The 55,851-nt window shown below is 66.8% G+C and carries 54 protein-coding genes and 1 pseudogene (1 of these 55 only partly in view); 31 read left to right on the top strand and 24 right to left on the bottom strand.

What is annotated here, in order from left to right:
- The 3 genes from ACZYZE_RS10385 to ACZYZE_RS10375 form a co-directional block, all read right to left on the bottom strand.
- Positions 1-1,012 carry the 5' portion of a cytochrome b/b6 domain-containing protein gene (locus ACZYZE_RS10385; RefSeq protein ID WP_463907547.1) on the bottom strand. Its footprint begins 20 nt before the window's first position, so the window shows 1,012 of its 1,032 coding nt (coding positions 1-1,012); its start codon is at positions 1,010-1,012; its stop codon lies off the left edge, out of view.
- Positions 1,013-1,542: 530 nt separating this feature from the next.
- Positions 1,543-2,526: an electron transfer flavoprotein subunit alpha/FixB family protein gene (locus ACZYZE_RS10380; RefSeq protein ID WP_463907546.1), complete on the bottom strand. Its 984-nt coding sequence runs from the start codon at positions 2,524-2,526 to the stop codon at positions 1,543-1,545.
- Positions 2,527-2,537: 11 nt separating this feature from the next.
- Positions 2,538-3,314: an electron transfer flavoprotein subunit beta/FixA family protein gene (locus ACZYZE_RS10375; protein ID WP_459317319.1), complete on the bottom strand. Its 777-nt coding sequence runs from the start codon at positions 3,312-3,314 to the stop codon at positions 2,538-2,540.
- A 290-nt stretch (positions 3,315-3,604) separates the two neighbouring features.
- On the opposite strand from ACZYZE_RS10375, the gene ACZYZE_RS10370 reads away from it, so the two are divergent.
- Positions 3,605-4,534, top strand: a complete 930-nt coding sequence (locus tag ACZYZE_RS10370) for an NADP-dependent oxidoreductase (RefSeq protein WP_459317320.1) — start codon at positions 3,605-3,607, stop codon at positions 4,532-4,534.
- A gap of 106 nt (positions 4,535-4,640) precedes the next feature.
- Positions 4,641-5,012 carry a VOC family protein gene (locus tag ACZYZE_RS10365; protein WP_459317321.1) on the top strand — a complete coding sequence of 124 codons (372 nt, stop codon included), beginning with the start codon at positions 4,641-4,643 and terminating at the stop codon, positions 5,010-5,012.
- A 49-nt stretch (positions 5,013-5,061) separates the two neighbouring features.
- On the opposite strand, the gene ACZYZE_RS10360 is transcribed toward ACZYZE_RS10365, so the two are convergent.
- Positions 5,062-5,340 (bottom strand): hypothetical protein, encoded by a 279-nt coding sequence (locus ACZYZE_RS10360; protein ID WP_463907545.1) that lies wholly within the window; start codon positions 5,338-5,340, stop codon positions 5,062-5,064.
- 332 nt (positions 5,341-5,672) lie between these two features.
- On the bottom strand, positions 5,673-6,860 hold the full coding sequence (locus tag ACZYZE_RS10355; protein WP_459317323.1) for a TerC family protein: 1,188 nt from the start codon (positions 6,858-6,860) through the stop codon (positions 5,673-5,675).
- Positions 6,861-7,195: 335 nt separating this feature from the next.
- On the opposite strand from ACZYZE_RS10355, the gene ACZYZE_RS10350 reads away from it, so the two are divergent.
- Positions 7,196-7,987 (top strand): GOLPH3/VPS74 family protein, encoded by a 792-nt coding sequence (locus ACZYZE_RS10350; protein ID WP_459317324.1) that lies wholly within the window; start codon positions 7,196-7,198, stop codon positions 7,985-7,987.
- A 55-nt stretch (positions 7,988-8,042) separates the two neighbouring features.
- On the opposite strand, the gene ACZYZE_RS10345 is transcribed toward ACZYZE_RS10350, so the two are convergent.
- The 3 genes from ACZYZE_RS10345 to ACZYZE_RS10335 all read right to left on the bottom strand — a co-directional run bounded on the left by ACZYZE_RS10345 (position 8,043) and on the right by ACZYZE_RS10335 (position 10,860).
- The gene (locus tag ACZYZE_RS10345) at positions 8,043-9,227 is read right to left on the bottom strand and encodes a metallophosphoesterase family protein (protein WP_463907544.1); all 1,185 of its coding nucleotides are present in this window, start codon (positions 9,225-9,227) and stop codon (positions 8,043-8,045) included.
- Positions 9,228-9,377: 150 nt separating this feature from the next.
- On the bottom strand, positions 9,378-10,091 hold the full coding sequence (locus ACZYZE_RS10340) for a phosphonatase-like hydrolase (protein WP_463907543.1): 714 nt from the start codon (positions 10,089-10,091) through the stop codon (positions 9,378-9,380).
- The gene (locus ACZYZE_RS10335) at positions 10,084-10,860 is read right to left on the bottom strand and encodes a GntR family transcriptional regulator (protein ID WP_463907542.1); all 777 of its coding nucleotides are present in this window, start codon (positions 10,858-10,860) and stop codon (positions 10,084-10,086) included. Before ACZYZE_RS10335 ends, ACZYZE_RS10340 begins: the two co-directional genes overlap by 8 nt.
- 187 nt (positions 10,861-11,047) lie before the next feature.
- Between ACZYZE_RS10335 and ACZYZE_RS10330 the strand changes: the two genes are divergently transcribed.
- The 5 genes from ACZYZE_RS10330 (at position 11,048) to ACZYZE_RS10310 (ending at position 16,527) form a co-directional block, all read left to right on the top strand.
- Entirely contained in the window at positions 11,048-12,265 is a 1,218-nt protein-coding gene (locus tag ACZYZE_RS10330) for a TIGR03364 family FAD-dependent oxidoreductase (protein ID WP_463907737.1), read from the top strand.
- Between the two features lie 41 nt (positions 12,266-12,306).
- Positions 12,307-13,218 (top strand): phosphate/phosphite/phosphonate ABC transporter substrate-binding protein, encoded by a 912-nt coding sequence (locus tag ACZYZE_RS10325; RefSeq protein ID WP_459317329.1) that lies wholly within the window; start codon positions 12,307-12,309, stop codon positions 13,216-13,218.
- Positions 13,218-13,979, top strand: coding sequence for a phosphonate ABC transporter ATP-binding protein (locus tag ACZYZE_RS10320; protein ID WP_463907541.1), 762 nt, complete (start codon positions 13,218-13,220; stop codon positions 13,977-13,979). The genes ACZYZE_RS10325 and ACZYZE_RS10320 overlap by 1 nt, the downstream gene beginning before the upstream one ends.
- A complete protein-coding gene (gene phnE / locus ACZYZE_RS10315; protein ID WP_459317331.1) occupies positions 13,976-14,812 on the top strand; it encodes a phosphonate ABC transporter, permease protein PhnE in 837 nt (278 codons plus the stop codon). Before ACZYZE_RS10320 ends, phnE begins: the two co-directional genes overlap by 4 nt.
- Positions 14,813-14,937: 125 nt before the next feature.
- A complete protein-coding gene (locus ACZYZE_RS10310) occupies positions 14,938-16,527 on the top strand; it encodes an alkaline phosphatase D family protein (RefSeq protein WP_463907540.1) in 1,590 nt (529 codons plus the stop codon).
- Between the two features lie 115 nt (positions 16,528-16,642).
- Here ACZYZE_RS10310 and ACZYZE_RS10305 read toward each other — a convergent pair whose 3' ends face one another.
- The 3 genes from ACZYZE_RS10305 to ACZYZE_RS10295 form a co-directional block, all read right to left on the bottom strand.
- Positions 16,643-16,846 carry a hypothetical protein gene (locus tag ACZYZE_RS10305; protein WP_459317333.1) on the bottom strand — a complete coding sequence of 68 codons (204 nt, stop codon included), beginning with the start codon at positions 16,844-16,846 and terminating at the stop codon, positions 16,643-16,645.
- Positions 16,847-17,270: 424 nt separating this feature from the next.
- Positions 17,271-18,203: a GGDEF domain-containing response regulator gene (locus ACZYZE_RS10300; protein WP_463907539.1), complete on the bottom strand. Its 933-nt coding sequence runs from the start codon at positions 18,201-18,203 to the stop codon at positions 17,271-17,273.
- Positions 18,200-21,529, bottom strand: a complete 3,330-nt coding sequence (locus ACZYZE_RS10295; RefSeq protein ID WP_463907538.1) for a hybrid sensor histidine kinase/response regulator — start codon at positions 21,527-21,529, stop codon at positions 18,200-18,202. Before ACZYZE_RS10295 ends, ACZYZE_RS10300 begins: the two co-directional genes overlap by 4 nt.
- 354 nt (positions 21,530-21,883) lie before the next feature.
- Here ACZYZE_RS10295 and ACZYZE_RS10290 point away from each other — a divergent pair.
- Both ACZYZE_RS10290 and ACZYZE_RS10285 read left to right on the top strand, forming a co-directional pair.
- Positions 21,884-22,297 (top strand): annotated as a pseudogene (locus ACZYZE_RS10290) (MFS transporter); the annotation flags it as partial.
- Positions 22,294-23,091: a putative hydro-lyase gene (locus ACZYZE_RS10285; protein WP_463907537.1), complete on the top strand. Its 798-nt coding sequence runs from the start codon at positions 22,294-22,296 to the stop codon at positions 23,089-23,091. The pseudogene ACZYZE_RS10290 and the gene ACZYZE_RS10285, both read left to right, overlap by 4 nt.
- A gap of 369 nt (positions 23,092-23,460) precedes the next feature.
- Here the strand turns inward: ACZYZE_RS10285 and ACZYZE_RS10280 are convergent, their stop codons facing one another.
- Positions 23,461-24,033 carry an MOSC domain-containing protein gene (locus tag ACZYZE_RS10280; RefSeq protein WP_459317337.1) on the bottom strand — a complete coding sequence of 191 codons (573 nt, stop codon included), beginning with the start codon at positions 24,031-24,033 and terminating at the stop codon, positions 23,461-23,463.
- A gap of 300 nt (positions 24,034-24,333) precedes the next feature.
- Between ACZYZE_RS10280 and ACZYZE_RS10275 the strand changes: the two genes are divergently transcribed.
- Positions 24,334-24,513, top strand: a complete 180-nt coding sequence (locus ACZYZE_RS10275) for a hypothetical protein (protein WP_463907536.1) — start codon at positions 24,334-24,336, stop codon at positions 24,511-24,513.
- A 64-nt stretch (positions 24,514-24,577) separates the two neighbouring features.
- Positions 24,578-26,266, top strand: a complete 1,689-nt coding sequence (locus ACZYZE_RS10270; RefSeq protein ID WP_463907535.1) for a long-chain-fatty-acid--CoA ligase — start codon at positions 24,578-24,580, stop codon at positions 26,264-26,266.
- 115 nt (positions 26,267-26,381) lie between these two features.
- Here the strand turns inward: ACZYZE_RS10270 and ACZYZE_RS10265 are convergent, their stop codons facing one another.
- The 6 genes from ACZYZE_RS10265 to ACZYZE_RS10240 all read right to left on the bottom strand — a co-directional run bounded on the left by ACZYZE_RS10265 (position 26,382) and on the right by ACZYZE_RS10240 (position 32,569).
- On the bottom strand, positions 26,382-26,699 hold the full coding sequence (locus tag ACZYZE_RS10265; RefSeq protein ID WP_459317340.1) for a DUF6221 family protein: 318 nt from the start codon (positions 26,697-26,699) through the stop codon (positions 26,382-26,384).
- A gap of 50 nt (positions 26,700-26,749) precedes the next feature.
- Entirely contained in the window at positions 26,750-27,145 is a 396-nt protein-coding gene (locus ACZYZE_RS10260) for an HsmA family protein (protein WP_459317341.1), read from the bottom strand.
- Positions 27,146-27,205: 60 nt separating this feature from the next.
- On the bottom strand, positions 27,206-29,080 hold the full coding sequence (locus ACZYZE_RS10255; RefSeq protein ID WP_463907534.1) for a Na+/H+ antiporter: 1,875 nt from the start codon (positions 29,078-29,080) through the stop codon (positions 27,206-27,208).
- Between the two features lie 47 nt (positions 29,081-29,127).
- Entirely contained in the window at positions 29,128-30,459 is a 1,332-nt protein-coding gene (locus tag ACZYZE_RS10250; RefSeq protein ID WP_463907533.1) for an ammonium transporter, read from the bottom strand.
- A gap of 286 nt (positions 30,460-30,745) precedes the next feature.
- Positions 30,746-32,062 (bottom strand): S8 family peptidase, encoded by a 1,317-nt coding sequence (locus ACZYZE_RS10245; protein WP_463907532.1) that lies wholly within the window; start codon positions 32,060-32,062, stop codon positions 30,746-30,748.
- 282 nt (positions 32,063-32,344) lie between these two features.
- A complete protein-coding gene (locus tag ACZYZE_RS10240; RefSeq protein ID WP_459317345.1) occupies positions 32,345-32,569 on the bottom strand; it encodes a hypothetical protein in 225 nt (74 codons plus the stop codon).
- 228 nt (positions 32,570-32,797) lie between these two features.
- On the opposite strand from ACZYZE_RS10240, the gene ACZYZE_RS10235 reads away from it, so the two are divergent.
- Complete coding sequence (locus ACZYZE_RS10235) at positions 32,798-33,547, top strand: GAF and ANTAR domain-containing protein (RefSeq protein ID WP_459317346.1); 750 nt, start codon at positions 32,798-32,800, stop codon at positions 33,545-33,547.
- Between the two features lie 20 nt (positions 33,548-33,567).
- Here the strand turns inward: ACZYZE_RS10235 and ACZYZE_RS10230 are convergent, their stop codons facing one another.
- Positions 33,568-34,782 (bottom strand): DUF4232 domain-containing protein, encoded by a 1,215-nt coding sequence (locus ACZYZE_RS10230; RefSeq protein ID WP_463907531.1) that lies wholly within the window; start codon positions 34,780-34,782, stop codon positions 33,568-33,570.
- A 171-nt stretch (positions 34,783-34,953) separates the two neighbouring features.
- Here ACZYZE_RS10230 and ACZYZE_RS10225 point away from each other — a divergent pair, with 171 nt between their 5' ends.
- Both ACZYZE_RS10225 and ACZYZE_RS10220 read left to right on the top strand, forming a co-directional pair.
- Complete coding sequence (locus ACZYZE_RS10225) at positions 34,954-35,184, top strand: DUF2848 family protein (RefSeq protein WP_463907735.1); 231 nt, start codon at positions 34,954-34,956, stop codon at positions 35,182-35,184.
- Positions 35,185-35,717: 533 nt separating this feature from the next.
- Entirely contained in the window at positions 35,718-37,061 is a 1,344-nt protein-coding gene (locus ACZYZE_RS10220) for an alpha-amylase family glycosyl hydrolase (RefSeq protein ID WP_463907530.1), read from the top strand.
- On the opposite strand, the gene ACZYZE_RS10215 is transcribed toward ACZYZE_RS10220, so the two are convergent.
- Entirely contained in the window at positions 37,049-37,300 is a 252-nt protein-coding gene (locus tag ACZYZE_RS10215) for a DUF2630 family protein (RefSeq protein WP_463907529.1), read from the bottom strand. The genes ACZYZE_RS10220 and ACZYZE_RS10215 overlap by 13 nt on opposite strands.
- Positions 37,301-37,683: 383 nt before the next feature.
- Here ACZYZE_RS10215 and ACZYZE_RS10210 point away from each other — a divergent pair, with 383 nt between their 5' ends.
- Positions 37,684-38,109: a VOC family protein gene (locus ACZYZE_RS10210; protein ID WP_463907528.1), complete on the top strand. Its 426-nt coding sequence runs from the start codon at positions 37,684-37,686 to the stop codon at positions 38,107-38,109.
- A gap of 50 nt (positions 38,110-38,159) precedes the next feature.
- Here ACZYZE_RS10210 and ACZYZE_RS10205 read toward each other — a convergent pair whose 3' ends face one another.
- On the bottom strand, positions 38,160-38,417 hold the full coding sequence (locus tag ACZYZE_RS10205) for a hypothetical protein (RefSeq protein WP_463907527.1): 258 nt from the start codon (positions 38,415-38,417) through the stop codon (positions 38,160-38,162).
- 167 nt (positions 38,418-38,584) lie between these two features.
- On the opposite strand from ACZYZE_RS10205, the gene ACZYZE_RS10200 reads away from it, so the two are divergent.
- The 6 genes from ACZYZE_RS10200 to ACZYZE_RS10175 all read left to right on the top strand — a co-directional run bounded on the left by ACZYZE_RS10200 (position 38,585) and on the right by ACZYZE_RS10175 (position 44,587).
- Positions 38,585-38,932 carry a cytoplasmic protein gene (locus tag ACZYZE_RS10200; RefSeq protein ID WP_459317352.1) on the top strand — a complete coding sequence of 116 codons (348 nt, stop codon included), beginning with the start codon at positions 38,585-38,587 and terminating at the stop codon, positions 38,930-38,932.
- A 208-nt stretch (positions 38,933-39,140) separates the two neighbouring features.
- Complete coding sequence (locus ACZYZE_RS10195; RefSeq protein WP_459317353.1) at positions 39,141-39,350, top strand: hypothetical protein; 210 nt, start codon at positions 39,141-39,143, stop codon at positions 39,348-39,350.
- 69 nt (positions 39,351-39,419) lie between these two features.
- On the top strand, positions 39,420-40,238 hold the full coding sequence (locus ACZYZE_RS10190; protein WP_459317354.1) for an alpha/beta fold hydrolase: 819 nt from the start codon (positions 39,420-39,422) through the stop codon (positions 40,236-40,238).
- The gene (locus tag ACZYZE_RS10185; RefSeq protein WP_463907526.1) at positions 40,235-40,906 is read left to right on the top strand and encodes an esterase/lipase family protein; all 672 of its coding nucleotides are present in this window, start codon (positions 40,235-40,237) and stop codon (positions 40,904-40,906) included. The genes ACZYZE_RS10190 and ACZYZE_RS10185 overlap by 4 nt, the downstream gene beginning before the upstream one ends.
- A gap of 95 nt (positions 40,907-41,001) precedes the next feature.
- Positions 41,002-43,050: a putative bifunctional diguanylate cyclase/phosphodiesterase gene (locus tag ACZYZE_RS10180; protein WP_463907525.1), complete on the top strand. Its 2,049-nt coding sequence runs from the start codon at positions 41,002-41,004 to the stop codon at positions 43,048-43,050.
- A gap of 181 nt (positions 43,051-43,231) precedes the next feature.
- A complete protein-coding gene (locus ACZYZE_RS10175) occupies positions 43,232-44,587 on the top strand; it encodes a phosphoribosyltransferase family protein (RefSeq protein WP_459317357.1) in 1,356 nt (451 codons plus the stop codon).
- Between the two features lie 168 nt (positions 44,588-44,755).
- On the opposite strand, the gene ACZYZE_RS10170 is transcribed toward ACZYZE_RS10175, so the two are convergent.
- Both ACZYZE_RS10170 and ACZYZE_RS10165 read right to left on the bottom strand, forming a co-directional pair.
- Entirely contained in the window at positions 44,756-45,448 is a 693-nt protein-coding gene (locus ACZYZE_RS10170; protein ID WP_463907524.1) for an SRPBCC family protein, read from the bottom strand.
- A gap of 134 nt (positions 45,449-45,582) precedes the next feature.
- A complete protein-coding gene (locus tag ACZYZE_RS10165; RefSeq protein WP_459317359.1) occupies positions 45,583-46,047 on the bottom strand; it encodes a universal stress protein in 465 nt (154 codons plus the stop codon).
- 194 nt (positions 46,048-46,241) lie between these two features.
- Here ACZYZE_RS10165 and ACZYZE_RS10160 point away from each other — a divergent pair, with 194 nt between their 5' ends.
- Together ACZYZE_RS10160 and ACZYZE_RS10155 are read left to right on the top strand one after the other, a co-directional pair.
- Positions 46,242-47,114, top strand: coding sequence for an NAD-dependent epimerase/dehydratase family protein (locus ACZYZE_RS10160; protein ID WP_459317514.1), 873 nt, complete (start codon positions 46,242-46,244; stop codon positions 47,112-47,114).
- Positions 47,115-47,137: 23 nt separating this feature from the next.
- Positions 47,138-48,169: an aldo/keto reductase gene (locus ACZYZE_RS10155; protein ID WP_463907523.1), complete on the top strand. Its 1,032-nt coding sequence runs from the start codon at positions 47,138-47,140 to the stop codon at positions 48,167-48,169.
- 26 nt (positions 48,170-48,195) lie between these two features.
- Here ACZYZE_RS10155 and ACZYZE_RS10150 read toward each other — a convergent pair whose 3' ends face one another.
- On the bottom strand, positions 48,196-48,981 hold the full coding sequence (locus tag ACZYZE_RS10150; RefSeq protein ID WP_459317361.1) for a FadR/GntR family transcriptional regulator: 786 nt from the start codon (positions 48,979-48,981) through the stop codon (positions 48,196-48,198).
- A gap of 138 nt (positions 48,982-49,119) precedes the next feature.
- Between ACZYZE_RS10150 and ACZYZE_RS10145 the strand changes: the two genes are divergently transcribed.
- From ACZYZE_RS10145 to ACZYZE_RS10115, 7 genes are all read left to right on the top strand, one after another.
- On the top strand, positions 49,120-50,415 hold the full coding sequence (locus ACZYZE_RS10145) for an ABC transporter substrate-binding protein (protein ID WP_459317362.1): 1,296 nt from the start codon (positions 49,120-49,122) through the stop codon (positions 50,413-50,415).
- Positions 50,416-50,561: 146 nt separating this feature from the next.
- Positions 50,562-51,530 carry a carbohydrate ABC transporter permease gene (locus ACZYZE_RS10140; protein ID WP_459317363.1) on the top strand — a complete coding sequence of 323 codons (969 nt, stop codon included), beginning with the start codon at positions 50,562-50,564 and terminating at the stop codon, positions 51,528-51,530.
- On the top strand, positions 51,527-52,414 hold the full coding sequence (locus ACZYZE_RS10135) for a carbohydrate ABC transporter permease (protein WP_463907522.1): 888 nt from the start codon (positions 51,527-51,529) through the stop codon (positions 52,412-52,414). Before ACZYZE_RS10140 ends, ACZYZE_RS10135 begins: the two co-directional genes overlap by 4 nt.
- A 7-nt stretch (positions 52,415-52,421) precedes the next feature.
- Complete coding sequence (gene dgoD / locus ACZYZE_RS10130; protein WP_459317365.1) at positions 52,422-53,570, top strand: galactonate dehydratase; 1,149 nt, start codon at positions 52,422-52,424, stop codon at positions 53,568-53,570.
- A complete protein-coding gene (locus ACZYZE_RS10125) occupies positions 53,564-54,310 on the top strand; it encodes a bifunctional 4-hydroxy-2-oxoglutarate aldolase/2-dehydro-3-deoxy-phosphogluconate aldolase (protein ID WP_463907521.1) in 747 nt (248 codons plus the stop codon). The genes dgoD and ACZYZE_RS10125 overlap by 7 nt, the downstream gene beginning before the upstream one ends.
- Entirely contained in the window at positions 54,307-55,332 is a 1,026-nt protein-coding gene (locus ACZYZE_RS10120) for a sugar kinase (RefSeq protein WP_463907520.1), read from the top strand. Before ACZYZE_RS10125 ends, ACZYZE_RS10120 begins: the two co-directional genes overlap by 4 nt.
- A 65-nt stretch (positions 55,333-55,397) precedes the next feature.
- On the top strand, positions 55,398-55,851 hold a 454-nt coding region (locus ACZYZE_RS10115; protein WP_463907519.1), incomplete at its 3' end, for an enolase-like domain-containing protein.

The following is a 55,851-nucleotide window of genomic DNA, read 5'->3' as shown; positions in this document are numbered from 1 at the left end:
CGAACAGCCTCGCGATGGGAGCGAGCACGATCGGGCGGGCGGCGTACCACCCGGCCACCGTGATGGCGATGGCGGCCGCGAAGAGCCAGAACCCGACCCAGTTCACCACGTCGGTGCCGCCGAACATGTGGTTCAGGTTGCGCAGCGCACCGGTCGAGAACACCAGGAACACGTGGACGAGGATGAACAGCACGAAAAACAGCATGGTCGGGAAGTGAATCGCGCGCGCAACCTCCACGGGGTAGATCCTGTTCAGCGTCTTCGCGTCCTTCGGCCAGAACTCGCTCATGCGCACACCCGTGATTGCCGCGAGCGGGGCCGCGATGAACACCACAAAGAAGTACATGAGCTGCTGCAGGCTGTTGTAGTTCACCCAGCCGTTCTCAACGGGCCAGTCGAGTGTCATGTACTGCAGGAGCGCGGAGAGCGCGTTCGGGAACACCTCCCAGCTGGTCGGGACGATCCGCATCCAGTGGTTGGAGGCAAACAGCAGCGCCACGAAGATGAGTCCGTTGACCAGCCATAGAATGTCGAGCGACTGGTGCAGCCACAGGGTGATGCTGATTTTCTTGCCACCGCGCTTCGGCGTCCAGAACGCCGGCGGCTTCTGCTGGGTGCGCACCTGATAGCCGGAGCGGATGATGAGCACCATCAGGAAGATGTTCAGGAAGTGTGACCACTGCGCCCACCACGGGAAACCCGGCTCGGCGGTCTCGGGCAGGTGATATTCGCCGGGGTACCTCGCGAGGAACCCCGGCACGCCCGGCAGCGTCGTGACACCGCGCGCGGCGAGCACCGCGATCCCGGCGGCGGCGACGGCGACGACGGCGAGGAGCACCACGCGCTTGATCCACTGAACCAGGGTGCGCGAACCGTAGAGTTTGGCCTCGGCCTTTGGCCTCGCGGGCTTTGCCGCCGGTGCTGGCGCGGCAGGCTGTGCCTCCGGTGCCGGGGCGGTTACGACGGCGGGTGCACTCGCGGGCGCCGTCGGCTCCGCTTCGGTTTCGACCACGCCGGGGGCCGGGGCAGGGGCCTGGTCCTCGGCAATGTGTTCGGGACCGGCCTGCACCGCAGGGGCGGCAGCGGCCGCCGGGGCAAGTCCGGCCGGCGGCCACGGTTCCCCAGCCGGGACGCGGGGAAGCCCGCGACGAAGCGGGGTGGTTCCCGTCGTCGGTGTGGCCGGTGCGGTGGCCGGAGCAGCTGCATTCGACGTCGCCGCCGGCACTGCTTGCACAGCAGCAGCAGCAGCAGCAGCTGCGGCCGGCGCGGGCGTGGCGACTGCGGCGGAAGCCCCGGCCAAGGCCGGTACTGATACCGCAACCTCGCCCGCGGGCGGCCAGGGCCCGCCGCCCGGCTCCCGCGGCAGGCCACGGCGAAGCTGCCGCGCCCTCGCGGCGGTGACCGGTCCCGCCACGGCAACTGACTCCAATGGGGCTCCTGCCGTGACAATGTGTGCGGGCGCCTGGCCTGCTGCAGGCCAGGGTTCACCACCTTCGACGCGCGGCAGGCCCCGCCGAATGGACCGAGACAGAGTTGCCATCGCTACTTCTTCCGGGCCTCAAGTGCGCTGATCAGCTGGGGCACAACCTGGAAGAGGTCGCCCACCACACCAAAATCGGCCACCTCGAAGATCGGCGCGTCCCCATCCTTGTTGATGGCGACGATCATCTTCGCGGTCTGCATGCCGGCCCGGTGCTGAATCGCGCCGGAAATGCCCAGCGCAACATACAGCTGTGGTGACACGGAAACCCCGGTCTGGCCCACCTGATGCGACGTCGGGATGTAGCCCGCATCCACCGCGGCACGCGACGCGCCAACGGCGGCACCGAGGGTATCGGCGAGCTGCCCAACGAGCGCGAACTGTTCCTCAGACCCGAGTCCGCGGCCACCCGCGACAACCTTCGCGGCACCACGCAGCTCCGGCCGCGAGGTGGCGACAACTGCCTCGTCGAACGAGTCGATCCGCGCGGCCGGATTCCCGGAAGGCATCACTGTCAAGGTCTCCGACGCCTCCGGCTGAGCCGTAGCTCGCGCCTCGATGGAGCCCTGGCGAACGGTAATTACCGGCGCCCCGAACGTGGACGTTGACGTCACATTGTAGGCACCGCCGTAGACGGAGTGGTGTGCCACGACGCCCTCGTCATCACGCGACACGCCGATCGCATCGGCAGAAATCGCTGCACGCGACCGGGCAGCGTAACGGCCGGCGACGTCGCGCCCGTTCAGCGAGTGCGAAATCAGGATTGCGTCCGGCTGCACCTGCTCCACAGCAGAGGCAAGCGCGTCAACGCCCGGCACGCCGAGTGCGGAAGGATCCGGAGTCTCCGCGATCAGTACGCGCACGGCACCAAGGGCCGCGGCCTCCGCGGCGGCGGCGCTCCCGGCGCCGGGTGAGGCAAGTACCAAGGCAATTGGCGAGCCAGCTGCAGCGGCCGCACCGAAGAGCCCGGCTGCAGCCTTCTCGAGTTCACCGGAAGTCCGGCTTTCCACGACGACGAGGATTGCGTCACGGGGGAATTCAGTCATGTCGTTGCTCCCTAAGCCAGTCGGTTTTCTACAAGGAAGTCAGCGAGCTTCTCGCCGGCATCGCCGTCGTCAATGATCTTTACGCCCGCCGCCCGCGGGGGCCTCTCTGCCACGGTCAGCATGATGGAACGCGCCGCGTCCGGGTTGTCGGCTGTGATCCCGAGGTCTGCGAGGGTAAGCGTCTCAAGGGGCTTCTTCTTCGCGGCCATAATTCCTTTGAAGTTGGGGAAGCGCGGCCCGGGAAGCGCCTCGGTAATGGAAATCACCGCGGGCAGGTTCGCTGATACCTTCTGCACGCCGGATTCAACGCCCCTGGTACCGGACACCACGCCGTCGCTGATCTGTACGGAGCTGAGTCCGGTAGCAAGCGGCACCTCAAGCACTTCGGCGAGCATCGCGGGAATCATGCCGCCGGATCCGTCGGTGGAGACGTTGCCGGCGATCACCAGGTCAAACTCCATACGACGGATCGCTGCTGCGAGGGTTTCAGCGGTTAGTCCAAGATCCGCACCCCGGAGCGCCTCGTCGGAGATGTGGGTGGCGCTTCCCGCGCCCATCGCAAGCCCCTTGCGTATGGTTGCCGTCGCGCCTTCGGGAGCGAGAGAGAGGATTGCGACCTCTGTGCCCGCGTTCGCATCGGCATACGTCAATGCCAGCTCCAAGGCCCGCTCACCAATCTCATCAATGACTGCCTCGCTGGCTTCCCGATCGGCGAGGCCTGTTTCCAGGTTCAATTTTCGGTCCCCGTACGTGTCGGGGACCTCCTTGACTAGGACGATAATCTTCATCGATGGCTCTTCCTGTGGCGGGCTTGTCTCGATTGGGCAGACAGTCGGATCTCCATTGAGTCTACGAAACCGGCGAGGAGAACGGGCCGTGCGGCGCGCATGAGGTCCGCGACGCTGGTGGGTGCCCTCATCGACGCGCAGGTTTGACGGCGTCCAGCCTGCCGGCGCCAAGTGCGACGCCGAGAAAGTAACCGGCTGGTCGGGGACCTGTCACCACGGCCGCGCGGTGAGATACCGCACTCACCGACTGGTTGCGGAATAGTGCCCTGAAAGGAGCTGTTCAGCTCTGCATGAAAGCAATCACCTACAGCGAATACGGAAGTCCCGACGTCCTTGAGTTGACGGAGCAGCCGACGCCGAAGGTCGGGCCGGGGATGGTACTGGTCAAAGTCAAGGCGGCATCGGTTAATCCGGTGGACTGGAAGATCATGGCCGGCTACCTGGACCCAGCCATGGACCTGCAGTTCCCCGCGATTCCGGGGTGGGACGTGGCCGGCGTCGTCGAGTCGGTCGGTATCGACGCGCCGCATTTCCAGCCCGGGGACGAAGTCATTTCCTATGGCCGGAAAGACTACGTCCACGGCGGCAGCTTCGCTGAATATATCGCCTTGCCGGAACGGCTCCTTGCCCGCAAGCCCGCATCCCTGGGGTGGAACGAGTCCGCCGGTCTGCCCCTGGCGGGCCTGACGGCCTATCAAGTCCTAACCCGGCTGGCCCTCAAAGCCGGCGAGACCGTGTTGATCCATGGCGGCGCCGGCGGAGTGGGGTCCCTGGGCATCCAGATCGCCGCGGCGCTGGGCGCCAGTGTGATCGCGACCGCCTCGGAAAGGAACCACGACTTCGTGCGGTCGCTCGGGGCCGAGCCCGTCACCTACGGCGAAGGACTCACGGACCGGGTGCGCGCGCTGCGGCCCGACGGCGTCGACGTCGTCGCAGACTTCGTGGGCGGGACCCTCGAAGCCACCCTGGCTGTCCTGGCCGACGGGGGCCGCCACGCCTCCATCGCGGACGGCGAGGTGGAGCAGCACGGCGGCACCTGGATGTGGGTAAACCCCGTAGGCGCCGAGCTTCAGGAGCTCGCCGATCTGGTGGACGGGCGCGGGCTCAGGGTTGAGGTGGCGCAGACCTTCGCTCTGGCGGAGGCGGCAGATGCCTTCCGGCTCAACATGGAAGGGCACACGCGCGGCAAGATCATTATCACGGTCGACGACGTAGCGTGACACGCAGCGGCGGCCGGCTTCCGGCCGCCGCTGGTCCGCCGGCTTCAACCGAGATGGCCACGGGTATCATCGGTAACATCCGTCCCCCTGGAGAGTGGAGCAACCCATGCAGCTCGGCGCTTTTTCCATCAGCCTCGCCGTCACCGACATCGCGGCTTCTGCCGCGTTCTACGAGAAACTCGGCTTCAGCCGTTTCGGGGGCGACATCACCCAGAACTGGTTGATCCTGAAGAACGGTGAGACGGTCATCGGCCTCTTCCAAGGGATGTTTGAGAAGAACATGCTCACGTTCAACCCGGGCTGGAATCAGAACGCGGAGGCCGTGGACCCGTTCACCGATGTGCGCGAGCTCCAGCGGGAACTGAAAGCCAAGGGCACGGAGTTCCTTTCCGAGGCGGACGAGGAGACCACGGGGCCGGCGAGCTTTATGGTCCTGGATCCGGACGGCAACCCGGTTCTCATCGATCAGCACCTCTGAGCTGTGCGGGACCTGCGGACCACCGCTTACGGGCGCCGGGGTCCGGTGGTTAGCTCCGGGTCGTGAACTGTACCTGGATGCGCTTGAGCTCGGCGCGTGGAAGTACGGCTGTCACGACGCCACCACCCATTAGTTCTGCGCCGATGCCGTAGACGAACGGGTCCGTATCGACCTCCGCGCCGGGCACTTCCACTCCGTTGATGAGGACACTGACCTGATCATTGACCATCCGGTCGGTCACTGCGGGTTTGGGCAGGTCCCAGGCGTTGCCGCTCAGTCCGAGCTCCTGCCGGTACTGGTTCATGAGGATGTAGTTGACGTGATCCACCAGCAGGGATGGGCATGAGTTTCAGTCGCTCAGCCCGCTCGACACGAGGGTCGGGCGCGTCCTCGGGGAGTATTCCAGTCACTCTCATGCCACGATTATGAGGCAAAGACGGGATCGGGGGCCCATATCCGTCCACGAGATTGCCGAACGCCCACCGGTCGGGTGGGCGTTCGGCAACGGAACGGTCTGCACTGACACGTCAGATTGAAGGCATATTCCCGGGGGCCTTGCACCGGGCTGCATGAACAGTAGTTCCGACGCTGACAGCGAAGCTGAGGAACAGTGCAAGGAACCCGGCACCGACGGCGGGCTCTAACCCGTTGCGTCCTGAATCAGCGCGCCAGGTACTGCTCGTGCTGCCGGTGAGCCTCGGCCACCTCGGCGCGGATCGTGTCCACGTCCTTGGCCTTGTTGCGGTACTTTGGCTCCATCTGTTCGATCTGCCGTTCTTCTTCCAGCAGGGCGTTGTAGATACGCTCGCGCTCAGCGGGGTCAGCGGTGTATTCGAGGTCAAGGTAGCTGACGGCGTGCCGGCGGGCATTGTTGATCGCGGTCTGTGCCTTGCCTGCCTTGCTCACTAGCGACGCCACCACGGTAAAGACCAGTACGCCGATGATGACGGTCAGGGACAGGCCCGTGGTGATCTCCACGACCGGGACCGGCTGGCCGTCGTTGATGAACGGCAGGTTGTTCTCGTGCAGGGCGTGGAGCACTAGCTTGACGCCGATGAAGGCCAGGATGGCTGCCAATCCGTAGGCGAGGTAAATGAGCCGGTCCAGCAGGCCGTCGATCAGGAAGTACAACTGGCGCAGGCCCATCAGCGAGAACGCCGTGGCGGTGAAGACGATGTAGACATTCTGGGTCAGGCCGAAGATGGCCGGGATCGAGTCCAGGGCGAACAGGATGTCGGTCCCGCCGATGGCCACCATGACCAGGAGCATTGGGGTCAGGACCTTTTTGCCGTTCTCCATGGTGAACAGCTTGTCGCCGTCGTAGTGCTCGGTGGTGTGGAAGATCCTGCGGGCCAGGCGGATGATGAAGTTGTCGGCCGTGTCGTCGCCCTCAGGTTCGGGCTTGAGCAGGTTGCCGGCCGTGATCAGCAGGATCAAACCGAAGGCGTAGAAGATCCAGGCGAAGGAATTGATCAGTGCCGCGCCGAGGAAAATGAAGCCGGTGCGGGCAATGAGCGCGAACACAATGCCGAAGAGCAGTACCTTTTGCTGGTCCTCGCGCGGAACGCGGAAGCTGGCGATGATGATCAGGAAGACAAACAGGTTGTCCACCGAAAGTGCCTTCTCGGTGATGTACCCGGCGAAATACTCCGAGCCCATAACCGGGCCGCCAAAGATCAGAACGAGAACGCCGAAGATGATGGCGATGCCCACATAGAGGGCGGACCAGAAGGCCGCTTCCTTCAGCGTGGGGACGTGGGCCTTGCGGATATGGAAGAAGTAGTCAAAGGCCAGCAGGGCCAAAATGACAACAACGGTGATGCCCCAGATCAGGGGAGAAACAGTCAAGGGGTTCCTGCTTTCGTAGGGTGGGTACCAGAGAGCTTCATAAGTCTCTCCGCCCGCCGTCCGGCTGGCCGCTGCACCCGGCCAGGCATCGGTGCCTGACGTGTTGACGATTGCAGCGCTTCGGAATACTCCCCTACGCTTTGTCATTCTAACCCGGGATTGGGGCCAGAGACGAATCCGCACGGCTGACTCAAACGCCCTGTCCCGCCGTCGTCCGCTCAGTGTGCCGCAAAACTCTTAGAAGCGGTCGGCCGGCGGCAGGGCAATGTAGAAGCCGAAATAGCCGCTTCTAAATCCTCATTGTGGTGGCTGCCCAACTGCGCCACTATGTTCGTATGAACGCTGAAACACCGAAGGCGGCGGAGCTGAACCTTCCCCAGGCCTTCCTCCTTCTGGCAACGAACGACCAGGACGGCAAACCTGTTGTGCCGGTGTACGCACTCAGGACCACTGTGGCAGGGGCAATCCTGGCCGAGCTGGACCTGATCGGTGCAATCGGGCTGCAGGGGAAGCACGTCAGGGCTACCGGCACCGCCCCGCAAACGGACTTCCAGCACGAGCTGGAACTCATCCGTGGCAAATCACGGCCCCACACTCCCAAGCGGTGGGTCTCCATGCTGGAGGGCCGCGCCGAAGTGCAGCGTGTCTACGAGCGGATGGCGGCACTGGGCATCGTGGAACACGTCGGCGAAAAGCGCCTGGGTGTGTTCCGGACCGTGCGGTACCCGGAGAAGGACCACGCTCCGGAGGCGGCGCTCCTGAAAAAGGTCCAGGCCGCACTCAGCGGTGCGCCGTCCGATCCCGTGGCGTCCGGTGCCGAGGCGCCCGGTCCCGGTGCGGCCGAACCCACGAAGCCTGAATCCTCACCGTCCGGTCCCGGGACGCTTGAGGCCACGGCGCCCGAGGCCAGTGCGCCCGGGGCCGCGAAGCCTGATGCCAAGGCGCCCGATGCCAGGACCACGGCGCTGATCGCCCTGCTTCAGGCCGCCGGGCTGCTCGGCAAGCTCTTCCCGGCCGCTGATCGAAGCCGCGTTATGGTGCTGACGACCGGCTATTGGCCGTCCCGCGCGGTGGAGGACGAACTTCGTATGATCAGGCTTGCGGAGGAAGAAGCCGCAACCCTATGATGCTGGCTGAAATCGCCGGACCCGGTTTGTATTCCCGGCCACAGCCAAGTCCGAGTTAGCGCTGCGGCGGATCCAGAGGGAGTGGAACCATGGGCTGGTCGTTGGCGGTGAGGTCTATGCCGAGATCCTTCGCGAAAACGAGCCTCGTCTCTTTGTAGATTCCGGGGTGGTTCTCGTCCAGCTCGAAGACACGCGCACCGCGCAGCCGGTTCCGTTCCGGGCCGGGAAGTCCGTAGGCACCGAATCCGGTTCCGGGTGCATAGCCGAGCTGAACACCGTAGTAGTTGCCCACGTAGGTGTTGACGTGATCGTGCCCCACGAAGTAACCGGCCACATCCCCTCGTTCCAGGAAGGCGTTGAACAGGCCCGAGTTGATGGGCCCGGGGCACTCGTCCTCGTTCCGTTCGCCCACTATGTTGTGCCTCGTGACCGCCCGCGCGTGATCTGAATCCGTTCGCGAGTCGAGGCTGGCGAACCACATGTTGCGGTGCTCATGAAGCGCAATATGGCCCCACATCAGGGAAGGGATCTTCTTTCCGTACTTTTGCTCTGCTGCGATCGATTGATTCCGGTACCACATGACCTGGTCCATGCGCACCCAGTCCCAGTCCGGGTAGCCCTCGAAGTTCTGACCGTCGATGCTGTCGGGGGCATATCGGCCAGTGTCGATGAGCCAGAGGCCAAAGGCAGGGGCTTTTGACCGGGAGGATTGAACGAGCAGCTGCGAGTTGGATGTACCGGTGAGTCCCGGCGTGGAATCGGCGTTCACATTGAACTGGTAGGTCTGCAGGAATTCAAGCATTTTGGCTTCGGTCATTCCTGTTCGCTGCACCGAATCTTCGTCGTGATTGCCGAAGGTTACGGCCCAGGGGATCTGCCGGCGTTCCATGGGCTGGACTACGTGGTTGAGTGCTTGTTTGACCTCCAGTTCGGAGTCGCATCCTCCATTGATGACATCGCCGTTGATGACCACAAAGTCCGGCTTTTCCGTGTCGAGGGTCCGGTCCATAAGTTCGATGGTGCGACGGTCCGTCTGCTCGTCGTCTTGGGTGTCGTTGAACTGAACAATCTTGAATGCGCCGTCCGGGCGAAAGACAAGCGTCGGCTTTGGTGCCTTCGCGCCCGGTGCTGCCACGCTCGCGGTTCCCGTGGACGCTGTGATTCCCAATGCCCCAAGCACTCCGGCAGCAGCCAACGCCGCCCGCCTGCTGAGTTTGGGCTGGTGGATACTCGTCGTCATCGCGACCTCTCGTCATCACTGATACGGCCTCGATGCCGGCCGCTGGCCTGTCGAGACGGTACAAGACAGAAGCGTCCAGTCCTGAAACAAACAGTGAACGCACGATTTAGGCCTGTGACGACGAGCACTGCGCGGGGTCGCGGCTGCCCGTCAGTCTGTCGGCTGATGTGCGACGACGACGGCGGGGATGTCCTTGACGCTGTCCAGAATGTGGTGGTGGGGGTACTGTTCCAGCGAGGTTCGGCTCAGCTTTCCGGTGAGCACCCCGACCGCCATGGCGCCAGCCCGGGTTGCGGCCAGCAGGTCGTTGGCCGTGTCGCCGGCGGCCAGAACCTCCCGGACGTCCTGGACACCGGTGAGTTCCATGGCGCGGTGGATCATGTAGGGCGCGGGCCGGCCCGCGGCCACCTCATCCGAACAGACCACCGCGTCCAGCACGAGGCCCCCGATGGCGGCGTTCCGGCCATCGCCCGCCACCCTCCAGCCCAGCCCCTCGAGCAGCGGTTCCGCCACGTCGCGGGAGAACCCGGTGGTCAGGGCGACCTTGATCCCGCGACCCTGCAGCTCGCGGATGGCATCCTCGACGCCGCCAAGTGCTTCCGGCGGATTGGCTGCATAGGAATCCGCCAGCAGCTGCTTGAACCGGGCGAAGGCGCCCCGGACGATGTCGGGGGTGGGTGTTCCGCCGCCGCGTTCGATCAGTGCGGTGATGGCTTCGACCTTGTCGGCCCCCATCCATTCCTGTACAGCCTCATCGGTGGTGCTGGAGCCGGTTTCTTCAACTGAACGGGCCAGCGCCGCGTAGACATCGCCGTGTTCATCGATGGTGGTTCCTGCCATGTCGCAGGCGACGAGCTTAATCATGGGTTCCTCTGGCACTTTCTGCGTGAACACGGACCAGCGATGCCCGCCGGTCCACGGTGTTGTCAATGGTGAAATTGGTCAGGGACGGCAGATAGCAGTCCTCCGAATACTCAAGGGGCTGCCCGTCCGCGGATGAAGTGAGCCGGCGTTCGCGCAGCAGGGGAGTGCCGGGGACCTGGTCCAGCAGTTCCGCGTCCTCTTGGCTGGCCGCCACCGCGTCAATCGTGTGCCGGGCGCCGTGCAGATCCACGCCTTTCGCCTTCAGGAACGCGAAAATAGAGCCTGAGTCCGTATCGAAGTCAAAGAGCAGCCTGCCCACCTCCGGTACAAAGCTGGTGCGTTCAATCATGGCCGGCGCCCCGTCCAGGAACCGGACCCGCAGTACCTCGACTACCTTGCTGCCGGCATGGAGGCCCAGGTGTTCAGCGGCCTCGATGCCGGGCTCTCGCAGGGCTACCTCCAGGGTCTTCTGCCCGGGAACTTTCCCGATGCCAAGAGCCCACTCGGTGAAGGAGTTGAATGTGGAGAAGGACTGCGACGGTACGGCGGTCCGGACCATGGGAGAGCGTCCCCGGCCGCCGGTAAGGACACCTTCGGCCCGCAGGGCGGCCAGCGCCTGGCGGATGGGTCCCCGGGAGGTTCCGAACTCCCGGCACAGCTCGGCCTCGCTGGGCAGCTGAAAGCCCGGAGGCCAGGAACCATCCGAGATCCTGCGCATGAATTCCCCGCTGAGCCGGAGGTGTAGGGGCGCGTTCTGCCGTGTGCTCACAACTTGATAATACAAGTTGCCGCCAATAGATTCCCCTGAAAACAGAGGATCAAGGTGAATTTGACGTAAATAGAAGTCGAAGAAAGCAAAGTCTTCATTAACTTGTATATACAACTCCCGTTGTGGCTTGCTTCCCTCTTCCGGGACGTCCAGTGTCGACCTTGTGAACAAGCAAACGACTGAACCCCTGCACGCTTCTGCGGTGCCCGGCGGCGCCTACGCCGTCTCGGATGTTGTCATCGTTGGAGCCGGAATTATCGGCCTCGCCCATGCCGCGCACGCCGTGGCCAATGGCCTCAGCGTCACGGTCCTGGAGCGCGACCACCAGGCCGTCGGTGCATCAGTGCGCAACTTCGGCCATTGCTGCATCACCGCGCAATCCGGTGAGCTGTACGAACTGGCGCAGACCTCCCGGAAGTACTGGCTCGAATTTGCCCAGCGGGCGGGATTCTGGGCCGCCGAATCGGGCGCGGTGGTCCTGGCCCGCACAGCCGCCGAGATGGAGGTCCTCAAAGAACTCGCCGCCATGCGTGAACCCTGGCAGGTTGCGCTGCTCTCCCCGGAAGAGACCCGTTCCCGTCTGGCAGGGAAGCCCGGCGCCGCTCCCTCCGGAGCGGACCAGGCGGACATTGCTGGAAGCACGGCCGCACCCACCTGGCCGGGACTCCTGGGCGGCGCGTTTCTGCGCGACGACCTGCGGGTGGACCCCCGGGCCACCGTCGCTCAGTTGGCAGACTGGCTGGGCCGGCAGCCGGGTGTAGAAATCCGCTGGAGTACGTCCGCCCTGGACTTCGGCCAGGACGCTGCCGGGACCGTCACGGTGCACACCTCGCGTGGAGAGGTCCGCGGCAGGCAGGTCCTGGTGTGCGTGGGGCACGATGTGGATTACCTGTTCCCCGAGCTGGCCGCCGAGCACCGTATTGAACGCTGCTCCCTGCAGATGTCGCTTGCGGCGCGTCCGGCCGGCATGGACCTGGTTCCGGCAGTGCTGACGGCCACCTCCATGCTCCGCTACCCGGCCTTCACCGAAATGCCCGCCGCGGCCGCGCTGCGCGCTGAAGTCCGGGACACCCGCCCGGAACTGCTGGACATTGGCGCCAACATCATGTTTACCCAACGCCCCGACGGCAGCCTCATCCTGGGCGACTCCCACCACTACCACCAAACCGCTGCGCCCTTCCTCGACGAACCTGTCACCGCAGCCGTCAATGAGGAAATCGCCCGGACCATCGGCGCGGAACTTGAAGTCATCCAGCGCTGGCAGGGTGTTTACGCCTCCAGCGACGTCGGACCATTGCTGGAGCGCGAAGTCCTGCCCGGGGTCACCGTCATCTCCGTGACCTCCGGCGTCGGGATGACGCTGTCCTTCGGGCTTGCCCACCGCACCATCGCCCGCCTCTTTTGACACCCTCACCCGCTCCCTGCCACCGCATCCCAAGGAACCCCATGAAAACGATCCTCATCGGAACTGCCGCCGCCGTCGCCGCCTTACTGGCGCTGACTGCCTGCGGCGGCAACGCCCAATCGGCGCCGGACACGGCAAGCGCCACCTGTCCCGGCGGCGAAATCAAGTTCGGCATCGAGCCCTACGAAGACCCGGCAAAACTCAAGCCCGCCTATGACGTCCTCGCCGCGGCGCTCGAAAAGAAGCTGAACTGCCCGGTCAAGGTCCAGGTAGTGGAGGACTATGCCGCCGAGGTGCTGGCGATGCGCAACGGCAAAATGGACCTGGGCCAGTTCGGACCCCTGGGATACGTGTTCGCGAGCCAGCAGGCCGGGGCTGAGCCGCTGGTTTCCTTCGGCACCGCGGAGAGGCAACTGAGTACGTACACCGCCGGTATCTGGGTAGCCAAGGACAGCCCCATCACGGATATCAAGGGCCTCAGGGGCAAGTCCCTGGCGCTGGGCAGCGTGGGGTCCACGTCAGGGGATGTCCTTCCCCGTTTCGGGCTGCGCGAAGCAGGCATCGCCGATGCAGACCTCAAGATGGACTACACGGGCGGCCACCCCGAAGCACTTCTTGCCCTGAAGCACGGCAAGACGGAGGCCGCGGAAATTAACTCCCAGACCCTGGCCACTGCCGAGGCTGCCGGCACATTCACAAGGGAGGACTTCCGCCGCATCTGGACCTCGGACCCCATCCCCAACGACCCCATCACGGTCCGTGGCGACGCCGATCCGGCCTTCAAGGAAGCCGTCAAAGCAGCGTTCCTGGACCTCGATCCGGCAGACGTCGCCAAGGTGGGCGAGTTCCTCGACGTGACACCTCCGGGTCCCCTTCTGCCGGTGACCAAGGAGAACTACGCGCCGCTGTTTGACCTGGCCAGGACCATGGACCTTTCCGACGAGGATCTCTGATGCAGCCGCTACTGAGCGTCAAAGGACTGGACAAGTCCTTCGCGGGCCGGACCGTACTCAACGGCGTCGACTTCAGCCTGCGCGCAGGTGAACTGGTCGCTTTCCTGGGCGCCAACGGCTCCGGCAAATCAACCACCCTGCGCTGCGCCATGGGCATCTCCCGGCCCGACGCCGGCAGCATCAGCATCGACGGCGTGGATCTTTCGACGCTGCAGGGCCGCGCGCTGCAGCACGCCAGCCAACGCACGGCCATGATCTTCCAGAAGATCCACCTTGTCCGGCGCCGCACAGCCCTGGATAACGTTTGTGCCGGCGCCCTTGCAAGAATCCCCACCTCGCGATCGCTGAGCCCACTGTTTTTCCCCGCCGGCATCCGGCAGGAAGCACTGGAATGCCTGGACCGGGTGGGGCTGGCGGACCGCGCCCTGGACCGGGTAAGCCGGTTGTCCGGCGGCCAGCAGCAGCGTGTTGCCGTTGCCCGTGCCCTCTGCCAGCGCGCGGACATCGTCCTGGCCGACGAGCCCGTTTCCGCCCTGGATCCGCACGCCGCCGAACAGGTCATGGCCCTGCTCCGCGACCTGGCCCACAATCAAGATCTTGCTGTTGCTGCCGTCCTGCACCAGCCTGACCTGGCGCTGCGGTACGCTGACCGGTCCATCGGACTGCTCAACGGAACAATCGCCTTCAACCAGGTCTCCGCCGACGTCAGCCCCGAGCAGCTGGACGAGCTCTACGCTCCCGACCGGAGGCTTGCGGCATGAACCAGGAAACCTCCATCCCCGGCGCGGCGGAAGTCCGCGCGGATGCCCGGCTGCTGAAGAAGCCCACACGATGGGTGACGACGGCGGGCGTCACTGCCGCCGTCGTCGGCCTCCATCTGTTGGCCTTTCAAGGGACGGACTTCCAGCCCGGGCTACTCGTGGACGGGTGGAAGGGCATGGCAGCATTCGTCGGCGATGCGTTCCCGCCGGACCTCGACTGGGCCAAGACCATCAAACCCGGGCTTGACGCCACGCTGGTCACGCTGTGGATCGGGCTGCTGGGCACCACGCTGTCGGTGCCGTTCGCCCTGCTCCTAGCTGTGCTGGCAGCCAACACCACCACGCCGCACCGGCTGGTCTATCAGGCGGCGCGCTCGGTGCTGTCCTTCTTCCGGGCCGTGCCGGACATCGTGTTTGCGCTGATCTTCGTCACGGCCGTGGGACTTGGACCGTTCGCGGGCGTGCTGGCCCTGATCTGCCACAATACCGGCGTGATGGGCAAGCTGTGGGCGGAATCCATGGAGGAGATCGACGCCGGCCCGCAAGAGGCGCTGCGCACGGCGGGGGCCAGCCGCATCCAGCAGGTGGCCAACGCAACGCTTCCCATGGTGGTACCGCAATTCGTGGGCTTGCTGCTGTACCGCTTCGACGTCAACGTCCGTTCATCGCTGGTCCTGGGCCTGGTGGGCGCCGGCGGAATCGGCCTCCTCATCAACCAGGCCATCAAATCCTTCCGCTTCGATGCCATGCTCACCCACATCATCATCGTGCTCGTCCTGATCATCGTTGTGGACCAGTTCTCCGCCTGGATCCGGCGCCGCCTGGCGGACTAAGCAGCGCACTGGACCTGCCTCCGCGGACGGCTCCCCGGCGGCCCCGGCGCCCCTTCACCCGGCATTCACCCGCGATCCATGTACAGGCTCTCCCTCGTCCAGCCGGCCCCGATAGATTTCCGGACATGGACATTTCACGCAGATCCCTCATCACTGCCGGCCTGGGGGCAGGCCTTGTCATCGCCGTCCCGGGGACCGCCATGGCCGTTCCATCAACCGCGGCCGACTCCGGCCTCAGGACCGATCCGTTCACGCTGGGCGTCGCTTCCGGCGAGCCCTGGCCGGACGGTTTCGTTATTTGGACGAGGCTGGCACTTGACCCGCTGGCCGAGGACGGCCTGGGCGGCATGCCGTCCCGCAGCGTCCAGGTCGCCTGGGAAGTGGCGGAGGACCCCCGGATGGAAAAGATCGCCGCACGCGGCAGTCAGAGCGCTGTCATCGACGAAGGCCACTCCGTCCACGTCGAACTGCGCGGGCTGAAGCCCGGCAGGGAATACTACTACCGTTTCCGTGCGGGCCGCCATATCAGCCCCACCGGCCGGACACTCACCAGCCCGGCCCGGCATGAGACGCCGGCATCCCTGGCCATGGCGTTCGCCAGCTGCGCCCAATACGAGCACGGGTATTTCACGGCGTACAAGCGCCTCGCCGAGGACCACCCTGACCTCGTCCTGCACCTGGGGGACTATCAGTACGAATACAAAGCCAACTCCTACGTTTCCGCCGGCGGGAACGTCCGCGACCACCAGGGCCCGGAGACGGTAACCCTGGCGAACTACCGGCAGCGCCACGCACAGTACAAATCCGACGCCGATCTGCAGTCAGCGCACGCGGTGGCGCCCTGGCTGGTGGTCTGGGACGACCATGAAGTGGACAACAACTGGGCGGACGAAATTCCGGAGAACAGCGATCCTGCGCAAATGAACGATACCCGCGAGAGGTTTGTGCAGCGGAGGGCAGCCGCGTTCAAGGCCTACTACGAAAACATGCCCTTGCGTGCATCATCCGTCCCGTCCGGGGCAGACATGAAGATCTACCGCCGCGTGCAATGGGGCCAGCTCGCCAACTTCCACATGATGGATACGCGGCAGTACCGCGACGACCAACTGGCCGGCGACGGCTGGAAGAAAAACGTCCAGGCTCGCCTGGACGAAGCCCGCACCATTACCGGAGCCGAGCAGGAGCAGTGGCTGCTGGACGGATTCCGGAACTCGAACGCCCGCTGGGATGTCCTGGGCCAGCAGGTGTTTTTCGCCGAGCGTGACCGCAACCAGGCCGCGGATATCGACGACGTCTCGATGGACGGCTGGGACGGCTACGCGGCCTCACGCCGTCGCATCACCCAGGGCTGGGTGGACGCGAAGGTGCGCAACGCCGTCGTACTGACAGGCGACGTCCACCGCAACTGGGCCAACGACGTCAAGGTGGACTACAAGGACCCGGCTTCCCCTGTCGTCGGGTCCGAGCTGGTCTGCACGTCCATAACGTCCACCGGGAACGGCTCAGGCTCTACCGCGGATCCGGTCATGGCCTGGAACCAGCACCTCAAGTTCTACAACGACCAGCGGGGCTACGTGAACACCCGGATCACCAAAAACTCATTTCAGGCGGACTTCCGGGTCCTGGACTACGTCACCGAGGCAGGCTCTCCGGTGGGCACCAAAGCCTCCTTCGAGATCCAGGACAGCGTCCCGGGCCTGCAGCCCCGCGGCTAGGAACGCCGGAAGCGGCAGGCAGGCGGCGGAGTTCGCGGCTCCCGCGGCGGAGGTTTAGGGCTTAACGGACGACGGCGGGAGGTGGTTGCCTCCCGCCGTCGTCCGCTTCTTCCTGCTACAGGTTGACCGTTTCGAGGTTGGCTTCGCCGTGGTTGAGGCTGAGGGTGAACGTGTTGGGGCCGCTGGCGTGGACGGCGATGTTGCTCTTGGCGGTGTTGTGCCGGACCGAGAGGTCGTGCACGAGGGCGTCCAGCTCGTGGTGCATGGTGGAGCGGTCCCAGAGCTTGTGGGTTACGGAGTTGGCAGTTTCAAACGTCATTGTTGAGTGCTTCCATTCAGAAATCCGGATGTCCGGCTGCCGCACCGATGCGGAGCCGCCGTAGGGCCAAACCAGGAACGCCCGAGGCTTTGGGCGGCTCTGCGAGCTCACCGGTTTGGCCTCATTGCGTCCACCAGGATGGGTAAAACGTCGCCGCTGGTCCACTGCCTCGGCTTGGCGTCGGAGCGGTCAGGGCTGCTGCGGCGGGGAAATTGCGTTCCCTGCCGTGCCTTTCCATAGTGCACAGCCCGGCGCGGGTGTCTCAAGCTGATTTGGCATTTTTGCCCGTGAGTCTCATCACAGCCGGCCGGCTGCAAAAAAAGCGACGACAGCGATGGGGCCGATCCTGCAGCACATCGGCACCGTGACGGGCGCGCGTTTTTCGGCGCCCACGCCCGTGCCCCGCCGTGTGTCCGCCGGTGTCTCAGCTCGGCAGATAGGCGCCGGCGGTCTCTGCCTCGGCCACGGTATTTCTTCCCGCGGCTTTGGCAGCGTACAGGGCGACGTCGGCCTCGCTCAGCAGCTGTTCGCTGCTGACGCGGTGTCCGGATGAGTAGGCCGATATGCCTGCACTCATGGTCAGGACGCCGAGGGGGCCTCCGGAGTGCAGAATTCCCAGGGCCTGGACCGCCGCCCTTGCCCGTTCCATGGCCATTCGGGCCCCGGACATCGTCTGGTTGTGCAGGATCAGGAGGAACTCCTCCCCTCCGTAGCGGTAGACGCCGTCGCTGGTCCGGGCATGGCCGGCGAGTGAGTCCGCGACGGCCTGCAGCGCAGCGTCACCGGCGGGATGTCCGTAGAGGTCGTTATAGCTCTTGAAATTGTCGACGTCGCAAAGGGCGACGCAATAGTCCCGCCCGTACCGCTCGCTGCTGTTGTGCAACTGTTCGATGTCTTCGGAGAGCTTGAGCCGGTTGGAGAGCTTGGTCAGCGGATCCCTGCGTGCCTGGTCGGCCAGGGCGGTGCGGTAGCGGGCGAGGTCCGTGTGCAGCGACGTCACCCTGAGGGCCACGAGAAGGCGGGTATGAAGTGTGAAGGGGTCGAGGGGCTTGGTCACGTAGTCGTCAGCCCCGGCCTCTAGCCCTGCCAGGACATCGTCCTGCGACCCGTGCGAGGTCACCAGGACAAGGTACGTGTACGAGTCCTTTTCGGTGGACCGGATGGCCCGACACAGAGCCAGCCCGTCCAGCCCCGGCATTTTCAGGTCGGTCACCACAACCTCCGGCCGGTGGCTCTGGAACAGCTCCCAGGCCGCGTCGCCATCGGCGGCGACAATGCATTCGTGTCCGGACTGCTCCACCGCTGCCTTCGCGACCAGCCGCGAAACGTAGTCGTCGTCCGCTACCAGGACCTTCATGGCGTCTCCGCCAGTGCATCGCCCAGCGCCGCGTCGACGAGGGTGAGTTCTGCTTCGAGCCGCGTCATCAGGTCCGGGTGGTCGTGATCCGGGGTACCGGCGTTGCATTCAAGTTGGTGGCAGAGCGCCGCCGCCCGATTGGCGCCGATGCTGGCCGCGGCGCCCTTGAGCTTGTGGGCGGCCTCTCCGAGGGCTTCGCCGTGACCGTCATCGAGTGCCCGGCGCAGGGAGTCCAGGCTGGGTTGAATGTCCTGCCGGAAGGCTTCGGCGGCCTGGGGCAGCAGGCCGTGCCCGTCCGGTGCGCCGAGCGCCCGAAGGATCGTCAGCCTGGCCGGGTCGAGGACGGGCTCTCCTTCGCCGGGCGGCGGGACAGGGGGGATCCATCGAGCGAGTACTGCCTCCAGTTTGGCCAGATCCACCGGCTTGGAGAGGTAGTCGTCCATGCCTGCGCTGGTGCACCGTTCGCGGTCCTCGTCCAGGGCGCCAGCCGTCATGGCGATGATCGGCAGCCGGCGGCCGTTCCCGTCCCGGGCCCGGATGGCCCTGGTGGCCTCGAAGCCGTCCATGACCGGCATATGGCAGTCCATGAGCACGGCTGCGTACCGGACTTTCCCGGTGGCGGCGACAGCCTGTGAACCGTCGTCGACCAGGTCAACCTGGTACCCCAGCTTCGCGACCATGCCCCGCGCCACAAGCTGATTGACTTCGTTGTCCTCGACGACGAGGATCAGGCCGCGTGAGGGCTCGCTGTTTTGCGCGGGCCCCGTGCGGGCAACTGCTCGCCCGGACACGGCCCCGGACGCCGCTCCGGAGGGGGCGGCCACCAGGCGCATGAGCCGGTCGAAAAGCGCCGAGCTGCGCACAGGTTTGGTGAGCCATTCCCGGATGCCGGCCGCGGCAAGTTCCGCCCGGTCGACCTGCATGGTGGAGGTGAGCATTATCATCCGGGCGGACACCGCAGCTCCCTCGGTGCTGAGGGTGCGGGCAAGCTCCAGCCCGTCCATGTGGGGCATGCACATGTCCAGGACGGCGATGTCGTAGGGCCGCCCGGCGGCTTCCTCGGCCCTGGACCTGACCAGGGCCTCCTGGCCCCCCGTGACGGTGTCAGGTTTCATTCCCCAACCCGCCAGTTGCGATTCCAGGACCAGCCGGTTGGTCGCATTGTCGTCCACAACCAGCACCCGGAGCCCGGCAAGCAGGTCCGGCGGGAGTGCGGCGGGAGCCGGGGCAGCCGGCGCCACAGGCAGCGGGATGGCGAACCAGAAGGTGCTTCCCTGGTCCAGGGCGCTCGAGACACCGATTTCCCCGTCCATGGCCTCCGTGAGCCGACGCGAGATCGCCAGGCCGAGGCCGGTTCCGCCGAACCGGCGGGTGGTGGACGCGTCGGCCTGTGAGAAGGATTCGAACAAGCGGTCGTGATCGGCAGCGTCGATCCCGATCCCGGTGTCACGGACTTCGAAGCGCACCATGACGCGGCCGGCGTTCGCCTGGACAATATGGACGCGGACGGCCACCTCGCCGGAGGCGGTGAATTTCACGGCATTGGAGGCCAGGTTCAGCAGGATCTGGCGGATGCGGCCCGCATCGCCCACTAGCCGCGCCGGGACGTCGTGGTGGCAGTAAGCGATAAGCTCCAGCCGTTTGGCCTGCGCCGGTTCGGCCAGGAGCACGGCGACTTCTTCGACGAGCACGCGCGGATCGAACGGGGCGGGGTCCAGATCAACCTTGCCTGCCTCGAGTTTCGAGAAATCCAGGATGTCGTTGATCAGCGTCAACAGGGCTTCGCCGGCGCCCTTCACGCCGTCGGCATACTGACGCTGCGTCTCATCCATGTCCGTCTCCAGCAGCAGCGAGGTCAAACCGATGACGCCGTTCATGGGAGTACGGATTTCATGACTCATCGTCGCCAGGAACTCTGATTTGAGCCGGCTCGATTCCTCCGCCGCCTCGCGGGCCACCAGCAGCTCCGCTTCGGCTGCCCGGCGGGCGGTGATGTCCTGGGCAATCGTCGCTATCCCGCGGACGCCATGCTCGCCCCGGATGGGTGACACGGTCATCGAAACAGGCAGCACGGACCCGTCTTTCCTGACACGTTCGCTCTCGTAGCTGCAGCCATCCCCGCTGTCGAACACTCCCTTGATGGTGGCCAACTCGGACTCTCGATCATCCTCGCGCATGATGAACCCGCGGTTCCGGCCGATCGCCTCGGAGGCCTCGTAGCCGTAGAGCCGTTGCGCCCCGGGGTTCCAGATGGTGATCAAACCGTCGCTGTCCGAGCCAAGGATTGCGTCGTCCGAGGAATTGACGATCGCGCCCAGACCTTCAAGTTGCGCGGTGCGCTCTGCCACCTTCGATTCAAGATCACGGGTCAGTGTGACGTTTTGGTAGATAATGACAAACTGGCGCGCCGCGACCAGCACCACCACGGTCAGCCCGGTGAGCAGGAGGAACGGATCGTCTTCCTGCCGGAGACGGGCCGGGGACACCAGGATCGCGCCGGCCACGGGGAGATAGGGCAACAGTTCCATCGCCAGTGTGTAGACGCGCCGGTCAGACCGGCTTCGCTTCGTGTGCCGGGCGAACGGAGCCAGTGCTATCAGCAGGAACGCGGAGAACCACCCCGCTGCCAGCGGCGTTCCGGTCACCCCGGTGGCGCCTTCGAAGGTCAGCCTCACGAATACGCTGTCGGTCAGCGCCAGGACAAGGAGGCCGCCGCCCAGGCAAAGCCACCGCAGCCGGCCTTCGGGCGCACTGCGCATGGTCAGCACCAGAACCAGCGAACCGATGACGACATCAACGATCGGGTAGGCCACTCCGGTGAGGTGGGCGAGAAAATCCTGGCCGTCGGGCCGGGAGACCGGTCCAAGGACCGTGGCCCAGCTGATGAACAGCACGGCACTCGCGATGACCGCCGCGTCCAGCAGTGTACGCATGAGGGCGACGCCGGAGCCCTGGGTGCGCGGGAAGGAAAACAGGGCGATTGCCGCCGGTACCGCGTAGCCGAGAAATGCGGCGTCGGCCAGCGACGGGAAGGGATAGACGTTGTTTTGGGTGAGGCCGAAGAAGGTCCAGACGGCCTGCCCGGTTGCCCAGAGGGAGGTCGCGGCGGTCATGAACCGCCAGCCCCGTGCGTTTTCGCCGGGGCGCCGGGCAGCACTCGCGCAGCTTGCCACTGCGACGAGCGCGGCCAGCAGAACGGCGAAATTAGCGACCGTCAGCGCCAGTGGTGTGCCCGCGTTAGCGGCCAGGAATCCTGCCAGGGCTGCTACCGCCGTGCAGGCGGCAGCGATCAGCCAGCGTACGGGCACGCTACGGGACGCGTTCATGAGCGTCGCAGCGAAGCGACGGCCGGAACGCAGGGAAGGCCAGGCTGCGCTGCCCAGGCTGCCATCCCGGCACCGGCGTAGTCTGTCGATTCCCCCGGGAAATCACAGGGCGCGGCCCGCTTGACCCCGGCGGTTCCGGCCTGTCGAAGAGCTAACATGCATTTCCCAGCTGCCGGTCTATTCATAATGGACATGGTGAATCTACCGTCCCACACCGGGCAGAAACGCGTCCGGCGCGTTCGCGCAGGAAAACCGAAGGATCTTCATAGCATCCCTGTGGCTTTTCCCGCCGCCGGATATGCTCCCGAATGGACTGGCCGATCCGGGACCAGGCCCGCGCCACGATGACCCAGGGTCTACGGGACCGCGGCAGTGGCGGCAGCGGTCTGGGCGTACCTGTTCTTCATTGTTCTCGAAGGGCGCTCCCCGGTCATGCTGATCGTGGGAACGGTTCTGGGCCTGCTCTGCCACTCTTTTATGTACGGGCCCCAGGCAGCTTTCGTTGTTGAGCAATTTACGCCGCGGCTCCGCTCCACCGGCAGTTCGCTCGCTTACACCTTCGCGGGAATCATCGGCGGCGCCATCGCCCCGTTTATGTTCACCCTGCTCCTGAGCACTTTCCACAGCTGGCTGCCGGTCGCAATCTACGTCAGCGTTGCGTGCCTGTTGACCCTGGTGGGCCTTGCCCTCGGACGGGACTCCAATGTTGCCGAGGACGAGGAGTACCTGCAGTCCTCAGATGAAGTTGTGGAAAGCGTGACCCGATGAATCAGGCTCACGCCGGGGTGGCACCCTCCGAAGCCCGCTTGCAATTCCGCGACGGTCTGGTCACGCACACCTCCGGATGGAGCGACGGCTACGCCCAGGCGAATCTGATCGCGGTGACAGCCGACTACACCGACGAATTCATCGAATTCTGCCGTCTTAATCCCAAGGCCTGCCCCGTCATCGACGTCCTTCCGGCCGGACAGTATGAAAGCGTCCTCGCCCCTGGCTCTGACATCCGCAGTGATATCCCCGCCTACCGCGTGTGGGAGGACGGCAAAATCGTTGCGGAAGTTCCTGACGTTGCTTCGCTCTGGCGCGACGACATGGTAGCCGTACTCATTGGCTGCAGCTTCACGTTTGAAGCCGCACTCGCCAACGAGGGGATCCCGCTTCGCCACACCGAAACCGGCCGCAACGTCCCCATGTACCGCACGAATGTGCAGTGCACGCCGGCCGGCCGAATCCACGGTCCCATGGTCGTTTCCATGCGTCCGATGCTGCCCGGGCTGGTTGAAGCGGCCATAAGGGTGACTTCGGAGGTGCCGAAGGTCCACGGCAGCCCGGTTCACATCGGATCACCTGGGGATCTTGGCATCGCGGATATCACCCGCCCCGATTTCGGAGATCCGGTGGAGATCCGGCCGGGGGAAGTGCCGGTCTTCTGGGCCTGTGGCGTGACGCCGCAGAGCGCAGTGATGGCATCCAGACCCTCCTTCGCGATCAGCCATGCTCCCGGGCACATGTTCATCACTGATGTTCCCGAAAGCAGCTACCGAGAATCAGCAGGAGAATAGCCCGTGAAGAAGAGGATCCCGCCGGCCGAGAAGATGGCCCGAAGGGCAATAGGGCCATCGGGGCCGCGGCAGCAGGCGACCGGCACGCACTGCGAGCTGTCCGGCGTCTGGCAGAGCCCCGCTGGAGTGAACATCGTGTTACACGAGGGCCAGCTCCTCCCGAGTGATACCGGCAGAGAATGCGTGTGGACACATGTCGGCTTCCCGGCAAGCACATCCGATTCCCGTGATGCCTGGTTGGCAACTCCGGAGCATCACAGACTGTAAGTGCCGCAAGACGCCAGCGGACGACGGCGGCGCCTCCCGCCGTCGTCCACTAGCGTTTTAGTTCGGTCATCTGGCGGATGCGCCTGACGCCCAAGGTGAGGGCTATGGGAGCCGCGATGGTCGCAGCAGGCTGGGAGCGCCGGCGCGTTCTTGGTCGAGGGGCACCCGGCTGATCAGCACGGCCGGCCCACGGTGCAGTATGCCGTCCGAAAGCGGCTGGCAGCGAACACCTCCTCGCCCGCGCATGGCGGCGTGCGCGCCCGGGGCGAGCATCCGGTCCATCCAGGCACATGGGTGGGCAGGCCGTCCGGCCCTGAGCCGCACCAGATCTCCGCGCGTTTCCAGCGCGAATTCCGTGCCAAGCAGCGGAGCCAGGTGTGCCCCTCTGAGGACCACATTGCGCCGCGTCAGGAGGGGGTCAAACGGTGCCGTCCGCAGCTCCGCGGCCATAGCTTCGAGAGCCTCGATGGCGATCAAAGTGACGGCGGCATCCATATGCGCGGCCTTGCCGAAGAACCGATCGCCGACGATGCCCTTGCCGGCCACCAGCTCGACTCGCTCGGCGTCTGCCGTGGGGACCTCAGCTGCGCCCTCGCGCGCGCGGCCGAAGTATGCGTGCGCGGGGGACACGAGCAGATGCAGGACCTCGACGTCGTACCTGTAGCTTTCCGTCATGGGCTAAAACTATCCTCCATTGCAGTCACGGAGTGGGCACCCGAGACAATTGCGCTGCGCTTGTCGCATCGCGCTGCGCAAAATACCCTGTGCTACGCGAATGCCCGTAGCGCAGGGTATTTTGCGCAGCGAGGGCGCAGTTGCGCAGCGAAAATCACGCCGCCGCTTACCCCGAAGCGTCAGTCAGGGCTGCGGAACCCGCTGCACGTCCATGGCAGCCGACAGATACGGCCCGGATCCGGGTCCGTCCCGGCTGCCCATCGTGGCCATCCTTGCGGTAGCGTGCGACGAATTGCTGTCATGAACTACTACAGCCCGGCGGCGCAGGAACGGGTTCGGGACGCCGCATACGATGCAATCGAGAAAGTCCTCAACGGCATGTTCGATCCCCTGAGCCGGCATGCCCTCACGGCACGCTGGAACCAGGCCTGCGAGGCGATGGCGAAACACCTGGAAGCGCAGGACGACGGCGAAGAATGATTTCGTGATGCCCGGCTGCCCATGACATTCGCGCCCAGCCGGAACTTCACGGCAAGATGTGACTATGCCGAATACTGACCAGCAGCCCTGGGTGAAGAACTACCAGCCGGGAGTCCCGGCCGAGATTGAATTGCCCAAGGAGTCGCTTGTCGCGATGCTGGACCGGTCCGTGGCCGAGGCCGGCAGGGCCCCCGCGCTGGAGTTCTTCGGCCGCCGGACCAGCTACACCGAACTCGGAGAGCAGATAGACCGGGCCGCCGAGGGCCTGCGCCAACTGGGCGTGCGGGCCGGGGACCGGGTGGCCCTCATCCTGCCCAACTGCCCGCAGCACGTCGTGGCGTTCTACGCGGTGCTGCGCCTCGGCGCCGTCGTCGTCGAACACAACCCGCTGTACACCTCACGGGAACTCCGCCACCAGTTCGAGAACCATCAGGCACGCATCGCGATCGTCTGGGACAAGGCCGCGGTGTCCCTGCGGGAGTTTCCGTCCGATATCGAGATCGACCACGTCGTTTCGGTCAACCTGCTCGAGGCGTTCCCCGCCGTCAAGCGCCTCGCCCTGCACCTGCCGGTGAAGAAACTGCGCGAGTCCCGCGCGGCGCTGACCGGCCCCGCGCCCGGAACGATCCCGTGGAAGGAGCTCCTGGGCCACGGCGCCATCGACCCCGGACACCCCCGCCCCACGGTGGACGACCTCGCCGCCATCCAGTACACCTCGGGCACCACCGGCCGGCCCAAGGGCGCCATGCTCACCCACTTCAACCTGTATTCCAACGCCCTGCAAGGCGAGGCCTGGATGGCGGGAGCGGAGTACCGCAAGGAGATCTTCTACGCGATCCTGCCGATGTTCCACGCCTTCGGCATGACGCTCTACCTCACCTACGGCATCCGCAAGCAGGGCCTGCTGGTCCTGTTCCCCAAATTCGACCCGGACCTGGTTCTCGACGCGATGAAGAAGTCGCCCGCGACCGTCTACTGCGCGGTCCCGCCGATCTACGAGCGCACCGCGATGGCCGCCAAGGAGAAGGGCATCTCGCTGCGCTCCTGCAGGTACTGCATCTCGGGCGCCATGAACCTCCCGGACCACGTGGTGGAACTCTGGGAATCGGTCTCCGGCGGCCTCCTCGTGGAGGGCTACGGCATGACGGAATCCTCCCCGGTGGCGCTGGGCAACCCGTTCCACCCCACCCGCCGCAACGGCACCATCGGAGTGCCGTTCCCCTCGACCCTGATGAAGGTAGTCGATCTGCACGATCCCACGGCCGAGGTGCCGGCCGGCCAGCCGGGGGAGCTGCTGCTGAAGGGCCCGCAGGTCTTCCAGGGCTACTGGAACAACCCGGAGGAAACCGCCAAGACCCTAACCCCCGACGGCTGGCTGCGCACCGGTGACGTGGTGACCGTGGACGAGGACGGCTTCACCACGATCGTGGACCGTGCCAAGGAACTCATCATCACCGGCGGTTTCAACGTCTCGCCCACCGAGGTGGAGACGGTGCTGCGACTGCACACGGACGTCAAGGATGCCGCCGTCGTCGGCAAGCCGCTCGAACGGGGCGGGGAGATGGTGGTCGCCGCCGTCGAGCTCGAACCGGGCAGCACGCTGGACGAGGACGCCCTGCGCGAGCACTGCCGCGAGCACCTCGCCGGGTACAAGGTTCCGAAGCGGATCGTCGCCATCCAGGACATGCCGCGCTCCATGCTTGGCAAGATACTCCGCAAGCAGGTCCGGGAACAGGTACTCCCGGCGCTCTGAGCCCGGGGCGGGGTCGCCGGAAGCGTGCGAGTCGCCGGACTTCCGGCGAACTCGCACGCTTCCGGCGAATTCGGTGCATCCTCAGATGATGGGCGGCGCCCGGGCCGGCGGGAACTCAGAGCCGCAGCCAGTCCTGATTGAAATCCGGATGCTCGAAGTACGGCAAGGCCAAGGCGTTCAGCGACTGTGCCATCCACTCGATCGATTCCGGGATCAGCGGCCCCTCCCCGGCCGGCTCGCTGACCATCGCTGTGAGGGCGGCCTGGCGCGCGGATTCCACGATGCCGATCAGCCGCCGCTTGGCCTCGCACTCCAGCAGAAGGCGGCGTTCGTACCATTCGCCCGAGATCGAGACGGATCTGTCGCCGAGGAGGTTCCGCGCCGCAGCTTCATCTTCGGTGATGCGCTGGGACAGGAAGTCAACAATGTCCACACATCGAGGGTACGCGCGACCCCTCTGCGCGGGATACGCGCGGGCAGCGGTCAGCCCAGACTGGTGCCGACTGCCCCGGCCACGTACGGGATCAGCCAGATCCCCCAGACGAGCAGCGAAAACCTGTGAAAGCCGCCCTTCTCGGCCTCACGGTTGCGTAACAGCACGACGACGGCCCAGGCCAGATGCGCGGCCATGAGCAGCAGCGCCGCGGACCCGGTGACGGCCATGATGGTATTGAGCCCTGCACCGATCCCGTCGGCCCGGGACCCGCCGGAATCCGCGAGCCGGGTCATCAGGTACGTCCCGGTCCCGTCGCAGATCAGTCCCAGGGCAAAGAAGCCGGCATGCCACCACTTCAGGACGCGCAGCCGGTGCTCCGACCACACGCCGATCGTGTAGAAGACCAGGGCGGCGGTGATGAGGACGATCGCGGGAAGGAGCATGGTGTCAGACTAAGGGCGCGGGGTCTCCGCCGGATCATCCGAAGGGGGATGTCGGTGCCGTCACCCCAGCAGATCGTCCTCGTAGCACCAGCGCCAGTCTTCGCCGGGTTCGATGCTCCGCATGGCGGGGTGGCCGGTGGCGTCGAAGTGCTTGGACGCATGGGTGCCGGGCGAGGAATCGCAGCAGCCCACGGTCCCGCACGCCAGGCACATCCTGAGGTGGACCGGCGTCGTTCCTTCCCGGGCGCAATCCGCGCAGTAGGCGTCGCGGGGGACTTCCGGGGAGGGCACGGATTCCAGATGCTCGCAGACCCCGCCGGGCCGGGCGAGGCCTTCACCGCCGCCTTCGCTGGACGCGCCCAGCTCCTCGAGCGAGGAGTCAAGCATTGACTCCTCAACATCCAGCCGGTCCAGCACTTCACTGAGGACCTCGTGCGCGTACTCGCCTCCGCGCCGCAGCTCCAGCACCCTCGCCCGCTCGGCGTCGAGCATCGCCAGCCGCAGTTGCGCGTAACGCTGGCTGGGGGTCGCCGCCTCCGCCGAGGGCCGGCCGAGGCGTTCCCAGGCCGCGAGTCCGCGTTCCTGCGTCCTCCGCGTCAGCATCGCCACGACTTCGGGCGGATCGCTCCCGGTGCGCAGCTCCTGCAGCCGCTCCACACCCGCCGCCGTGGCCAGCTGCATCAGCGACGCCTGGTTGAGGGCGTCCTCGCGCGGGTCCGGTCCCTGGACGCGCAGCAGCCGGACCAGGGCCGGAAGCGTGAAACCCTGGAGCGTCAGGGTCCCGCCGACCACCACCATGGCCGCCAGGACCAGCACGGAGCGATGCTCCAAGTCCGGAGGCAGGACCAGTACCGCGGCGAGGGTCACCACGCCGCGCATGCCGGCCCAGGACACGATGGCCGCGTATTGCCACGGCGGCGCCGGGTCGTTCCTCCGGATGGCCGGGATGAGCCGCGGAAGGTAGGTCGCGGGGAACACCCAGACCGGCCGGAGCAGCAGCACCGCGAGCAGGATGATGGCGCAGCCGGTCCAGATCCTGCCCGCACCGAGCGAGTCGTCCTGGACGCCGTCGATGATGGTCCGGACCTGAAGGCCGATCAGCAGGAACACGGAATTTTCCAGCAGGAACTGCACCGTGTTCCAATTGCTGCGCTGGCTCAGGCGGGCGGCGCCGTTGGGCATGGACGGCGCCTTGGTGCCCATCACCAGGCCGGTGACGACGACGGCGAGGACCCCGGAGGCGTGGATCGCCTCCGCCGGCAGGTATGCGATGAACGGGGCCATGAGCGACGTCGTGGTATTGATCGCGACGTTGCGGATCCGTTTGCGCAGCTGGGTGAGGACGTAGGCAGCGGCCAGGCCCACCACCAGCCCGCCGCCGGCCGCGAGGAGGAATCCGCCGGCGATTTCTGCGGCGGAGACGGATCCGGCGATGGCGGCAATGGCCGCGCGGAGGCAGACCAGGGCGGTCGCGTCGTTGACGAGGGACTCGCCTTCGAGGATGGTGACGATCCGGCGGGGCATGCCCACCTTCCGTGCGATGGCCGTCGCCGCGACGGCGTCCGGCGGCGCCACGACCGCGCCGAGGGCGATCGCAGCGGCCAGCGGGATTTCCGGGAAAAGCCACCAGACGACTAATCCGACGCCCGCCGTGCCGAAGATGACATACCCGACCGACAGCAGGCCGATGGAACGGCGGTTCGAGCCGAAATCGAAAAGCGAGGTCTTCAGCGCAGCGGCGTAGAGCAGCGGCGGCAGCAGGCCCACCAGGACGAGCTCGGGATTCAGCTCGATCCGGGGGACGAAGGGCAGGAAGGAGCCGGCCACGCCGGCCAGCACCAGCAGCAGGGGGACGGAGACGTTGATCGTCCGGCCCAGCGCGCTGCCCGCACAGACCACCGCCACGAGCACGAGCAGTCCGAGGGCGACTTCCATGGGGCTATTGTGTCAGGTGCTGGAGGTGATGCGGCCGGGCGGCGCCCTTAAGAGAAGCTGGCCGCCTTCCCGCGATCCGGGTGGTCTGCGGCCAGGGAGCGCTTCATCTGGTGGTCATGGACATGGTGGCCGTAGGGACTGAACCGGCTCAGGCCCAGGTCGGCGAAATCGTAGGCGGTTTCGGCATGTTCTGACCGGTCGACGCCGGCGAGCTCGTCGTCGTGGTTGACGCGGAAGCCGATGCTCTTGTGGATGGCGAGCCCGATCACGGCGGTCACGACGCCGGACAGGGTCACGGTGATGAGGACGGCGACTGTCTGGGCGATCAGCTGCTGCAGGCCGCCGCCGTAGAGGAGGCCGCCGCCAACCCCGTTGACGGGCAGGGCGATGAAGCCCAGCGCCAGAGTGCCGACGATCCCGCCGCCCAGGTGCACGCCCACGACGTCGAGCGAGTCATCGAAGCCGAACTTGTACTTGAGGTCCACGAACACGGCGCAGGCTGCGCCCGCCAGAAGGCCCAGGCCGAGGGCGGCCAGCGGGCTGACGTTGGCGCAGGCAGGGGTGATGGCGACCAGGCCGGCGACGACGCCGGAGGCCGCCCCCAGCGAGGTGGGATGGCCGTGGCGGATTTTTTCCGTGACGAGCCAACTGAGCATGGACGCGGCTGGTGCGGCCAGGGTGTTGACCCAGATCAGGCCGGCTTGTTCCGCCGTCGTCGCGGCGCCGGCGTTGAAGCCGAACCAGCCGAACCAGAGGATGCCGGCCCCGAGCATGATGAAGGGGATGTTGTGCGGGCGGTGCGCCGGGTCCTTGCCGAAGCCGTGGCGGTTGCCGAGGATCAGGACCAGCACCAGGGCCGCGGTGCCGGAGCTGATTTCGACGACGGTGCCGCCGGCGAAGTCGATCACCTGGCCGAAGATGGAGCTCACGGCGCCGCCGGGGCTCAGCAGCCCGCCGCCCCAGACCATAAACGCGAGCGGGCAGTAGACCAGGGTGATCCAGGCGGGGACGAAGATGAGCCAGGAGGTGAACTTGGCGCGGTCGGCGATGGCCCCGCTGATCAGGGCCACCGTGACGATCGCGAAGGTGGCGCTGTAGCCGGCCTTGATCAGCTCGGGGGAGCCCATGAGGTTGGCGAGCCCCGCGTTGGCGAACGGGTCACCGAAGATGCCCAGGATGCCTTGGCCTCCGGTCATGGAGTAGCCCCACAGCACCCACACGACGCCGACGATCCCGGCGGAGGCGAAGCTCATCATGATCATGTTGAGCGAGGCCTTGGCCCGGGTCATGCCGCCGTAGAAGAGGCCGAGTGCCGGAGTCATCAGCAGAACCATGGCCGCTGAGACCATGATCCATACGTTGCCCGCGGTGAGTTCCACGTGTGTGTCCCTTCCGAAAAAAAATCGCCGTACCGGGACATCTCGCCGCCAGCCCCGCCCGAGTTAAATCCTCGCGTCGCCGTGTTTCCGGCAGGCGGGCGCCACGTTGCAGGGAAGTTACAGGAATTGCGCTTTCGTGAAGATCGCGTGTCGGCTGTGTTTCGGGGAAGTAAACGGCGGCTCTCCGCCGCGGTCGCGCGGACCCGCGCGGCGGGCGCCAAACGGAGCGGACGACGGCGGGAAGTCCCGCCGTCGTCCGCTTGGGTTACGCGTTCAGGGGCTTCGGTCAGAACCTGGCGATCTGCGCCAGATAGCCGTAGTACTGCCCCTCGATCGGGTGGAACGGGTCGCCGTCGAAACCGAAGTCGCGGTTGTTCTTGTTGTAGGCCTCGGTGAGGTCAAGGAACTGTGACATCACGTCCTCGCCCGAGCCTTCACATTCCTCGCGGCTGATGCACAGGGCCACCGATCCCGCCACAGCGGGACTGGCGAAACTTGTTCCGTGGGCCACCGCGTAGCCGCCCGGCGCCGTGGACGTCATGCAGACCCCGGGCGCGGCGACCGTGTGGGCCTTGTCCTTTCGCTGGCTGGCGAAGTTCGAGAAGAAAGCCGGATGGTCGTCCAGCTGGCCCAGCCGGGACCAGTCCTCCGTGCCGCAGACGGGGGGAGCCAGGCCTTCGGCTTTTCCGTCGAAGTCGGCCATCGCCGTGGCGGTCAGCACCTCGTCGTAGGTGGCGGGGACGGTTCCGGCGATGTCCTCACCGGAGTTGCCGGCGGCGACGGCGTAGACGACTCCGGCCTTGACCGAGCGGCAAATGGCGTAGTGCATCGGGTCGGTGCCCTTTCCGCAGTTGGCGGTGTCGGCACCCGGGCCGCCGATGCTGATGTTGGCCACCTGGATGTCGTTGGCCCTGTCCTTGTCCTTGCGCGTCGCCGTCACCCAATCGATGGCGCAGATGAGCATTTCTTCCGTGATGGCACCGTTGTCATCAGCAACGCGCACGGACCATAGCGGCGTGCCCGGCGCCGCGCCGATCACGCCGAGGTTGTTGTCCTTGGCACCGATCACGCCCGCCACGAAGGTCCCGTGGCCCACCGGGTCCGTGGGAGTCACCTTGACCGGGGATCCGGAGGAGCAGTCGATTCCGCCACGCACGTTGAGGTCCGGATGGGCGCCGTCGATGCCGGTGTCGATGACCGCCACATTGACGCCGGCAGACTTCCTGCTGCCTTGCTGCTCCACCGGATCGGGCGGGTTTCCGCCGATGCGCAGCCACCAGAAAGGAGCCATCTGGGTGCTCGGCTCCGGGTCCTTCGGCTTATCGAAGGTCCGGGCCGCCGCGATGAAGTCGACGCCCGGATCCTTCGCGAGGCGTGCCGCCGTGGCCGCAGGCATCGTGGCGGCGTAGCCATTGACGGCTTCCCGGTAGACCGTGGAGACGGTGACGCCGTAGCTGCCCTGTTGGGCCGTGGCCACGGCAGCCGGATCGAGGCCGTCCTGCAGCACCACGATGTAATTGTGTTCCAGCTCGGCAGCGACCGAGGGGACAGCGGCCGCGAATCCGCCGCCCGCGGCCAGCGCCACTGCTGCGAGTCCGGCCATGATCCGACGGAACCAGGGCCGACTTTCGGGGGGAGCGGCATTCGCCCGGAACCTGCGCGGTGGCGCGGCTGCCGATTCCGGCTGTGCTGGTGATGCCTGACGGCGGACTTTGCTGAACATAGTGGCCTCCATTAAGCGTCTTCGCTAGTGAGTGCCCCCCTGTCCTAGCTTAGGCCCGCAGCATTGTGATGCACCCGGACCTTTGGAAAAACTTGGGCAGGCCCATGCGCCAGGCGGACGACGGCGGGCCGGGTGGCGGCGCCGTCGTCCCCTGGCCTCGAACTAGTGCGCGGCGACGTTTCCGGCGTCCTGCGGGCCGACGAACTCGCACGAGCCCGGATGGCGCTCGGGCTGCGTGCAGGTCCTGCCCGTGGCGAGGTGGACGTTGGCGCAGCGGCCCGCCATGGCAACATCCTCACGGACGTGCAGGCTGCTCAGATCGTGCCGGCCGCCGCCGGGTTCGCGGGTCCGGGGAGTGCCCGAGGTGGTGTCTTCTTGACCGTTCATGGCTGCGCGGCTCCTTGGAATGTCAGTGGTGCGGCAGGGATAGCCAGTCTCTATTGAGTCCGATGCACAAGTCTCACACGGCAGCGTTAATGCGGGGTTGCCGTCCGGTGAATCCTCGTGCCCAGTTCTCCCGCCGGCACCGCCGCGGCGGAGTATATTTCGAAGAGAGGCAGGCTTATTCGAGCCGGCATTGGAGTCGCCCTTCGGGCCGGCCAAGGAGGCGTCAGGATGGGTTCCAACCTAGCGGAAACCGGTGACCGGGCGACGGGGCAAGCGGATGCGGCGGCGCTGAGCGCGGCCGACCTTGCCACCCGCCTCGGCAATATTGCACGGGAACTGCAGCAGGAGGATGACACGGATTCCATGCTGGCGGGCATCGTTCATGCCGTGCTGGAGTTGGTGCCGCACGCAGCCGAAGCCTCGGTCAGCCTGGTCACCGGCCGCCGCGAGATTGACTCGAGGGCGGCGTCCAGCGATCTTCCGCGCCGGGTGGACGCCCTCCAGAGCGAAACGGGACAGGGGCCGTGCATGGACGCGTCCTATGAGGAACGGGTGGTGAGTGTCCCGGACCTCAGCAAAGACCAGCGCTGGCCCGATTTCTCCCGGGCGGCTTTCGAGCTCGGGGCGCGGAGCATGCTGTCCTTCCAGCTCTTTGTGGACGGCGACCACCTCGGCGCCCTGAACCTCTTCGGCAAAGATGTCGGGGTTTTCGACGCCGAATCGGAGCGGATCGGGGCCCTGGTTGCAGCCCATGCGGCGGTGGCCGTGGCCGGCAGCCAGCAGGTCAGCCAGCTCACCCAGGCGCTGGATACGCGTGACCTGATCGGCCAGGCCAAAGGCATCCTCATGGAGCGGTTCAAGATTACCGCCCAGCAGGCATTCCTGCTGCTCTCACGGGCCAGCTCGGATCTGAATATCAAGCTCCACGACGTCGCGGAACAGCTGACCGTCAGCGGAGAAATCACCAAGAAGCGCTAAGTGGCTTGCCGGTGGACCTTCTAACCAGCTGACTTTGGCAGGCTCCATGCCGTGACCGCCACTGCGCCGCCGCTGACAATGTCGAGGTTCATAGCCAAGCTGCTGCGGGCGGCTCCGGTGTGGGGGGCGATTAAGACGGTACCCACCCGGGTGTCGCCGGCGGCGGCCATGGCGTTCCAGCCCAGGAAGGCCTCGGCCGTGGCACCCGGAAGCACGGTGACGGGGTGGACGCCCGGGTCGCGCGTCGCGAACGAGCCGCCGCGGACCAGCAGGACCTCCATGGCCCAGCCTGCGGTGTCATCGAAGGCGACATCGGGGTATGAATTCAGTGCACAGGGGGCCGCTCCTGTGTTCTCCAAACGGATGCCCATGCCGCGGTGGTTGGCGGCGGCGTCCGGTTGCCCGAGGGTAATCGAAACCTGCTCGCCGCGGCACCAGTCCGGTTCCGGGGGCTGCTGTGCCGGCCCCACCCGGGGCGAACCGTAGACCACCGGGGGCGTGGACGGGGATGGCGACGGGGCAGGACGGACCTGGGCAGTGCCGGCGGCACGGGTGGCCGCCCCGGACAGGGGAGCGGCGGCGATCAGCGCTACCGCGCAGGCGGCCGTGGCCCCCAGCAGGAGCGCCCGGGCCGGCGCCGGGCGGGCGGCGATGTCCGGGGCTGCGCCCTGGTGGCTGGCGCCCGCCTCGGCGGCGCCCACCTGGGGCCGGCTGCCTTGGAAGATGCTGTGCTGCCGCCGGGCCAGCAATGTCCACACCAGGGCCGGGACCCAGCCCCCGATGATTCCCCAGTACCCCGCGGACAGCAGCGCCGTTTCTACGTTGTTGAAGAGCATGGCCGCGCGCACCGGCGGCCACTGCGCCAGCATACTCCCGGCGGACCACAGCACGCTGGTGGTGAAGGATGCCAGCACCACACACAGCCACACGGTCATAAAGGCCGGCGTAGCGCGGGCAGTCTCCGCGGCCGGGCGCGGGAGGGAAAATCGGAGGAGCACTAGCGTCAGGCCCACAAGTGTCAGGGCGGACAGGGCCGGGATGACGACCGGCCAGGGCATCACCGACCGCCAGACGGTGGCAGCCACGGTTTCCGGGACGAGCAGCCGCGCGAAGGTAGTGGGCAGGACGCCGAACCAGCTCAGAGCCGCGAACAGGGCGCCGCTCAGCAGCCACCCGGCTCCCGCTGCGATTGCCGTCCACACGTTGCCTGCCGTAACCCCCATACGAATCCCCATGGCAACCAGCCTAATTGAGAGCTTCCGCAAAGCGGCGCGGCGGTTAGAAGGTCTTGGCGTTGGCCAGCACCGGAAGCTTGGACCGGATGTCCGGCACGATGGCGCGCGGGAGCATCTGGATCGAATCACACTGAAAGGCTGGGTTGGTGCTGGCGATGAGCCTGACACCCCATCCAGGACAGCACCCTTGAAGCCCTGCTGACGCCCGACTACTGGCTTGAGGTCCTGACGGAACGCGGCCTGAACCAGCCGGGGACTGTCTTGATTTCCGGGACCGTGGCGATGCGCGGGGGCGTCGACCAGTTTGCCTGTAGTTGGAAGGTGGAGGTGGCCGGTCCGGCCACCGGAGCCAGCATCGACGCCCAATACATTGTGGAACAGATGGCCCAACCCATCGGCTGACGCGAAGAGACGGCCCGCCCGTGGCGCGTTCGACTCGCACGAACGCGCCATCGGGCGGGCGTTGGCGGACCCAGACGAGATGGCGTGCGCCAGAGCCGGATCATGCCCGCCGTCAACCGCGAGATCGGGACGCCTGCCTTAGCTCAAAGCTGACTCAGGCCGGCGTGGAGCAGCCCACCGTTCCCCGGTTCATAGGCTCCAGTGGCTGACCAGTCAGCGGTGGCGACCAGCGGTGTCCACGCGGCAATGATTGCCAACAGAATCAGTAACAGGATCAAGCGCGGCCAAAAAAACGGCCCCCGCCGCACGTGCTTTGGTGACAATGCCTGAGTCCCCATGTTCCCCTCCGAATTTCCGCCGGCCAACGTGTTGACCGCCTCTCCCGAAGCCTAGGGCCCGGGCCTTGGATCTTCCTTGGGACCGCGCGCTCCGATCCGCCGGAGGTCCGGCGTCGTCCGGCGGCCGCCACTGGCAGAATAGGGAACTGACGCACCCTCCGAGGAAAGGCCCGTGCAGCCATGACGGAACCAGACATGACGGAACCAGGCTGGGTCCAGCACGCCGTGTGGTGGCAGGTCTATCCCCTGGGATTCACGGGCGCGGAAATGGTGGCCCTCCCCGAGGGCGCGGCGGTGCAGCACCGGCTGCAGCAGCTGCTCCCCTGGCTTGACTACGCGGTGGAACTGGGCGCCTCCGGCATCGCCCTCGGCCCCATCTTCGCCTCCGAGACCCACGGTTACGACACCACGGACTACCTCCGCATCGATCCCCGGCTCGGTGACGACTCCGACTTTGACGAGCTGATCCGGGAGGCCCATGCGCGCGGCCTCCGGGTGCTGCTGGACGGCGTGTTCAACCACGCCGGCCGTTCCTTCCGGCCGTTCCAGGACGTCCTGGTGCAGGGGCCGTCCGCCGCCACCGCACCGTGGTTCCGGCTCGACTGGCCCCCAGCCGGCTGGGCCCCGGGAGCGGAGCCCGGCTACGCGGACTTCGAGGGCCACCACCACCTTGTGGCGCTCAACCATGACGAACCCGAGGTTGCCGGGTTCGTTGCCGGCGTCATAAAGCACTGGCTGGGCCGCGGCGCGGACGGCTGGCGGCTGGACGCGGCGTACGCCGTGCCGTCGTCGTTCTGGTCCGAAGTGGTCGGCGCGGCGAAGGAAGACTTCCCCGAGGCCTACTTCGTGGGTGAATACATCCACGGCGACTACGCGGCCGAGGTCAGCGCCGGCTCGCTGGATTCCGCCACCCAGTATGAACTGTGGAAGGCCGCCTGGAGCTCCCTCAATGACGGGAACTTCTACGAACTGGCGTCGGCGCTGGAGCGGCACAACGCCCTGCTGGACACCTTCGTGCCGCTGACCTTCGTCGGCAACCACGACGTCACCCGGATCGCCAGCAAGCTCACCGACCCGGCCCTGCTGCCGCTGGCGCTCGTGGCGCTCTTCACCGTGGCCGGCACACCGTCCGTCTACTCCGGCGACGAGCAGGGCTTCCGCGGCATCAAGGAGGACCGCGCCGGGGGAGACGACGCCGTCCGGCCCGCTTTCCCCGCCGGGCCGTCCGGACTCTCCGCCGTCGGCGGGCATATCTACGAGCTGCACCGGCAGCTGATCGGCGTCCGACGGCGGCACGCCTGGCTGCATACCGCCCGCACCGACGTGCTGGCCCTGAGCAACGAACACCTGGTCTATAGGGCCTCGGGGGAGGGGGCGTCACTCACGGTCGCCCTTAACCTCTCGCCCGCGCCGGCGGAACTGGAGGTGCCGGCGTCGGCCGCCGTGGTCCTGGCCGGCGACGGGCACCGACCTCCCGGGCGGAACGTAGTCGCCGTTCCGCCGCGAGGCTGGGCCATCCTGGGCGGTCAGGACTCGTAGTTTTCAACCTGCCGGACGGGACGCACTTCCGCCTCGTCAGGGTTTTCGCCGTACTGCAGCTTGGCCCGCCGCTGCCGGAGGAGGTCCCAGCACTGGTCCAGGTCCTCTTCAAGGCCCTTCAGCCGCGCGTGCTCCGGGCCGTGTTCATAATCCGGGGAGGAGGAGGGCGCCTTCTCGCGAAGTGCCTGTTCTTCCTCCACCAGCGCTGAGATTCGCTCCAGGATGTGCTGTTCGTCCATCACGGCCTTCTTTCTGCGTAGCGTCCTTCCGCCAGCGTAGCGAGGCCTAGGTGCAGGGGCCAGAGCGGCTTGCGGCCGGGTGGGGACCCGGCACCCGGTCCCGGTTGCGGCCGTCCCGACGCTCCCTCCCAGTTGCCGCGCCTCCCACCCTTGACACAGCCCGGAAATCCGCGGTTTCCCACGAGCTCCGACTGCTAACCGGGTCAGCAACCGGGAAGGAATGCGCGGGTTCCGCGGCTACCCCGCGAACGGCCGGACGGGCTGCGGCAGACAGCTATCATGAATGGCTGATTTGGGGCAGGATGTGCCATGTAAAAGTGCGCCGATACCGGTGCCGTAACCTGGCACCCTGGCCTGCGCCCCAGCTGCAAGGAGTCACGGACATGACCACGCTCAACCCTTACCTAAGCTTCCGCGACAATGCGAAAGAAGCCATGGCCTTCTACCAGGCGGTGTTCGGCGGTGAGCTGAACATGAGCACGTTCGGCGAATACCAGGCCAGCGAAGACGCCGCTGAGCAGGACAAGATCATGCACGCCATGCTGACGACGGACAAGGGCATGGTGCTGATGGGAGCGGACACACCCAACCACATGGGCTACACCGCGGGCAGCAGTATCTCCGTCTCCCTCAGCGGCGCCGACGAGGCCGAGCTCCGCGGCTACTTTGACAAGCTCGCCGACGGCGGAACCGTCACCGTGCCAATGGAAAAGGCGCCATGGGGAGACGTGTTCGGCATGTGCACGGACAAGTTCGGCACCGACTGGATGGTAAATGTGGGCCCCGAGCCTGGTCAGGCGCCGAGCTAAGGCTCCGGGCGGCGCCTCCTGGCCTGGGGCGGCCCGGGGCTCGGCCGGGATCAGTCCGGGCTTGAATCCGTGGTGAGGCCGCGGTCGTCGCCGGTCTGTTCGTCCTGTTCCTCTGCCGGGCCGGTGGTCTTGGTGGCGTCCTGGGCACCGGCGGCCGCCTGGTTCGCGGGGGAACCGGAACCTGCGGGGGAAGCCGCAGGTCTCTCCCCGCGGGCTACCGGGGCCGCTTCGCCCTGCGCCGTGCCGTCCGAACTGCGGTCGACGCCGTCCCTGACGATGCCCTCTGGTTCCCTGGATTCCGCGCTCATGGATCTCCCTGCTCTAGCTTGTCCGTTCAAGGGTGCGGGGTCCGGTGTTAGTCCCGACTTGCCAAAGATACAGCCGTCGCGGGGGGACGTACAGCCTGATGTCCGGTGTCTGAACGTGGTCTGTCGCCTCTGGCGGGTTCCGCGGCGAAGGGCGTAGGCTCTCGCCCATGAGCCAGGATCCGGTAGCGAGCAACCCCCGGCTGTATCGCGTCGTCTTTGAAAACGAACGCGTACGGGTGCTGGAATACACCGACACCCCGGGTGACAAAACAGTTGAACATCACCACCCGGACAGCGTGATGATCACGCTGAGCACGTTCCGCCGCCGGCTGTCCGGGCACGGTGACAACGTCGACGTCGAAATCCCCTCCGGGACGGCGCGCTGGCTGCCGGCCCAGGACCACTCCGGTACGAACATCGGCGACACCGCCACGCACACCATGTTCGTGGAACTCAAGGAACCTGCCCCGGCCCAAGCCGGCGGGCGGGAACCCCTTGGCCCCGCTGCGGGCTAGCAGCCACCATCATGTGCTCCGTTTCGACGGTTCCGTGCCCCACGACGTTCCTGCGCGTCTTGTGTGCACGGAACCGTCGAAATGGCGTTCGATGCGCGGCCGGTCCGCCGGTCTGTGTGTTCCCGTCTTGCAGGGGGTCCGGCTATTCTGAAATCAGCCAGGACCCCGCACGATCGAGTCCACCTTTCCTGGCCCAGAGAGGCATGCAATGACCGAGAAGCTGCACCTCACGCCCGAAGACGAATTTCCTGACGACCTCAGCACGGTGGAGGACAAGGATCTGCAGGTCCTGGACAGCCAGGTCCAGCGCCAGCTGGACTACGAATACGTGGCCGAGGGCGAACCGAATCCGGAGACCGAGTTCCGGCACTATGACCTCGACGAGGAGTTCAGCGAGCGGGACAAGCGCGAGGACTAGGCTCGCGGTTCTGTCAGTATGCTTACTAGGCGCTGAACGAAGCAGAGCAGAACAGAAACGAGTCCCACCATGAGCAGGCCCGACCGCATGGAGATCGAGGCTGCAGGCCATCTCGGCCATGTGTTCGCTTCCCGGCGTCCGGCCGCCCCGGCGCCGTTCCCGGACAAAGCGCAGGCAACGCCCGCTGTCGTCCTCATTCACGGGATCGGCGCCTCGCACCGCTACATGCGTCGACTCCACGCGATCCTGGCCGAATCCGTGGACACGTACTCGATCGACCTGCCCGGGTTCGGAGCCACGCCCAGGCCGGAACACTCCCTCACGGTCGCGGACCACGCCACGTACATCCTCGGTGCCATGGAACAGCTCGGCGTGCTGGAGTTCGGGATCGTGGGGCACTCGATGGGCAGCCAGTTCGTCACGGAGGCCGCCCTGCAGCAACCGGGCCGGATTCACTACGTGGTCCTGATGGGGCCGGTGGTGGATTCGAAGCGCCGCACCGTGGCGCAGCAAGCCCTGGCGCTGGGCCTTGACAGCCTTTTCTACGAGAGCCCATCCTCGAACACCATCGTCTTCACCGACTACCTCCGCTGCGGGCCGCGCTGGTACCTCAAGACCCTGCGGGTGATGATGGGCTACCCCACGGACCAGAAGATCACCGGCGTCACGGCGCCGGTCCTGGTGCTGCGCGGCGCCAACGATCCGGTGGCCTCCACGGACTGGAGCCGCCGGCTGGCCGAATTGGCCCCGAACGGACGGCTGCTGGAAATCAAGGGCACCGGGCACGTCGTCCAGCACAACCGCGCCACCGAGGTGGCCGGGGCCATTGCGGCCTTCGCCGGGCTCCGGCCCGCGGGCACGGAAACCCTGCCGGCGAACCCGTCATGAGCGGCCTGCTCCGGGATGCCCGCTGGTGGGTGCAGGACTACCTCTACGCCGCAGGGCGGCAGCTGGGCAGTGCCGTTTCCAGGACGCGCCCGGTCGATTTCCTCAGCGGAACCGGCCGGCCCGTCGTCGTGATTCCGGGCATCTACGAGGACTGGCGCTTTGTGCTGCCGCTCGTAAAGCGGCTGCACGAGGCCGGGCATCCGGTGCATGTGGTGACGGTGCTCCAGCGGAACCGGCTCGCCGTCCCCCAGGCGGCCGAGCTGATTGCCGGCTACCTCCGGGGCCGGAACCTGAAGGACGTGATGATCGTTGCCCACAGCAAGGGCGGGCTGATCGGCAAATACGTGATGATGTGTCTGGACCCGGACAGGCGCATCAATGGCATGGTCGCCGTGTGTTCACCGTTCTCCGGTTCCCGCTACGCCGCTTTTATGCTGCTTCCGAGCCTGCGCGCCTTCTCGCCCCGCAACGCAGTCACCGTACAGCTCTCGCGCGAGGAGCGCGTCAACGAACGCATCACCTCGGTCTACGGGCTTTTCGACCCGCACATCCCCGAGGGCAGCGTGTTGCCCGGGGCCCGGAACATCCGGTTGGATACCGCCGGACACTTCCGGATCCTGGCCCACGAGGACACCATCCGCACCATCCTCGACGCCGCGGCCGGCTAGCGCCGATTGCGGCGTTCCAAGGACCAAGGTGGTTACCCTGTCAGGGAACCCCAACATTTTGCCGTAACCCGGACTGACCACCAGGAGGCTCAGGCATGTCTCATCAGTCACTGCCGTTTGCGGTGGAACCAGATGCCTCGCCCCATATCGCCGACGGCGTTCCCCGAGAGCTCCTGAACCGGGCGTTCGCGGCCACCTCGGAGATCTCCCTCATTACCGACGCTGAACAGAACATTCTGCACGCGAGCCGTTCCTTCAACGCCATCACCGGCTACTCCGAGGACGAAGTGCTGGGCCGCAACTGCCGCATCCTGCAGGGCCCGGGGACCGCCCCGGAGGCGGCCGGCGCCATCCGGGATGCCCTGGCCCGCGGCCAAGATTTCCAGGGAGACATTCTCAACTACCGCAAGGACGGGTCCCCTTTCTGGAACGCCCTGAAGATCACCCCGCTCCTGGACGAGGCCGGGCAGGTGACGCACTTCGTGAGTGTGCAGCGGGACATCAATGCCCGGATGGCACTCCAGGAACAACTCCGGTTCCAGGCGACCCACGATCCGCTGACCGGGCTGCCCAACCGTGCCGCCCTCGACGCCCACCTCCTCAGGGTGTTGGATACCGTCGGCGGTGCCCGGCCGGCCCCCGCCGTTGGCCTAATTGACCTCGACGGATTCAAAGAAGTCAACAACGTCTACGGCCATGCGGCCGGAGATGCCATCCTCAAGGACTGGGCTGCCCGGATGCAGGCCAGACTCCAGCCGGGGGAGTTCCTCGCGCGGATGGGCGGCGACGAGTTTGTCCTCGTGATCGGGGATGCCCCCGAGACTGAGGCGACCCAAACACTGGCCGCTGCGCTGCGGCGGCTTGGGCGCAGCATCGAACCGCCGTTCGAAGCAGCCGGTGAAGAGATCTCCGTGGCCATGAGCGCGGGACTGGTGCTTTCACCGCGCGACGGATCGGACATGCGCACCCTCCTGCGCAACGCGGACGCTGCGCTCAAGCTGGCCAAAGCCCGCGACGGCGGTCCGTCAGCCTGGTGGCAGCTGGCCAAGGGAACCGCAGGGAACACACCTGCTGCTGGGAGCCCTCCGGCGGCGCCAGCTTTCACGGCCGGTAAGGCCCGCGGAGCCGATGGCGGCGGGGAATCGATGGCACTGTACCGCGAGCGGCTGTTCGCCGGCGGACTGGAGATGTTCACGCAACCGGTTGTGGACCTCCGGGACGGCAGCGTGTACCTGTTCGAATCGCTGGCCCGGCTCCAGCTGGAAGACGGCAGCCACGTTCCGCCCGCAGCATTCGTCCCGTACCTTGGGCCTGCCGAGATTGACCGGCTGTTCCGGCAGGGCCTGGACCAGGTACTGGCCCAGCTCGCGGAATGGAACGCGCTTGGGCTGTCCGCCAACGTGTCAGTCAACCTCGCGCCGTCCACCCTGCTGGACCCGGATTGCCCGCGGTTTATTGAAGAGACACTGGTGCGGCACGGAATTGCGCCGCACCGGCTGGTCCTGGAACTGCTCGAAACCGAGACCATCGGTTGGGACATGCTCAGCGGTCCGCTGAACCGGCTGGTCGAGCTGGGAGTGGGTCTGGCCATGGATGACCTCGGAGCTGGCCACAGCAGCCTCAAACGCCTCACGATGCTTCCCTTCACCGCTGTGAAGATCGACAGGGATATGCTCACCGGCCTGCACACCAGCCCGCTGGAAACGCTCAGCCTGATCGCCACCCTGGTCCAGATCGGCCGCGATTTCGACATGGCTGTTGTGGCCGAAGGCCTGGAAGACCTCGGCATGACGGAGGCAGTGGCCGTGCTCGGCGCCCAGTACGGCCAGGGCTACCATCTGGGCCGACCGATGCCCGCTGCCGATGCGCCCGGCTGGACGGTCGATTTCGAATCCCCGATCGTTCCGGGCCGGATCCGGACCGCCCTGGGCGCCCTTGCATTCCATTGGAAGTTCCTGCGTCTCGGTTCCCCGCATCCAGACACCGTTCAGGCGTGCCCCTTCACCGGCTATCTCGAATTCCTCGGGGAGCAGCGGGGCGACGTCGACCGCTGGCATGCCCAGCAGCACCTGGCGGCGAGCAGTTCCGGGGCCAGCCAAATTATTGTTGACTGGCTGATCCGGCAAATCCGCAGCGGGGCCTAGCGGCACTAGCGACGCAGCTCCGGATCGGGGCGGCGGGGCCGAATCCGGGCCCAAAGGCCCTCACATCCCTGGGGATCCTGACCCATAGTGGAGGGAGCGGCCACGTGGTCAAATTACCCAGCCTGCGGAGCGTATCCCTGGACCAGCCCATGGCCGGTGTCCAGACTGGAAAGCCATACTGATGAGCATTTTCGAAGACAGGGTCGACGCCGGCCGGCAACTGGGACGGCGGCTGGTGGAACTGCGGGGCCAGGACATTGTGGTCCTGGGCCTGCCACGCGGCGGCGTCCCGGTGGCCTTCGAGGTTGCCGCGGCGCTGGACGCGCCCCTGGACGTGATTGTGGTGCGGAAACTCGGCCTTCCCTACCAGCCCGAGCTTGCCATGGGGGCGATTGGGGAAGGCGGCGCCCGGGTCCTGGAGGATCGTGTGCTGGCCCATTCCCGGGTCTCCGAGCAGGAGCTGAAGGCCGTCGAAGAGCACGAGCGGGCCGTGCTGGAGGACCGGGTGGCCCGGTTCCGGAAGGGAAGGACCCGGCAGGACCTCACCGGACGCATCGCCGTGATCGTCGACGACGGCATTGCCACCGGGTCCACCGCCCGGGTAGCCTGCCGGATCGCGCGGAAGCTCGGCGCCGCACGGGTGATCCTGGCCGTGCCGGTGGCCCCGGCCGACACCCTGGCGAGCCTGTCCGAGCCGGACGAGGTGGTCTGCCTGGCCACGCCCCGGCAGTTCTCCGCCGTCGGCTACCACTACCGCGACTTCTCGCCGACCGACGACGGCGAGGTGGTGCAGCTTCTCGACGCCGCAGCCAAGCGCCTGCAGAACTCGCCGCCAGAATCCCGGAACGGGGCGGCCGCCGAAGCCCAGGAGGGCGCCGACCTCGATGCGGAAGTGGAGATCCCGTCCGGCGGCGTGCGGCTCCAGGGCCAGCTTCACCTTCCGGTTCCGGCCCGGGGAGTGGTGTTGTTCGCGCATGGAAGCGGCAGCAGCCGGCACAGCCCGCGGAACAGGTTCGTCGCGGGCGTGCTGCAGCAGGCGGGGCTCGGCACGCTGCTGCTGGACCTGCTGACCCCTGCAGAGGAACACCACCGCGCCAACGTCTTCGACATCGACCTGCTGGCCCGCCGGCTGTCCGCGGCCACGCACTGGCTCGCCATGAGGGACGACACCGCCTCCTGCAGGATGGGCTACTTCGGCGCGAGCACGGGCGCCGGGGCCGCCCTGTGGGCGGCCTCAGAACCCACCGCCAGGATTGACGCCGTCGTCTCCCGCGGCGGCCGGGCCGACCTGGCCGGACCCCGGCTCGGGGCCGTCCGGGCGCCGACCCTCCTGATTGTGGGGAGCTTCGACTACGAGGTGCTCGAACTCAACCGCAAGGCGAAGTCCATGATGCGCTGCCCCAACCAGCTGGCCGTCGTCCAGGGCGCCACCCATCTCTTTGAGGAACCCGGGACGCTGGCGGCGGCTGCCATTCTTGCCAGGGACTGGTTTGTCGACTACCTTCTGCCCCCGGCCGGCACCAAACCCCAGGCATAGGCACGGCCCGGGCCGGAGGGCGCCCGGCAAGGATTTCGCCTGACGCGTCCGATGCCGTGTACTGTCTTGGCCGATTTCACCGGCTGCCTCCCGGAACCCGGCGGGCGGCTGCATGCCCTCCCTGGACTCTAAGGCTGGGCCTGGCGGCGGCCGGTGTAGAGCACAAAGTCATGGAAGCGGCCGGCTGCCCTCGGCCCGGGACCTTATGCCGAGAAGCATGCGCCGCTCCATCAGGAATTGCAGCGGTTCCAGCAGCGGGCGGAGGACCAGCCCCAGCGGCACGGGCGAATAGTCGTAGCGGGTGCGGGACAGCAACCGCGTGCTGCGGGCGTCCACCGGCAGCAACACGAAGGTCCAGCCCAGCTCGAGGCGCGGGCCGGTGGCCGCAGCGCCGGAGGAGGTGATCTTCCCGGTCCGCGGATCCATCGTGCCGCCGAGGGCCAGCACGGACGCGGTCTCCAGGCGCCGGACCGGAATCCCGACGTCGGGGGCCAGCGGGATGACATCGCCGACGTCGAGCTGCTGGAATTCCGGGAGGATCCCGTCCGCGCTATGCATGCCCAGGCCTGCCGCGTTCTCCAGCGCATCGTAGCTGTACATCCCGCCGCGTCCTGCTCCCAGCTGGACAAGCCACGGCCAGATCCGGTCGGCCGGTGCCGCGATGGTTACTGCCCGGGTGGTCTGCATGCGCGGCGCCGGCACCAGTTCGTCACCGGGCAGCGGACCGGCGGCCTCCTGCGTCGTCGCACCCCACTTCAACAGCCGGGGCCGGACGGCGAGGACATAGGCGGCCGCCGCCGCAGCCGTGGCCAGGGCCGCCAGCGGGCCGCGAAGCCGGATTGCCGGCCGGGAACTGCTCATGGTGTCGGCACTTTCTGCAGCTGCCCTTGGTCGCGCCCACGATCCCCACCTGGACACCGCCGGTGAACAGGCAGGAACCGCCCACGATCTTTCCGGGCAGCCCGTCGGTCCCGGACCGGCAAGCGGCCGAAAAGTCATCGCGCCGCCTGGTCTTCTCCGGCCCCCTGGCCGACCACGAGGACCGGGCAGTAGGCGTGGGCCGCGCAGGCGCCGCTCACCGAGCCCATGACCTGGGCCAGGAAGCCTCCCCGACCGCGCCTGCCGACCACGAGCAGTTGGGCGTCCCGGCTCTCATCGACGAGGACCTTCGCCGGTGGGCCGAACTTCACCGTCCGGGTCAGCCCGGCCGGCAGGGCGCTGCCGAAAGCCCGTTCGAGCGCCTGGTCCACGAGGCGTTTGGCCGTCTCCTCCAGTTGGGTGGTGGTGGGGGTGCTCTCTTCGGGGAGGTGGGAGGCAAGGAAGAAATCCGAGGTGCCCAGGCAGGTGACCACCTCCAGCGGGGCGTTCAAGCCCGCCGCCATGCGCCCGGCGAGCCGGAGCGCCGTCGTCGAAAACTCTGAACCGTCCACGCCCACGACTATCCGCTGATCAACGTTCATGCCCTCCAGCCTGCCCGGTCTTTCCGGCAGGGCCTAGGGCCAAAAGTCACGCGGAAGCCACCTCGCGCGGGGCGCGCCGCCCGGATTTGGGGGACTCGTTGTGCCTAGGACCAGGAGGGCCAGCCAAGGGGGCTGTGCAGCGTCCCCGGGCCACTCTAGGGTGGAACAGACCCTACCGCCTAAGAGGAGTAATGATGAGAGTTGCTGTTACCGGAGGAAGCGGAAAGCTGGGCCGGAGCGTCGTCCGCCGGCTGAGCGAGGACGGCCATGAGGTCACGAATCTGGACCGCACCGGTGTGCGCGGCCGCGGCTACACCGAGGTGGACCTCCGCAATTACGGCCAGGTGGTTGATGTGTTCCTGGGGCTGGAGGACCGCCATTCCGGCTTCGACGCCGTGGTGCACCTGGCCGCCATCCCGGCCCCCGGCCATGCACCGGACGCCGCGACATTCGAGAACAATATGCAGGCCACATACAACGTTTTCCAGGCCGCCCGCCGCGCCGGGATCAAGAGGATCGTCTACGCCTCCAGCGAGACGGTGCTGGGCCTGCCGTTCGACGTCGACCCTCCCTATATCCCGGTGGACGAGGAATATCCGGCCCGGCCGGAGAGCACCTACTCGCTGGTCAAACACCTTGAGGAGCAGATGGCCATCCAGCTCACCCGCTGGGACCCTGAGCTGAGCATCACGGGCCTGCGGTTCTCCAACGTGATGGACCCCGAGGACTATGAGGAGTTCCCCGCCTTCGACGCCGACGCGACACTGCGCAAGTGGAACCTCTGGGGCTACATCGACGGCCGCGACGGCGCACAGGCCGTGGCCCGCGCCCTGGAGCATGGGACGCCCGGCTTCGAGGCGTTCATCATTGCCAACGAGGACACCGTGATGAGCCGGTCCAGTGCGAGCCTCGCAGCGGAGGTGTTCCCGAACGTCAAGGTGGTCAAGGACCTCGGCGAGCACGAGACCATGCTCTCGATCGACAAGGCCAAGCGGCTGCTCGGCTACGTCCCGGAGCACAGCTGGCGGAACTACCACCCGCTCCGCACCACTCCGACCGAAGACTGACCCGAACACCATTAAGGAGAACCATGCAATACCGCACCCTGGGCCACAGCGGCGCCGTCGTCTCCACCTATGCGCTGGGCACCATGACGTTCGGCGCCGAAGCCACTGAGGAGCAGTCCCACGCCCTTCTCGATGACTACCTCGCGGCGGGCGGCAACTTCATTGACACCGCCGACGTCTATGCCGCGGGGGTCTCGGAGGAGATCATCGGCCGGTGGCTGGGGACCCGCGGGGATGCCCGGGAGCGGGTGGTGCTGGCCAGCAAGGGCCGCTTCCCGACGGGCGGGGCCCCGAACGACGTCGGCACCTCCCGCCGGCACCTCACGCGGGCGCTGGACGATTCGCTGCGCCGGCTCGGCGTGGAACAGATCGACCTGTACCAGCTGCACGCCTGGGACCCGATCACCCCGCTCGAGGAATCGCTGCGGTTCCTCAACGACGCCGTCAGCAGCGGGAAAATCGCGTACTACGGCTTCTCCAACTTCCTGGGCTGGCAGCTGACCAAAGCCGTACACATGGCCAGGGCCCACGGCTGGAGCGAACCCGTGACGCTGCAGCCGCAGTACAGCCTGCTGGTCCGCGAGATCGAAGCCGAAATAGTCCCGGCCTCGCTCGACGCCGGCATCGGCCTGCTGCCCTGGTCGCCGCTGGGCGGCGGCTGGCTCTCCGGCAAGTACAAGCGTGATCAGGTCCCCGCGGGCGCCACACGGCTGGGCGAGAACCCGGACCGCGGCATGGAGGCCTGGAAGGCCAGGAACGCGGACCCGCGCACCTGGGAAATTGTCGAGGAAGTCGAACACATTGCCGGCCGGCACGGCGCGAACCCCTCGCAGGTGGCGCTTGCGTGGCTGGCAGACCAGCCTGCCGTGAGCTCCGTGATCCTGGGCGCCCGTACTACCGAACAGCTCGCCGACAACCTCGCGGCCGCGGAGCTCCAGCTGACAGAGGGGGAGATGATGCGGCTCAGCGAGGTCAGCCGGCCGCGCGTCGGGGTGTATCCGTACGGGCCGCTGGCGCAGGAACAGCGCAGCAGGAAGATCGACGGCGGCCGCTAAAAAAGCAACGCGGGGTCACTCCGCGCCTATCCCGCCGCCGCGGATGGGCGCGGAGTGACCCCGCGTTGGGTGTCCGAGGCCGGTCCGCCCTGTTGGCGGCTGGACCAGATATCGCCCATCTCCTCGGAGGACTGCTGCACGATCCGGCTCATGGCGGCGTGCGCGGCGTTGGCCTCGCCGCGCTGGATGGCGCTCGCCACATCCACGTGCAGCTGCAGGGCCTCATGGTGCGGCAGATGCGGCATCAGGCCATGCTCGGTGCGCCCGGCCAGGACCTCCCTGACGAGGTTGTGCAGCTGGGAAAACATCTCGTTGCCGGAGGCCCGGAGCACCGCGGCGTGAAACTCGATGTCCAGCCGAAGGAACTCGTCCTGATCCCCGCGCTGGCCCGCAGCCCACAGCCGCGCTGCCTGGGAGACAAGGTCGCTGCCGGCATCCCAGGAGGCGCGCTCGGCGGCGAGGCGCGCAGCCTGGGGTTCGATGGCGCCGCGGAGTTCGTTCAGGGCCTGCAGCTGCTCCAGCCGTTTGGAAGAGGCCAGCCGCCAGCGGATCACCTGCGGATCGTAGGCGTTCCAGGAGTCTTCCGGCTGCACCACCGTGCCCAGCCGCCGCCGTGATTCCAGCATGCCCTTGGAGGAAAGTACCCGGGTGGCCTCCCGGACCACCGAGCGGGACACGCCGTGCTGCGCCTCGAGCTCGTCCAGGCGCAGGATCGAGTGCGGCGCCAGGGTCCCCTCGGCAATGGCAAGTCCCAGGTTCTGGACCAGCACGGAATGCAGGTCAGCTGAGGACTCCGCCTTTGGGGTTTTCATAAATAAATCATACGGGTTGGGCGCAAGGGGTTGTTTAAGTCTGCTTTATTTCTCTAAGATCGCTTCCAGAGCAGATGTAAAGATGCATGTGCAGCCGGCTGGACGTGACACCCAGCCCTTAAAACCAAGGGAGTCGTAATGAAGCGACGTTCAATTGTGAAATATGCGGCGGTTGCCGCGGCACTGTCGCTGGGGCTGACTGCCTGCGGCGGCGCCAGCGGCAGCAGTGACGCCAAGGCCGCAGGAACGGTCCGGGTCACCCTCGCGAACCACGTCTGGACCGAAGGCATCAAGGCCGCCATTCCGGAATTCGAGAAGTCCAGCGGCCTCAAGGTCGAACTGACCCAGCTCGGCGAGGACCAACTCTCGGACCAGTACAACGTCAAGCTCAACGCCGGCAGCGACGAAATCGACGTCATGATGTACCGGCCCCTCCAGGAGGGCAAGGCGTTCGCCAAGAACGGCTATCTCGCGGACCTGAGCAGCAAGGTCTCCTCGGACACGGCCTGGGACTGGAAGGACTACCAGGAGGGCCCGGTCAAGGCGACCACGGCTGACGGCAAGGTGGTGGGCGTCCCGATCATCACCGAACGCGAAGTGCTCTACTACCGCAAGGACCTGCTGAAGGCCGCCGGCCTTGAGGTTCCGAAGACCATGGAAGAGCTCGAAGCGGCGGCCAAGGCCATCAAGGCGTCCTCCCCGGAGACCGCAGGTTTCGTGGCCCGCACCGGCAAGTCCGCCGCCGTCACCCAGTTCTCCAGCTTCCTGTATAGCTTCGGCGGCGACTTCACCGATTCCAGCGGCAAGTCCGCCGTCAACAGCGACGCCGCCAAGAAGGCCTACGCATTTTACGGCGGCCTGATCAGGAATTACGGCCCCGCCAACGTCAGCACCGACATGAGCTGGCCCGAGGCGATGGCAATCTTCACCCAGGGCAAGGCTGCCTTCTACACCGAGGCCGACTCGCTCTACAAGAACGCCACGGATCCGGCCAAGTCCAAGGTCGCGGACACGGTCGGCTTTGCCGCCCTGCCCGCCGGCCCGGCAGGTTCCAAGCCGTACAACATCCCGTCCTGGGGCCTGGCCGTGAACCAGGCATCGGGCAACCAGGACAACGCCTGGAAGTTCATCCAGTGGGCCACGAGCAAGGAACGCACCCTGGCCGCCCAGAAAGCCGGCGTTCCGGGACCCCGCGCCTCGGTCTGGGCTGACCCTGCCGGAACCTCCACCTACCCGAAGGACCTGGCCGAGGCCATCTCCGCCAGCGCCAAGAACGGCGTCGGCCACGACCGTCCCGAGGTTGTCACGGTAGGCAAGGCCCGCGAAATCGTGGGCGGACCGATCGTAGCGACCATCACCGGCGCGGACGCTTCCGCCGCCGCCGACACGGCCCACGAGGCCTTCCAGAAGTTCCTGGACAGCGAAAAGAAGTAGCGCACCGGGCGCACCACGCGCCGGCGCACTGCACAGCCGGGCCGACTCCGCGCCCGGCGCACCAAAACTGCCCGGCGGGGCGGCGGCCCCGTTGCCGTCCCGCCGCGGCCAGCTCTTCACTTCACCCCCAAACTCTTAGGTGAGCCATGTCTGTACTGACTCCATCCCGACCTGACGGATCCCGCAGCGCGCCTGCCCGCAGCGCCGGCCGTCCGCCCGGAGCGCGGGAGAACTTCTCCGCCTGGGCCAACCGGCACCGCAAGTGGCTGTTCGCGGCCCCGGCGATGATTTTCGTCGGCGTCCTGATCATCTTCCCGCTGGCCTGGACTTTGTACCTGAGCCTCACCGATTCGCAGGGCTCCGTCCGCGCCGCGTCCGAGTTCGTCGGACTGCAGAACTACGCGACAGTCCTGTCCGACGCCGAACGCTTCTGGCCCGCGGTCGGACGGACCCTGTCCTTCACCGGCGTCGCCCTGGTCTGCGAAGTTGTACTGGGCATGTGCATCGCCCTGCTGCTGTGGCGCCCCTTCCGCGGCGAAAAGTGGGTCCGCGTCGCCATCCTGCTCCCGCTCGTCGCCACCCCGGTGGCCGTCGGCATGATGTGGCGGCTCATTTTCGACCCCAACATCGGCTTCGCGAACCAGCTGCTCGGCATGGTGGGCATCCCCGCCCAGCCCTGGCTCTCCGGCCAGGACACGGCGCTGGGCACCACCATCTTCATGGACGTCTGGCAGTGGACCCCCATGGTGGTGCTGATCCTGCTCGCCGGCCTGACCTCCCTGTCCGAGGAGCCCGATGAGGCGGCCCGGATGGACGGTGCCAACGCCGTCCAGCGTTTCTTCTACATCACGCTGCCCCTTATGATGCCGACCGTGATCGTCGCCATCCTGCTCCGGGGCATTGACGCCCTCAAGACCTTCGATATCCTCTACGCCACCAAAGGCAAGGGCGGCGGATCCTTCCACGAGGTGGAGACCCTCAACGTCTACGCCTACGGGCTGAGCTTCGACTACAACCAGTACGGGCTGTCCTCCGCGGTGCTGATCCTGTTCTTCATGATCATCGTCGGCTCCATGTGGCTGCTGACCATGCGCAAGAAAGCTGTAAGCAAATGACCGTCCTGAATGAAACTGCACCCCAAACCTCCGCCCCCGTCACCCGGCCGGCCCCGCGCCGCCGCAAGCCTCTGGCCACCCGCGCTTACAAGGCCTTCCGCGTTGTGGCCCTGATCGCGGTCGTGCTGTTCCTGATCGCTCCGCTGTTCTGGATGCTGCTGGCCTCCTTCAAGACCAACGTGGACATCTACGACACCGGCAAGGCGCTGCTCTTCACCCCCACCGCCGAAAACTTTGCGAACGTGCTGCAGCGCAACAACTACTTCGTCTTCATCTTCAACAGCTTCTGGGTGGCCTTCGTCTCCACGGCCCTGTCGCTGGTCCTCGGCGTCCCGGCCGCCTACGCGATGAGCCGCTTCACCATGCACCGCTCCGCCCTGGTGGTCCTGATGGCCCGCGTCATTCCGGGCGTCTCCCTGCTGGTGCCCTGGTACTACGTCTTTTCCAACCTGAAAATGGTGGGCGGCTTCGAGGTGCTGATCCTCAGCCACATGTTCGTTGCGCTGCCGCTGATCGTCTACATCATGATGAGCTACTTCGATTCGATGCCGCTGGAGCTGGAGGAGTCCGCGCAGGTGGACGGGCTCACCCCGATCGGCGCGTTCCGCCGCATCACGCTGCCGCTCTCCGTCGGCGGCATCGCCACGGCCGCCATCCTGTCCTTCATCTTCTCGTGGAACAACTTCATGTTCGCCCTGGTACTTTCCGGCTCCAAGACCAAGACCCTGCCGGTCGCGATCTTCGACTTCGTCTCCTACGCGAGCATCGACTGGGGCGGGCTGATGGCGGCCGCCACCGTGGTCACCATCCCGATCATGATCATTGCGCTCTTCACGCAGAAGTACATCGTCTCCGGCATGACCGCCGGCGCGACCAAGGGCTAGGCAGCAGATGACACTCATCAGCAGGATTGAAACCTTCCTCGTCGCGCCGCGCTGGCTCTTCGTCCGGGTCGAGACGGACAGCGGCATCGTCGGCTGGGGCGAGGCCACCTGCGAGGGCCGCAGCGAAACGGTCCGCACCGCCGTCGACCAGCTTTCCGAGCTGCTGATCGGCAATGACGCGCTCCGGATCGAGGACCACTGGCAGGTCATGACGAAGGGCTCCTTCTACCGCGGCGGCCCCATCCTCGCCAGCGCCGTGTCCGGCCTGGACCAGGCCCTGTGGGACATCGCGGGCAAGCACTTCAACACCCCCGTGCACCAGCTCCTCGGCGGCCACGTCCGGGACCGGATCCGGATGTACGGCTGGGTGGGCGGCGACGAGCCCAACGAGGTGGCCGACCAGATCAGCGCGCAGCTGGAGGTCGGGCTCACCGCCGTCAAGATGAACGCCAGCGGCCGGATGAGCCCCATCGCCACGGTGGCGGAGCTCGACGGCGTCGTCCGCCGCGTCGCCGCGGCCCGCGAGGTTCTCGGGGAGCACCGCGACGTCGCCGTCGATTTCCACGGCCGCTTCAGCCTCGCCAACGCCCGGCGGGTGGCACCGCTGCTGGAACCGTACCGGCCCTTCTTCCTCGAAGAGCCCCTGGTCCCGGAAAACACGCACCTGCTGCGCGAGTTCACGTCCTCCACCACGACGCCGGTGTCCACCGGTGAGCGGCTCTACAGCCGGCAGGAATTCCTGCCCGCCCTGCAGGCCGGCATCGCCGTGGCGCAGCCGGATCTCTCCCATGCCGGCGGCATCACCGAGGTCCGCAAGATCGCCTCGCTCGCCGAAATCTACGAGGTCCAGCTGGCCCCGCACTGCCCGCTGGGACCGCTGGCCCTGGCCGCCTGCCTGCAGGTGGGCTTCGCCACGCCCAACTTCCTGATCCAGGAGCAGAGCATCGGGATCCACTACAACCAGGGCGCCGAAGTCCTGGACTACGTGGTGGACAAGTCCCCGCTGAAGTTCGTGGACGGCCACATCGAGCGGCTCACCGGCCCGGGCCTTGGCATCGAGATCGACGAGGCCGTGGTCCGCGCCGCGGACAAGCGCGGCCACGCCTGGCGCGGACCCGTCTGGCGGCACCCCGACGGCGCCTTCGCCGAATGGTGACGAGCGCCAACCTGGGCGCCGGCATGGTGAGCCCGGAGCAGGACCCGATGAAGGAGAACACCAGCATGGCGAACACCCTGACCCCCGAAACCCTGCTGGCCGGAATCCAGGCGGCGCGGCTCGTGGCGATCGTGCGCGGCACGGACGGCGCGGCAGCGGCGAAGGCGGCCCTCGCGGCGATGGAGGAGGGCTTCCGCTTCGTCGAAATTGCCCTGACGACGCCGGACGCCCTCGCGGCGATCCGCGAGGTCCGCGCGGCGGCGCCCGCGGGCTGCTTCGTCGGCGCGGGGACCGTCCTGACGGCCCAGGACGTGGACCACGTCGCCGAGGCCGGCGGGCATTTCATGGTGACGCCATCCCTGGCGCCGTCCATCGGCGAGTCGGCGCGTCTCGGCATTCCCGTGCTGGCCGGAGCATTGACCCCGAGCGAGGCCTACGAGGCCATGAACCGCGGCGCCACCGCGATCAAACTCTTCCCTGCCTCCATCGGCGGGCCGGGCTACCTCAAGGCCCTGCGCGATCCGTTCCCGGGTATCCCCTTCATCGCGGTCGGCGGCGTGGGGCTTGACGAAGCAGCGGGCTATTGGCAAGCAGGGGCCATCGCTGTCGGACTCGGCGGCCCGCTGTTCGGCGACGCAGGCTCGGGCGGCGGGCTCGCCCCGATGCGTGAGCGGGCCCGAAGTTTCGTAGCGCTGGCTGCCGACTACGGGCGCCGGATGGCCGTGGGGAGTCTGCGGTGACCGCCGCCGTCGAGGACGGTTCTGCCCTCCCGGCTGTCGATCTGCCAACTGTCGACCTCCTGACCTTGGGGGAATCTATGGTCTCGCTGCGCTCCACTGGGCCGCTGTCGGCCGGCGGCGGCCTGACCATGCACGTGGCCGGGGCGGAATCGAACGTGGCCGTCGGCGTCGCCCGGCTCGGCCACCGGGTCAGCTGGTCCGGGGCGGTAGGCGCCGATCCGCACGGCCAGTTCATCCTGCGCCAGCTGCGCTCCGAGGGCATCGGAGTGCAGCACCGCGAGGACGGCGCCCGAAGCACCGGCGTGATGTTCCTCGAACAGCGCACAGCCGATGTCACGCGCGCCTTTTACTACCGCGCCGGTTCCGCCGGCTCCACGCTTTGCCGGGAGGACGTGGACCGTGCCTTCACCGCGCGCCCCCGGGTCCTGCACCTGACCGGCATCACGGCGGCGCTGAGCTCGGACGCCCGGAAGGCCGTGGCATACGCCGCTGAGCGGGCCGCCGGCGAGGGCATCGTGGTCTCGCTCGACGTCAACTACCGCAGCAAGCTCTGGTCACGGGACGAGGCGCGCGCCGTCCTCACCCCGCTGGCGGGGCATGTGAGCATCCTGATCGCTTCCGACGACGAACTCGGGCTCGTCGCCGCCGATCCGCGCGCGGGTTCCGGCACCGAAACAACAGACGACGCCGAAACTGCGATGGCTGCCGGGCTCCTGGCCCGCGGCGTCCGCGAGGTCGTGGTCAAGCGGGGCGCCGCCGGTGCGGGCGTCCACACCGCAGACGGACGCTGGGAAACGCCCGCCGTGCCCGTCACCAGCATCGACACCGTGGGCGCCGGCGACGCCTTCACCGCCGGTTACCTCTCCGCCCTGCTCGACGGCGCAGACGTTGCCGGCCGCCTGCAGCGCGGCGCCCTCGCGGGAGCCTTCGCCGTCAGCACCGCCGGGGACTGGGAAGGCCTGCCCCGCCGGGATGAGCTGGCACTGCTCGGCGCCACGCCGGGCGGAACCACCCAGCGCTAGCGGCCGCCCCTCCCGCCACCCGCCATCCACCGAACTCAAACCGACACAGAAAGCCTGGACCTGTTGTGAAAATTGTTGCCGCGGAAGTCTTTGTGACCAGCCCGTCCCGTAACTTCGTCACCCTGCGGATTACCACGGAGGACGGGGTGACCGGGATCGGGGACGCGACGCTGAACGGGCGTGAGCTCGCGGTTGCCGCGTACCTGAAGGAGCATGTGGCGCAGCTGCTGATCGGCAAGGACCCGCACCGGATCGAGGACACCTGGCAGTTCCTGTACCGGTCCTCGTACTGGCGGCGGGGGCCGGTGACGATGGCCGCGATCGCCGCGGTGGACATGGCGTTGTGGGACATCAAGGGCAAGATGGCGGGCATGCCGGTGTACCAGCTCCTCGGCGGGGCGTCCCGGAACGGGCTGCGCGCCTACGGGCACGCCTCCGGCGCGGACCTCCCCTCGCTGTTTGATTCGGTCCGGGAGCACCTGGAGCTGGGGTACAAGTCGGTGCGGATCCAGACCGCGG

It is taken from the genome of Pseudarthrobacter woesei, from assembly GCF_055412745.1.
The sequence above is the reverse complement of the archived record's forward strand: the minus strand, read 5'-3'. Positions and strand labels throughout refer to the sequence as shown.

Bases quoted from the DNA above. Each gene is read 5' to 3' on its own strand.
- ACZYZE_RS10380 (WP_463907546.1), bottom strand. From the start codon at position 2,526: ATGACTGAATTCCCCCGTGACGCAATCCTCGTCGTCGTGGAAAGCCGG.
- ACZYZE_RS10375 (WP_459317319.1), bottom strand. From the start codon at position 3,314: ATGAAGATTATCGTCCTAGTCAAGGAGGTCCCCGACACGTACGGGGAC.
- ACZYZE_RS10370 (WP_459317320.1), top strand. From the start codon at position 3,605: ATGAAAGCAATCACCTACAGCGAATACGGAAGTCCCGACGTCCTTGAG.
- ACZYZE_RS10365 (WP_459317321.1), top strand. From the start codon at position 4,641: ATGCAGCTCGGCGCTTTTTCCATCAGCCTCGCCGTCACCGACATCGCG.
- ACZYZE_RS10350 (WP_459317324.1), top strand. From the start codon at position 7,196: ATGAACGCTGAAACACCGAAGGCGGCGGAGCTGAACCTTCCCCAGGCC.
- ACZYZE_RS10345 (WP_463907544.1), bottom strand. From the start codon at position 9,227: ATGACGACGAGTATCCACCAGCCCAAACTCAGCAGGCGGGCGGCGTTG.
- ACZYZE_RS10340 (WP_463907543.1), bottom strand. From the start codon at position 10,091: ATGATTAAGCTCGTCGCCTGCGACATGGCAGGAACCACCATCGATGAA.
- ACZYZE_RS10325 (WP_459317329.1), top strand. From the start codon at position 12,307: ATGAAAACGATCCTCATCGGAACTGCCGCCGCCGTCGCCGCCTTACTG.
- ACZYZE_RS10320 (WP_463907541.1), top strand. From the start codon at position 13,218: ATGCAGCCGCTACTGAGCGTCAAAGGACTGGACAAGTCCTTCGCGGGC.
- phnE (WP_459317331.1), top strand. From the start codon at position 13,976: ATGAACCAGGAAACCTCCATCCCCGGCGCGGCGGAAGTCCGCGCGGAT.
- ACZYZE_RS10310 (WP_463907540.1), top strand. From the start codon at position 14,938: ATGGACATTTCACGCAGATCCCTCATCACTGCCGGCCTGGGGGCAGGC.
- ACZYZE_RS10305 (WP_459317333.1), bottom strand. From the start codon at position 16,846: ATGACGTTTGAAACTGCCAACTCCGTAACCCACAAGCTCTGGGACCGC.
- ACZYZE_RS10300 (WP_463907539.1), bottom strand. From the start codon at position 18,203: ATGAAGGTCCTGGTAGCGGACGACGACTACGTTTCGCGGCTGGTCGCG.
- ACZYZE_RS10295 (WP_463907538.1), bottom strand. From the start codon at position 21,529: ATGAACGCGTCCCGTAGCGTGCCCGTACGCTGGCTGATCGCTGCCGCC.
- ACZYZE_RS10285 (WP_463907537.1), top strand. From the start codon at position 22,294: ATGAATCAGGCTCACGCCGGGGTGGCACCCTCCGAAGCCCGCTTGCAA.
- ACZYZE_RS10280 (WP_459317337.1), bottom strand. From the start codon at position 24,033: ATGACGGAAAGCTACAGGTACGACGTCGAGGTCCTGCATCTGCTCGTG.
- ACZYZE_RS10275 (WP_463907536.1), top strand. From the start codon at position 24,334: ATGAACTACTACAGCCCGGCGGCGCAGGAACGGGTTCGGGACGCCGCA.
- ACZYZE_RS10270 (WP_463907535.1), top strand. From the start codon at position 24,578: ATGCCGAATACTGACCAGCAGCCCTGGGTGAAGAACTACCAGCCGGGA.
- ACZYZE_RS10260 (WP_459317341.1), bottom strand. From the start codon at position 27,145: ATGCTCCTTCCCGCGATCGTCCTCATCACCGCCGCCCTGGTCTTCTAC.
- ACZYZE_RS10255 (WP_463907534.1), bottom strand. From the start codon at position 29,080: ATGGAAGTCGCCCTCGGACTGCTCGTGCTCGTGGCGGTGGTCTGTGCG.
- ACZYZE_RS10245 (WP_463907532.1), bottom strand. From the start codon at position 32,062: ATGGCCGGACTCGCAGCAGTGGCGCTGGCCGCGGGCGGCGGATTCGCG.
- ACZYZE_RS10240 (WP_459317345.1), bottom strand. From the start codon at position 32,569: ATGAACGGTCAAGAAGACACCACCTCGGGCACTCCCCGGACCCGCGAA.
- ACZYZE_RS10235 (WP_459317346.1), top strand. From the start codon at position 32,798: ATGGGTTCCAACCTAGCGGAAACCGGTGACCGGGCGACGGGGCAAGCG.
- ACZYZE_RS10230 (WP_463907531.1), bottom strand. From the start codon at position 34,782: ATGGGGATTCGTATGGGGGTTACGGCAGGCAACGTGTGGACGGCAATC.
- ACZYZE_RS10220 (WP_463907530.1), top strand. From the start codon at position 35,718: ATGACGGAACCAGGCTGGGTCCAGCACGCCGTGTGGTGGCAGGTCTAT.
- ACZYZE_RS10215 (WP_463907529.1), bottom strand. From the start codon at position 37,300: ATGGACGAACAGCACATCCTGGAGCGAATCTCAGCGCTGGTGGAGGAA.
- ACZYZE_RS10210 (WP_463907528.1), top strand. From the start codon at position 37,684: ATGACCACGCTCAACCCTTACCTAAGCTTCCGCGACAATGCGAAAGAA.
- ACZYZE_RS10205 (WP_463907527.1), bottom strand. From the start codon at position 38,417: ATGAGCGCGGAATCCAGGGAACCAGAGGGCATCGTCAGGGACGGCGTC.
- ACZYZE_RS10200 (WP_459317352.1), top strand. From the start codon at position 38,585: ATGAGCCAGGATCCGGTAGCGAGCAACCCCCGGCTGTATCGCGTCGTC.
- ACZYZE_RS10195 (WP_459317353.1), top strand. From the start codon at position 39,141: ATGACCGAGAAGCTGCACCTCACGCCCGAAGACGAATTTCCTGACGAC.
- ACZYZE_RS10190 (WP_459317354.1), top strand. From the start codon at position 39,420: ATGAGCAGGCCCGACCGCATGGAGATCGAGGCTGCAGGCCATCTCGGC.
- ACZYZE_RS10185 (WP_463907526.1), top strand. From the start codon at position 40,235: ATGAGCGGCCTGCTCCGGGATGCCCGCTGGTGGGTGCAGGACTACCTC.
- ACZYZE_RS10180 (WP_463907525.1), top strand. From the start codon at position 41,002: ATGTCTCATCAGTCACTGCCGTTTGCGGTGGAACCAGATGCCTCGCCC.
- ACZYZE_RS10175 (WP_459317357.1), top strand. From the start codon at position 43,232: ATGAGCATTTTCGAAGACAGGGTCGACGCCGGCCGGCAACTGGGACGG.
- ACZYZE_RS10170 (WP_463907524.1), bottom strand. From the start codon at position 45,448: ATGAGCAGTTCCCGGCCGGCAATCCGGCTTCGCGGCCCGCTGGCGGCC.
- ACZYZE_RS10165 (WP_459317359.1), bottom strand. From the start codon at position 46,047: ATGAACGTTGATCAGCGGATAGTCGTGGGCGTGGACGGTTCAGAGTTT.
- ACZYZE_RS10160 (WP_459317514.1), top strand. From the start codon at position 46,242: ATGAGAGTTGCTGTTACCGGAGGAAGCGGAAAGCTGGGCCGGAGCGTC.
- ACZYZE_RS10155 (WP_463907523.1), top strand. From the start codon at position 47,138: ATGCAATACCGCACCCTGGGCCACAGCGGCGCCGTCGTCTCCACCTAT.
- ACZYZE_RS10150 (WP_459317361.1), bottom strand. From the start codon at position 48,981: ATGAAAACCCCAAAGGCGGAGTCCTCAGCTGACCTGCATTCCGTGCTG.
- ACZYZE_RS10145 (WP_459317362.1), top strand. From the start codon at position 49,120: ATGAAGCGACGTTCAATTGTGAAATATGCGGCGGTTGCCGCGGCACTG.
- ACZYZE_RS10140 (WP_459317363.1), top strand. From the start codon at position 50,562: ATGTCTGTACTGACTCCATCCCGACCTGACGGATCCCGCAGCGCGCCT.
- ACZYZE_RS10135 (WP_463907522.1), top strand. From the start codon at position 51,527: ATGACCGTCCTGAATGAAACTGCACCCCAAACCTCCGCCCCCGTCACC.
- dgoD (WP_459317365.1), top strand. From the start codon at position 52,422: ATGACACTCATCAGCAGGATTGAAACCTTCCTCGTCGCGCCGCGCTGG.
- ACZYZE_RS10125 (WP_463907521.1), top strand. From the start codon at position 53,564: ATGGTGACGAGCGCCAACCTGGGCGCCGGCATGGTGAGCCCGGAGCAG.